The sequence below is a fragment of the Arthrobacter sp. ISL-85 genome, from assembly GCF_018613675.1.
Classification (GTDB): domain Bacteria; phylum Actinomycetota; class Actinomycetes; order Actinomycetales; family Micrococcaceae; genus Arthrobacter.
Genome location: NZ_JAGGPQ010000025.1, coordinates 1 through 57,671, shown reverse-complemented (window position 1 = coordinate 57,671; position 57,671 = coordinate 1). Strand labels below are relative to the sequence as shown.

Genomic DNA, 57,671 nt, shown 5'->3' with positions numbered 1-57,671 from the left:
AAGCGACGCCACGTGGTCCATCAGCGCGTGCCGGTGCTCGGTCAGGGTGTTGTGGAGGTTCCCGAGCTGCGGTTCCAAAGACTTTTCGTTGCGGACGATCGCCCGGACCAGTTGGCCCTTCAGCTGCTGGGCGGTGACGTTCCCGGTGAGCTGGAACAGGATGGACTCCAGCCCCAACGACTCCAGGTGTCCCGAAACCTCATTGAGGCTGGCACGGCGGTCGCCCACCACCAGCACTGTCTTGCCGGCATCCACCAGGGCGCCAATGGTGTTGATGGCGGTCTGGGTCTGGCCCGTGCCCGGGGGGCTGCTGACCACCAGGGAGTCCCCGGCCCGGGCAGCGTCCACCACGTACTGCTGGTCCGTGTCGGCATCCAGCAGCAGCAACTCGTCCTTGGGGTGCCTGTTGTCCAGGTGCGGGAAGCGGGACGGGTCCGGCTCCTGCACGTCCACCACTTCGCCTCCGGCGGCTGTGGCCAGCGCGGAGACGATGGGGTGGGAATCGTTGATCCAGGGGTCGTCGAGGTTGCCGGAAAGGTCCGCAAAGGTGGAGACCAGCAGGTTGTGCTGGGTTTCAGCGCCGTGGATGGGCCGGATCAGGGTGGCCAGCCGGTCCAGGACGGGCTGGGGGTCGTACCGGGCGGTGCTGTAGGCCAGGCGGGTCACGGCGTTGACGTCAAACACGATTCCGTGGATGTTTTTCAGGTGCCGCACCAGGGCGGGGTTGATGTGCGCCTGTTCGGTAAGCTGCAGCTCGAAGTCGTCCTCCCCCGGCCGCACCGTGAGGGAGATGGCGGTCAGCATGACCGGTGCTGATACGCGCTGGGGTTTGCCCCCGACGGCGGATGTCCACACCACGGTGCCTGCGGACAGGTATCCGGCGTCGATGCCGCGGTCGTTTGCGAGCTCGAAGATCTTTGACCGGATGTTGCGTGATGCCCTGGCGGCCACTACATACTGCTGCCGGTCACGGATCAGGGTGGACAGGCGTGTGCGGCGCCCGGCCATGAGCTGGGCAAGCCCGGAAGGGTGTGCCGAGGTGAGGTCGATGGAACCTTCCGGCGTCTTGGTGAAGCGCAGCATCGTGTCCGCGCCGGTGACGGGTTTGAGCCCGGACAGCCATTTGCGAAGCTCTTCCGAGCCTTCCGGGTGGCCTTGACCAACTGACACTTCTGCCTTCTTTTCTGCGTTTGCACGTGACGCCCTGGACCATACCGGCATAGATTCGAGAGTAGCCGCTTCGGCGCCGGACTTGAGCGACCGCAACACTGGGGCACGGGAAATTGCGGAGGAATTCGCTGGGAAAAAGCAGTGGCCGGCCCCCGCTGGCGGAGGCCGGCCACTTCAGGATGCTACTCCCACTCGATGGTTCCCGGCGGCTTGCTGGTGACGTCCAGCACCACCCGGTTGACGCCGTCCACCTCGTTGGTGATCCGGCTGGAAATCCGGGCCAGCAGGTCGTAGGGCAGGCGCGACCAGTCGGCCGTCATTGCGTCTTCCGAGGACACGGGGCGGAGCACGATGGGGTGGCCGTAGGTGCGGCCGTCGCCCATGACGCCGACGCTGCGGACATCCGCCAGCAGGACCACGGGCATCTGCCATACCTCGTTATCCAGTCCTGCCGCGGTCAGCTCGGCACGCGCAATGGCGTCCGCTTTGCGCAGCAGGTCCAGCCGCTCCTTGGTGATGTCGCCGACTATCCGGATGCCCAGGCCGGGGCCGGGGAACGGCTGGCGGCCAACGATTTCCTGCGGCAGGCCCAGTTGGGCGCCCACGGCACGGACCTCGTCCTTGAACAGGGCGCGCAGCGGCTCAACGAGCTCGAACTGCAGGTCCTCGGGCAGACCGCCCACATTGTGGTGGCTCTTGATGTTCGCTGCGCCTTCGCCGCCGCCGGATTCGACGACGTCCGGGTACAGGGTGCCCTGGACCAGGAACTTGATCTTCTCGCCGTGGGCTGCGGCCTCGGCGATGATGGCCAGTTCGGCTTCTTCGAAGGCGCGGATGAACTCCCGGCCGATGATCTTGCGCTTGGTTTCCGGGTCGCTGACACCGGCCAGGGCCGAAAGGAAACGTTCCTGTTCGTTGGCGACGTACAGCTTGACACCGGTGGCGGCAACGAAGTCGCGCTCAACCTGCTCCGCTTCGCCTTCGCGCAGCAGCCCGTGGTCCACGAACACGCAGGTAAGCTGGTCGCCCACCGCCCGCTGGACCAAGGCAGCGGCCACTGCGGAATCCACGCCGCCGGAGAGGCCGCAGATGACCCGGGCGTCCCCTACCTGCTGGCGGATGCGCTCCACCTGTTCTTCCAGGATGTTGCCGGTGGTCCAGTTGGGCTCCAGCTTGGCGCCCTTGAACAGGAAGTTTTCCAGTACCTGCTGGCCGTACGCGGAGTGCTTGACCTCGGGGTGCCACTGCACACCGAAGAGGCCCTTCTCCTCGTTGGCGAAGGCCGCAACCTCGGCACCCGCCGTCGTGGCGAGGACATCGAATCCTGCCGGGGCCTCGTGCACGGAGTCGCCGTGGCTCATCCAGGTCTTCTGGTGCTGGGGCATGCCCTCAAGCACCGAGCGGCCGTCACCGAGGATGGTGGTCTCCGTGGATCCGTACTCCCGCAGGCCGGTCTTGTCCACCTTGCCGCCCAGGGCGTTGGCCATGGCCTGGAACCCGTAGCAGATGCCAAAGACGGGGACGCCGGCTTCGAAAAGGTCGGCACCCACGCTGGGGGCGCCGTCGGCATATACGCTGGAGGGGCCACCGGACAGGATGATGGCGGCGGGGTTCTTGGCCAGGAGCTGCTCGGTGGAGTAAGTATGCGGAACCACTTCCGAATACACATTCGCTTCCCTGACGCGGCGGGCAATCAACTGCGCGTACTGGGCACCGTAATCAACAACCAGCACCGGCTTCTGGGAAGTCTGGGATGCAGTGGGAATAGTCACCGTAACAGCCTACTTTGCGCCCTTGCACCGGCGCACCTTGAGACGCCGCGCTGTGACGCAGCAGACGTTCGACGCCGGGTGGCGGCCCCCGCGCGCCAGGCCCGGCGCACGTGTCTGGACCGGGTTCAGTAGCGCTGCGGAGCCTGCGGGTTGGCGGCCAGTTCGGCCTCCACCTCGGCGTGGAACTTCTTCTCGACGATGAAGGACAGGAACGGCACCACGCCGCCAAGCGCAAGCAGGACCAGTTTGGGGAACGGCCAGCGCATGAGGGACCACAGCCGGAAGTTGGAGATCAGGTACACCACATACATCCAGCCGTGCACGATGAGTACCGTGACAGAGACGTTCACCCCGTTGAGCACACCCGGGGGCTCGGCGTCGGTGAAGCCGAAACCGAACGGCTGGCCGGTGACGGCGTTGGTGCCGCCGGCGAACAGGTACTGCCCGAAGCCGTACCGGGCCACCAGTTCGGCACACAGCAGGAGCAGCATGGTGCCGGTGAGGTAGGCCATAACCTTATAGAACTTCAAGGCAGACCTGATCTGCGCCTCGGTACCGCCGAAACGGCGCTTCTTCGCGGATGTCTTGCCGCCGGAGGCCTGCGGCGAGGGGGTGGCCGGTTTCGGATCAATCATGGCTGTACCTTCTGCTGGTGCTGGTCAGGCTGCTGGTGCTGGTCAGCCTGCTGTGGAAGCTGGTGCGTTTCGTGCTGCCCGGGCGCCGCCGGGTCTTCGGCCTCGTCGAGTGCCTCCTCGAGGTCGCGGTGGAAGTCGTCCTTGACCATCCGCCACCAGATAAAGAAGGCGAAGCCGGCGAAAACGACCCATTCGATGGAGTAGAAGAGGTTCAGCCAGTTGATGTGCTGTCCTGCCGGCTGCGGCCCGATGTTCAGGGGCAGGAGGTTGCCCGGCGCTGCAGCGGCGCTGACGTCCTGGCCACCCACCACCTCTGCGGTGGCCGACACGAAGCCGGGATAGCTGCTCACCTCCCAGTCATTGATGAGCTCCGCCACGGAGACGGCCGAGGCCTCCCCCGGTTTGGGTGCCTTCCCGGCCACCGGCGCTTCGGACGGCAGCAGCCGTCCGGTTAGTTCGACAAGGCCCGATGGCGGTGCTGCCGCGTCCCCGGGTTCCGCCACCCAGCCGCGTGCCACCGGGATCCATGTCTGCGGTGAGGTGCCTGCCCCGGTCAGGGCGGGAGCGCCGTTGACGGCAAAGGCTGAAACAACCCAGTAGCCGCTCCGTCCGTCATGGAGCCTGCCGGGCACCAGGACTTGCTTGTCTGGACTGTATGTCCCCTGGGCGGTGACCATCTGGTCCGCGACGCTGCCGTGAAAGAACTCACCCGGCTGGAGGGTGCTGGTGAGCGGCTGGACCTGTTCAGTGCCCGGGTTGACCGGCACCTCGGGCTGCGTGGAGCGGCCGAACTGCCACTGGCTCAGCAGCACGAAGACCCCGGAAAGAGCGATCGCGAAGATAAAGCCTGCGATCCATCGGGGCTTAAGGGCAGTTTTCCACACGTCTTAACCGTACTTCGTACTTCTGTAGAACAACTAAACGCCAAGGCCCCCGGACGCGGAGCCGGGGCCGGGAAATGTGCCTAGTGGTCAAAGAACACCAGGCTGGAATTGATGAGCTCGGCGATCACTTCAGCGTCATACGCACGCCGCAGGGACTCCCGGAAGGACTCCTTGGAGAGGGACCGTGCCAGGGTGGCCAGGACCTCCAGGTGGTCGGAGAAAGAACTGGCCGGGGTGGCAATGAGGAGGATCACCGTGGCGGGGCCGTCGGCGGCGCCAAAGTCCAGCGCGTGGCCGTACTTGGTGATACCGACGGCGATGGAGGTTTGGGAGACGAATTCGCTGCGGGCGTGCGGCAGTCCTATGCCTCCGGGGAGGCCCGTGGCCAGTTGGTGCTCCCGGGCATTGACGTTCTTAAGGAACCCGTCGAGATCCGAGATTCGCCCGGCGGCGTGGAGCCGCTCTGCCAGTTGGTTGGTGGCGTCGGTTTTGTCCTTCGCCTCCATTTCCAGGATTACCATGTCGGCGGTGGTCAGGTGGGCGTCATACGGGTCCAGTGGTTCCGCCAAGGCGTGTCCCTTCGGTCAGCAGTGGGGCGAACGGCTCCTCAACGCAAGGGCACGATATCTTCCGCGCCCAGGCGGGCGGCGTCTGCGGATTCGTCGTCCGGCTGTTGCTGGCTAAGGCGTTCGGCCTCCACCCGGGCCAGGTAGTGGCGGACTTCGTTTTCGCGCTGCGCCTCGCTCCAGCCAAGGACGTCTCCCATCAGTTTAGCGACAACCGGGGCAGCAGACACGCCGCGGTCCCACGCTTCAATGGAGATCCTTGTACGCCGGGTAAGCACGTCCTGCACATGCCGGGCACCTTCATGGCTGGCGGCGTAGACGGCTTCGGCCTGCAGGTAGTCGTCGGCGCCCGGCAGTGGCTCCGCCAGTTCCGGGTTCTGCGCAATGATGGCCAATACCTCCGGAGTCATGGACCCGTACCTGTTGAGCAGGTGCTCGATCCGCGCCACATGGACTCCGGATTCCTCCGCTGTGCGGTTCCGGCGGTTCCAGGCGGCACGGAAACCGCTGGCTCCCAGCAGCGGAATGGTCTCGGTGCAGCTGGGCGGGACCCGTTCGTCCATGGTGCGGGTAGCCTCGTCCACTGCGTCCTTGGCCATCACCCGGTAGGTGGTCCACTTTCCGCCTGCCACCACCACCAGGCCGGGAACAGGGTGCGCCACCACGTGCTCGCGGGAAAGCTTGGCGGTGGAGTCGTTTTCACCAGCCAGCAGCGGACGCAGGCCCGCATAAACCCCTTCCACGTCTTCCCGGGTAAGGGGACGCTTCAGCACCTTGTTGACGTGCTCCAGGACGTAGTCGATGTCCTTGCTGGAAGCGGCGGGATGGGCCTTGTCCAGGTGCCAGTCGGTGTCCGTAGTGCCGATGATCCAGTGCCGTCCCCAAGGAATGACGAACAGCACCGATTTCTCGGTGCGCAAAATCAGGCCCACCGTGGACTGGAAGCGGTCGCGTGGAACCACCAGGTGGATGCCCTTGGAAGCGCGGACCTTCAACTGGCCCCGGTCAGTCACCATGGCCTGGGTTTCGTCGGTCCAGACGCCGGTGGCGTTGATAACCTGCTTGGCGCGGATGTTGAACTGCGTCCCGTCCTCGCGGTTTTCCACCTTGGCTCCAACTACCCGCTCCCCCTCGCGCAGGAAGTCAACCACCTTCATCTGGTTCACGGCGTGGGCGCCGTAGTGGGCAGCAGTGCGGACCAGGTTCGCCACGTACTTCGCATCGTCCACCTGGCCGTCGTAATACCGGATGGACCCCACGAAGGCGTCATTCTTTAGGCTGGGGGCGGCACGCAGAGTGCCACGCCTGCTCAGGTGCTTGTGGAACGGGACGCCGCGGCTATGGCCGGCGGAGACTGACATCGCGTCGTACAGGGCGATGCCGGCGCCCACGTAGGGACGCTCGATAAACGGCTTGGTGAGCGGGTACAGGAACGGCACGGGCCTGGCCAGGTGCGGGGCAATCTCGGAAAGCAGCAGGCCGCGTTCCTGCAGGGCTTCCTTGACCAGGGCGAAGTCCAGCATTTCCAGGTAGCGCAGGCCACCGTGGATCAGCTTGGAAGACCGGGAGGACGTGCCCGCGGCCCAGTCGCTTGCCTCGACAATGCCGACACTCAACCCGCGCGTCACGGCGTCAAGCGCGGCTCCCGCGCCAACGATGCCACCGCCCACGATGAGGATGTCCAGCTCCTGGCCGGGTTCCGTGGTGGCACGCAACCGCTCGATGGATGATTCCCGGGCTTCCGGGCCAAGGACTCCGCCGTTTGCAGGAACACTCTTCATTGAACGCCTCCAGTGCCTCTAGTGCCGGTAGTAAACCCACACTACTTGCTAGTGGCGTGCTTTGGGCAGGGCGGGTGGCCACCCTGCCCTGCCACGCCTGCGGAGCGTCAGTTCCCTGCGTAAGGCGACACAACGACGTCGACCCGCTGGAATTCCTTCAGGTCCGAATATCCGGTGGTAGCCATGGAGCGGCGCAGCGCGCCGATGAGGTTGGACGTGCCGTTGGTGTGGTGGCCGGGCCCAAAGAGGACCTCCTCCAGCGGGCCCACGGTGCCCACGTTGGCGCGGTCGCCGCGCGGCAGTTCCAGGTGGTGTGCTTCCTGGCCCCAGTGCCACCCGTTGCCCGGTGCTTCCTCTGCCCGGGCCAGGGCGCTGCCCAGCATGACGGCGTCGGCACCCATGGCGATCGCCTTGACGATGTCACCCGAGGTGCCCATGCCGCCGTCGGCGATGACGTGCACATAGCGGCCGCCAGACTCGTCCATGTAGTCGCGGCGGGCGGCAGCGACGTCCGAGATGGCGGAGGCCATGGGCGAGTGGATGCCCAGCGCGCGGCGCGTGGTGGTGGTTGCACCGCCGCCGAAACCCACCAGCACGCCGGCGGCACCGGTGCGCATGAGGTGCAGCGCCGGGGTGTAGCCGGCTGCTCCACCCACGATGACGGGGACGTCGAGTTCGTAGATGAACTGCTTGAGGTTCAGCGGTTCGTGGTCCTTGGAAACGTGCTCGGCGGACACGGTGGTGCCGCGGATGACGAAGATGTCGACGCCGGCCGCCACCACCGTCTTGTAATGTTCCTGGGTGCGCTGCGGGGTCAGGGACCCGGCAACGGTGACGCCCGCCCCGCGGATCTCCGCCAGGCGGGAGGTGATGAGTTCGGGCTGGATGGGCGCCTTGTACAGCTCCTGCATCCGGCCGGTAACGGCGGGGCTGTTCGTCTGGTCCTGCAGCTCCGCGATCTCGTCGAGGATGGGCTGCGGATCCTCGTACCGGGTCCAGAGGCCTTCCAGGTCAAGCACGCCAAGGCCGCCCAGCTTGCCCAGCGCGATTGCCGTGGCCGGGGACATGGCCGAGTCCATCGGCGCAGCGATCACCGGCATGTCGAACTGGTAGGCGTCGATCTGCCAGGAGACGGAGACGTCCTTGGGGTCGCGGGTGCGACGGTTGGGGACGATTGCAATGTCATCCAGGGAGTAGGCACGACGCCCACGCTTGCCACGGCCGATCTCGATCTCGTAAGTCACTGCTCTAGGTTATCCCAGCGGCCATGTCATGCAGGGCCGGGACCGGAATGGGCGCTCCGCCCTCCGAACGTTGCCGTGGGGATGTGTCACCATCGCCGCCACCTGCGCAGTCACGTACTTTGGCAGGTGGACAGAAAAGGCGGCGGGCCGCCGTTGGAGCAGCGCGAAGGTGTCCTTATCGGGAGTTGCCCTGGGCGGGGTCCTGGCCATGTACCTGCCCTCGGCCACGGCAAAGGGCATCGGCGAGGCAACAACCTTGGTGGGAGCTTTCGTGCTTATCCTGTTCCTCCTGGTCACATGCATCGTGGTCCCATCCACGGTCATAGGCCGGGCAAGGGAATTCAGGCGGCGCGTCCGCACCGATCCCGCCCTTCGCAAAGCTCTTGAGGAGGACCCGGCCGCCTGGTGGGACCCCTACGGCAACGCCGCTTACGGGCCACTTTATGGCGCACGCTTCCCGCTACAGTGGCTTGATGGGCAGCCGCTGGACGTTTGACGGGCACATTGCCGGGATTGGCACCGCCTCCGGCCTGCGCGCCGTGGTTGGCATTTGGCAGGACACCCCCTTTGGGTCGTTCGCCGATGCCATGGTGCAGCTACCTTCCGGGCACCGCCTGCTGTTGGCGCCGACCCGCGAAGTCGCGGGTTTTATCTCAGCCACATACAGCTTTGACGAGGTAAAAATCGTGGACGTTTCCGCTGCGGTCACGGGACACACGTTGACGGTCGACGCCGGCCCGCTGGCCGTCCGGGCTGTCACCGGTGCCAGGACCTTGCTGGGAACAGCGCTGCGTGCAGTGCCCCGTCGCCTTGCAGTCCATCCCCGCTGGCTCGCCGCGGTCAACCCGGTGGCCGCCCTCGCGGCACCCGGTGCCCGCACCTATGGAACTGCCGGCAGTGGAAGGGCGGAGTTCTACGGGGTGACCGACCTGCACCACGTGACCTCCGCCGTCGTCAGCTGGGAAGGCGCCGACGCCGGAGTGCTGGCTCCCATCCATCCGGCCGTCACGTTCGGCTTCAGCAGCGTCCCGCCCCGGCCCAGCCTTGCGCGGGTCCGCACCACGGTGGTGCAGGCCTAAGTCCCCGTCGGTTCCTCCACCGTCAACTGGGACTCGAACATCCGGAAGTACCTGCCGCGAAGGGCCACCAACTCCTTGTGCGTACCCTGTTCGACGATTCTTCCCTCCTCCAGCATGTACACCACGTCGGCCTTTTCGATGGTGGCGAGCCGGTGGCTGATGGCGATGATGGTGCTGCTCCGGTCCGCGAAGAGTCGTGTAAAGATCCTGTGCTCGGCGAGGGCATCGATAGCCGACGTGGGCTCGTCCATCACCATGAAGGACGCGTCGCGGTAGAAATTCCTGGCCATGGCAAGACGCTGCCACTGGCCGCCGGAGAGGCCACTGCCTTTCCGGCCGCGGGGGTCCTCCATCCAGTTGCTGACGTGGTTGTCCAGGCCATTGGGGAGTTTGCTGATGAACTCCAGTGCTTCCGCATCGGCGGCTGAACGCGGGATCCGTTCGTCGTCGCGCGGACTGTCCACGTCGCCGAAATAGATGTTCTCGGCCGCCGTGGCGAACTCGTATTTGAGGAACTCCTGGCTGAGCACGGCCAGGTGCCGGTGCCAGGAGGTGACGTCGACGGCGGCGAGGTCCACGCCGTCGAGCAACACCTGCCCGGAGTCGGGACGGTAGAGGCCGGCGAGGATACGGATCAGCGTCGACTTGCCGGCGCCGTTCTCCCCCACGATGGCGATGTGCTGGCCGCGGCGGATGCTGAGGCTGATGCCCCGGATCACCTCGATGTCGCTTCCGGTGTACGTGAAGCGGATGTCCTTCAGTTCAACTTCCTGTGGAGCCTGCAATAAGGGCGGTGCATGTTCTGAGTGAACCGGCATGCCCATGAAGAGCTCGTAATCCGTCAGATTGGCGAGGTCTTCGTCAATGGAACTCAAGGAAGACACCAGGTTGTTGGCCGTCGACAAAGCGCGGCTGACGATCTGCTGGACATAGAGGAACTGGCCCACGGGCTGGGCCCGGGCGATGACCTGGCCCACCACCCAGATCAGCGAGACCACCTCGGCACCGTATTGCAGGGCGTCTGCGGCCAATTGCCTGGGGATGTAGCGCCGCTGGTAATCGAGTCGCCGCCGCTCGTCCGCGTCCCGGAGGCGGGAACGAAGGCCCATGAGGAAGCCGACAATCCCGTAGAGCCGCATCTCGGCGATGTGCTGTGGCCGCAGCAGGTTGGTCTCTATCATTCGGCGTTGGCGTCGCGAGTCCACCTGGGTGTTCCAATGCGCAATCTGTTCACGGGAGAGCTTGAACTGCAGGTACACACTCGGCACGATGGCCACCAGCACGATGACCGCGATCCACCAGCTGACCAGCAGCAGGGCGCCGATGGCCAGGATGACAGAAACCATCTGCGTGAAGATGGCCGCGATCCGGTCCAGGACGCGTGCATACGAATCCGAGAACCGCTTGGCGCGGTCGTAGAGGTCCACCGTTTCCTTGTCGTCGTAGCGCCAGAACTCGAGGGCCAGGAAGCGGTCGTACATCTGGTCGCCTACGATGGCGCCCACCCTGAAGCTCATCAGCTGCTGGATGTACCGGTCAACGCTGTTGAAGGCGCCCCAAAAGAGGCCCAGGGCGGCAGTGACGACGACGTAGACGATTGCACGGCGCCCCGCTCCGGCGTCGCCCGCATAGGCTGCGGCCAGCGCTGTGGTGGTGAGGGACGCAAAGTAGGTGGTGACCAGTGGAAGGACAGCCGAAATCAGTGAGCCGAGCACCTTCATGATCACGGCGCCCGGGGAGGCGCGGAAACTAACCCGCAGGACCTGGGCCACGGCACGGGCATAGGGCCGAAGAGTAAGGCGCCGCTGGGGTTCCCGCTTTGGGCTCAGTTCCGCCGGATGGCGCGGTTGGGACATGGAATCAGCCTAGTGCCGGACGGGCCTGAGGAGGCGGGCCAAGTACTGCGCTGGGTAGGCCGTCACGACTTGGAGTGGAGACAGCGCAATAGGGCATCTTCGGCTGGGGACTGTGCCATGTAATGGAAGTCCGGACGTCCGCCGGCCACCCGCAGCGCCCCGCCGCTGCCGTTCCTCTTTCTCGTCCGGTCCGGGTCAATCCAGCCCGGCCAGTGTGTTGGTTCCCGCCCGGGGTGTTCGGCTTTGTAGTGCCGGCCGGTGGGCGAGGTCCAGCCGGGCGGATCTTTCTCGGTTGCCGGGTCGGGTGTCCATCTACCGTTGTGTTTGAGCCGATGGTGCCTCGGACACAGCTGTCCGAGGTTGCTGGCCCCTGTGGTGCCGCCCTGTTCCCAGGCCGTGAGGTGGTCGGTTTCGTTGTCGGGTGTGCGGTTGGTGCAGCCGGGGAAGGTGCAGTTGGCGTCCCGCATCCTGATCCAGCGTTTGAGGGTTTCCGTAAGTCGGTAGTTTTTCCGGCCAATTTCCAACGGTGCCCCGTCCCTCGGGTCGACCAGTACCCGGTAGAACGAGTTGGCCCCGTCGGCGACGAGCTTACGTGCCATGGAAGCCGGGATCGGTCCCAAACCGTCCAGGACGGCGGGCTCATCGGTCAGGCCGAGGAGGGAGAACACCGGCACGGTGACCAGGACGTCCGCCCGCGGGGCGGGGACCTTCCCGATCTCGGTGACGCTTGCCGCAGTGGTGTCGCCGGTTTCCTTGAAGCTGCCTGCGCTGCCGGCGCCGAGGAGCAGGGATGCGGCGATGTCGGGGCGGAGTTGGGTGAGGGTGCGGGGTTCGTCGGGGCTTTGGAGGCCGCGGGCGGTGGCGGTGGTGCGGTTCCAGATGGCACAGGCGGTGTCCCCGGGCAGGTAGAGCGAGACCCAGGCCATCCCGTCGCGGTCCGGGGTGTATTCCATCCGCCGGTCCGCCACCCCCTTCGCATGCCTCTTTTCAATGGATTCGGGGTGGTGGCGTTCCCGCCACGCACGGACCTTGGAACGGAAGCGGGAGGGGACGAGTTCACCGGGGGCGGCGCCGCGGGCGGGGTTGGGGGCGTCCGGGTCGAAGAAGTGCGCCACCAACGACACCGCGCCCTCAGTCGTGAGGCCTTCGGTCTCATCTGCGATGATTTTGGCGTGCTGCCAGGACATGGCACCGGTGGACAAGGCCTCGAAGACCGGCGGCAGGGAGCAGACTCGCCGGGACTGTTCCACGAACGCCCCGCCGGCCGCGGAACTCACGGTGAGGATCCCGGCGATTTCCTCGACCGTGGACATCCCGGCGTAGGTGCGGTCCTGCACGGACGCGTCCGGCGGGGTCATGGCCTGCTGGAACCCGACGGCTTCGGCAGCGTCCCGTGCTTTCAGCGCGGAGAGCCGCGCTTCCAGCCGCGCCGTCAGTTCCAGCCGCTCCAGCCGGATCTCATACCGCCGCTGCAACACATCCACCCCGGAACCAATATCAACTCCGCCAGCAAGGAATGCGTCCTCACGGTTCAGGGCATCGAGCGCAGCAACAGAGGCAGAAACACTCTCCAAAACCGCCCCAACACTGTTGCTGATTCCCATGGACACATCATCCATGGAGGCACTGACAATCAAACTGACGTGGCCATCCGGGGTTAAAGCTAGAGGAGGCGGGAAAGAATCCCGCCTCCTCTATTTCGCACTGTCAGCGAAAACGAGCCGCCAGCAATCTAGCGCGAACCGTAGTTCGGTGCCTCGACGGTCATCTGGATGTCGTGCGGGTGCGATTCCTTCAAGCCGGCGGAGGTAATCCGGACGAACTTGCCGCGGACTTTCAACTCGGGAATGGTCGGTGCACCGGTGTAGAACATGGTCTGCCGCAGGCCGCCCACCAGCTGGTAGGCCACGGAGGACAGCGGACCCCGGTAGGCCACGCGGCCTTCGATGCCTTCGGGGATCAGCTTGTCATCACCGGACACGTCGGCCTGGAAGTAGCGGTCCTTGGAGTAGGACGTGTTCTTGCCACGGGACTGCATGGCGCCCAGGGAACCCATGCCGCGGTAGGACTTGAACTGCTTGCCGTTGACGAAGATCAAATCGCCCGGGGACTCGTCGCAGCCTGCCAGGAGCGAGCCCAGCATGACGGTGTCGGCTCCGGCGACCAGCGCCTTGCCGATGTCGCCGGAGTACTGCAGGCCGCCGTCGGCGATCAGCGGCACGCCCGCCGGAATGGCAGCCTTTGCGGATTCGTAGATGGCGGTAATCTGCGGAACCCCGACGCCGGCCACCACGCGGGTGGTGCAGATGGAGCCGGGTCCAACGCCCACCTTGATGCCGTCCGCGCCGGCGTCAATCAATGCCTGGGCGCCTTCGCGGGTGGCAGCCTGGCCGCCGATGATGTCCACGTGCGCAGCAACGGGGTCGGACTTCAGCCTGCGGATCATGTCCAGGACACCCTGGGAGTGGCCGTTGGCGGTGTCCACGAACAGGGCGTCCACGCCGGCGTCCACCAAGGTCATGGCGCGCTCCCAGCCGTCGCCGAAGAAGCCGATGGCGGCACCGACGCGGAGGCGGCCCTCGTCGTCCTTTGTGGCCAGGGGATACTGCTCGGCCTTGGTGAAGTCTTTGGTGGTGATCAGGCCCTTGAGCCGCCCCTGCTCGTCCACGAGCGGGAGCTTTTCAATCTTGTTGGTGGCCAGCTTGTGCGAGGCTTCCTCGCGGCTGATGCCCACGTGCCCGGTGACCAGGGGCATCTTGGTCATGACATCGCTGACCAGCCGCAGCGGGAAATCGGACTCCGGCACAAAGCGGGTGTCGCGGTTGGTGACGATGCCGAGCAGGCGGTTGTCCTCGTCCACCACGGGCAGGCCGGACACGCGGTAGTGCGCGCAGAGATCGTCCAGTTCCCGCAGCGTGGCCTCGGGGCGGATGGTCAGCGGGTTGGTGATCATCCCGGACTCGCTCCGCTTGACCCGGTCCACCTGGTCCGCCTGGTCGGCAATGGACAGGTTGCGGTGCACCACGCCAAGGCCACCCTGGCGGGCCATGGCGATGGCCATGCGGGACTCCGTGACGGTGTCCATCGCGGCCGACAGCAGCGGGGTCTGGACGGTGATCCGCTTGGAGATCCGGGAGGACGTGTCTGCCTCGGACGGGATGACGTCGGTATGGCCCGGCAGGAGCAGGACGTCGTCGTAGGTCAGGCCTATGAAGCCAAAGGGGTTGTGTTCGGGCTCGGTCATGAGTGCGCCTCTTACCTTGGTTGCTGGGTCACGGGTAGGGGTTGCAGCCGATGACCAGCCCGTTATTACGGAACTGGCCTGTGCAGACGATCCTGCAGGAGCACCGTGCAGCACGGCGTTCCGGGGGCAGAAAGTATTGAGTAAATATTAGAACCTCGGCGCCGATCCCCCTATTCCACGCCGCCAATGTGAGCAACCCCACGGCCAGACAGGCGGAATGGCTCAGCTCCAGCCGGTGGCAGCCAGCAGCCGCTGCTCGAACATGGGAATCATGGTTTCCACGTAGGTCCTGGTGAGGTGGTTGTCGTCCTTGTAGACGTACACGTTCCCCACCACGGCGGGGCAGACACCGCGCGCGCAGATGAAGTCGCTCATGTCCATCAGGTGCAGGCCCGGCAGCTTGGCGCGGTAATTCTCCAGCGGCGATGGCTCCACCAGGGACTCTGCCAGCGACGGGTTGCAGGCAGGCGCGCCGGCACCGTTCCGCTGGGCGCACTGCGGCATGTTGAAGGTGAACCGCGGGTTGTCCCGGATGCCCACAACCTCGATGCCCGCGTCAGTGAACGGTTTCACGCCGTCAAGGTAGCCCGGAACTTCGGTTTCGAACGGGGCGTCCTCGTGGGTCAGCGACGCCACAGTAAACACGGCATTCGGAAGGTGTTCCAGGACGTAGGCGGAACTTGCCCGGTTGTAGGCGTTGCATTCGGCATTCCGGGTTTCCGACTCGGCGCCAAACCTGCAAGCGGGCATCAGCAGCGTGACGATCTCCCAGCCACGCGCAGCCGCAACCGGCGCCAGTGCGGCAAGGTACTGCTGGGCGTGCGAGTCCCCCAGGACCACGATGCGCTTGGTGGACGGTTCCTCCGGAAGCTCCTGCCGGCAGCCCTCCAGGATGGGATCGCCGGTGGCGTTGGCGCCTGTGCAGGGCGAGTCGATGCCGGCCCAGTCATTATCCAGCGCGGTGGGGCCTGGAATGGTTCTTGCGCGGGGAGCCGGGGCGTTTTCGTTCTCCGCGGTGAGTGCCAACGCGCCGGGCGTAAGCTCCCTCGGCTGTGCCGCCGTCGCGCTTTCCTCTGCGGTCAACGACGTCTGCCAGACCGCGACGGGACCGGCCAGGACGGCGCCGCAGGCAACAATGACGACGGCGGTCCGCCAGGCCCGGAGCTGGGGCCAGCGCCAGTCGCGCACCGGTTTTTCCACGAAGCGCGTGGTCAGGACGGCGAGCACGACGGAGGCTCCAACGATCCCGAGACCCTGCGTGAGGTTGGGAGCTTCCACGCCGGTGGCCGCGAGCGCCAGCACCAGGACGGGCCAGTGCCACAGATACAGGGCGTAGGAGTTATCCCCCAGTGCGACGGCGGGCCGGCTGCCAAGGATGCGGTCCACGCCGAACCTGCTGCCGGTCTGCCCCGCCACGATGATCGCTGCCGCCGCCAGCGTGGGCCACAGCGCCACGTACCCCGGGAAGGATCGGTCAACGGTAAGGACCAGCCCGCAGGAAACCATTGCGGCCAGCCCGGTCCAGCCCAGGGCGATACGCAGCAGGCACCCGGGCCGCAGGTAAGGCAGCGCCAGTGCCAGCAGGGACCCCAGCGCAAACTCCCAAAGCCGGGCACGCGTGTCGAAGTAGGCGTAGGCCTGGTTGGAAGCGGTCTGGTCCATGGAGTAGGCCAGGGATACCGCGAACACCGCCCCGAAAACGATTGCCAGCAAGCCACGGTAGGTCAGCCGCTGCAGGCGGGGAACGCGGCGCAGCACGTTGAGTACCGCAGCCGTGCCGGCGAAGACCAGCGGCCACAGGATGAAGACCTGCCCCTGGATGGACAATGACCAGAAGTGCTGCAGCGGGCTGGCGCCGGCGTGGTCCTGCGCGTAGTAGTCCACTGCAGTATCTGCCAGGAGCCAGTTCTGGCGGTACAGCAGCGACGCCCAGGCCTGGTCAAGCAGCTGCGGCCAACGGCCCTGCGGCAGGATCAGCCAGGTGCCGGCCAGAACTCCGAGAATCACCACGACGGCGGCCGGCAGCAGTCGCTTGAACAGGTGCAGCCAGTGCGCCAGGAGCCGGAACGCGTGCCCTGACTCCGCCTTGCGGACGAAGGACAACGTGAGGAGGAAAGCCGAAATCAGCAGGAAGATGTCCACGCCGCCGGACACGCGGCCCAGCCAGACGTGGTACGCCACAACCATCAGGACAGCCAGGGCCCGCAGGCCCTGGACTTCCGGTCGGAAGGTGGGCGTCCGTTGGCGCGTGGCGGCACTGGTTCCGGGTTCAAGTGGCTTCGGGGTTTCCGTTATCGACACTAAAACCCCTCAAAACGCCCGCCAGCCAAAACATCAACCCTAGCCAGGGCCGACTGCATCGGCTAATCAACGCTCCTGTTCAGACTATGCTTGCCCCAATCGTGGAAGGGAGCGGGCATGGTAGTCCAGCTGCGGATCTGCGTGCCCGGGGAGCTGTCCGCCGTCACCGTGAAGACCTGCCGCGACCAGCGGGGCACCGCGGAAGTTGCGCTGCTTCCGGGCGCGGCCGTGGTGCCGCAGGGCGATGTGGTTGAGGTGCTGATCGCCCGGGAGTCAGTGGAGGAGCTGCTCGAGAAGCTGGAAGTCCTGAAAATCCGCGATGTGGGATCCATTGCCATGGCCACGCCGGAATTCGTCCTGTCCAAGAACGCGGACCGGGCTGAGCGTGCCGCGCCCGGGGACGGCGCAGACGCGGTGATCTGGGACGACGTGACCCGGCAAACCGGCGAAGACTCCCGGCTGACCTGGAATTTTCTTGCTTTCCTGGTGCTGGCGACCCAGCTCGCGGGAATAGGCATCGTGACGGATTCCCCCATCGCGATTGTGGGTGCCATGGCGGTAGGACCTGAGTTCGGCCCGTTGGCTGCCCTCGCCGTCTCGCTTGTCACCAGGAAGTGGAAGCTTGGGCGCCGCGCCGCAGTTGCGCTGGGCGTCGGCTTCCCCATTGCCATGCTGCTGGCGGCGTTGACGGCCTGGCTTTCGGTTCCCCTCGGACTTTTTCCGCGCGATGCCTTGGACAAGGGCTCCGCCGTCGAATTCATCTACCATCCCGGGCCGTATTCACTGATTGTTGCCGTGCTGGCCGGGATCGCCGGCATGTTGTCAATCATCGGGAGGCGTTCCGCAGCACTGATCGGCGTCTTCATCTCCGTAACCACGGTGCCTGCGGCAGGCTATGTGGCGGTGGCCCTGGTGCTGGGCGAATACCAGAAGGCGGCCGGTTCTGCGCTTCAACTGCTGCTCAACCTCGTGGGCATCGTGACCGCCGCCGTCGCAGTTTTGCTCTTCTATCGGATGGTCACCCGGCGCCTCCCGGCTGGTGTGGCACGGAGCCTGAAGCGCCAGCGGAGCGGGACCCGCAGCTAAGGCCGGTCCATACCTTGCGCTATTGACGCAGCAGGGCGCGCAGGGTCTGGATCGTATCCGCTTCAGGCGGGGTTTTATCGTCCCGGTAGCGCTTGACGCGCGCAAACCTCAGGGCGATCCCGCCCGGGTAGCGGGGCGACTGCTGGACGCCGTCTATAGCTATTTCGACGACCGTGACGGGCTCGACCCACACGGTGCCGGCCGTGCGACGCACCTCAAGCTCCTGGAACCTTTCGGTTTGCCAGCGCAGCAGCTCGTCGGTGAGGCCTTTGAACGTCTTGCCCACCATGACGTAGCCGCCGGGTTCGCCGAACTCTCCGTTGGGATCCAGTGCCCCAAGGTGCAGGTTGGAGAGCATCCCGGTGCGGCGCCCCGACCCCCATTCGCACGCGAGCACCACCAAGTCATAGGTGTGTACGGGTTTGACCTTGACCCAGTTGGAGCCGCGCCGGCCGGCCGCATAGGCGGATCCGATGGCTTTCACCACAACGCCCTCGTGGCCTGCGGCAAGCGCGTCCTGCGACACGCGCTCTGCAACGGCCGGATCGGCAGTGACCTCCCCCGGGATGCGGTGTGCGGGTGCCACGCGTTCCAGGACGTCGATGCGGGTGGACAGCGGTTCGTCCAGCAGGTCCCGTCCGTTGATGTGCAGGACGTCGAAAAACCAGGGATGCAGCAGGGTTTCCCTTACAGCGTCGGCACCAAAGCGGGACATGGTTTCCTGGAAGGGCCGCGGAGCCCCGTCCTCGTCCAGGGCGAGGGTTTCGCCGTCGAGGATCACGTCCTGCACCGGCAGCCCGCGGACCAGGTCCACCACCTCAGGCAGGCGGTGCGTCACCTCGGCGAGGTTGCGGGTGTAGATGCGCACGTCGGTGCCGGAGCGGTGCACCTGGATGCGGGCGCCGTCGAGCTTGTATTCCACAGAGGCCTCCCCCGTGGTTTCGAGGGCTGCGCGGGTACTGCCGGCGGTGGCGGCGAGCATGGGCTGCACCGGACGGCCCACCACGAGGCCGACGGCGTCAAGCTCGGCTTCAGTGCCCGTCAGGGCCAGGAGGGCGGTTCCGCCGAGGTCGCCGGAAAGCATTGCAGCACGCCTTACCGCGTCGACGGACCTGCCGGCCGCGCGGGCAACAGCGTCCGTCAGCACTCCCTCGAGGGCACCAGTGCGCAGTTCCCCGAGCAAGACGCCGGCGATGAATGACTGTTCGGGTGCGGTGGCCGCCGCCATCAGGGTCCGGAGGATGGCGGCCCGCTCCGCACCCGATCCGGTGCCGGCTGTGGCCAGGAGCCGATCCAGCGCCTCATCAATATCCGCCACCGTGAGGCCGGGGTCCCCGGCCGGCTCTTCCTTGGCCGCCGCCACGGCGCTCCAGCCCACGCCAACACGTCCCTGGCGGGGTTTGGCACTCAGCAAACCCACCGCCGTCGGGATCTCCCCAGGTTCAAGACGGCGCAGAAGGTGGGCCAGGGCTTCCACCTTCGCCAGCCGCGAGCGGGTGGATGCGACGGCTTTCGTGGTATCCACGAGCTCAAGGAGCAGCATGGCACCATCCTGCCACGGGCACTGGACAGCGTCCGGGCGCGGGTCCACAATGTGCGCGTGGGCATCATCGTCGCGAACCTGTTCATCACCCTCGACGGCGTCTACCAGGCGCCGGGCGGCCGTGAAGAAGATCCCGAAGGCGGATTCCCGTTCGGGGGCTGGCAGGCGCCGGTGTCCGACGAGGAATCCGGCGCGGCCATCGCGGCCGAAATCGCCTCGATGGATGCCCTCCTCCTGGGCCGCAGGACCTACGACATCTTCGCGGCCTACTGGCCCCACCAGTCCGGCGACATCGCCGACGCGCTTAACCGGGTTCCCAAATTCGTCGTATCAGGTTCTCTGCATGATCCCGCCTGGGCAGGCACCACTGTGCTGCCGGATGCCGTGGCTGCCGGCGGCCTCCGGACCGGGTACGGGCAGGTGCACATGTTTGGCAGCGGAGTCCTCATCCGTTCACTGCTGGCGGCAGGTGTACTGGACCGGCTCCACCTCTGGCTGTATCCGGTCGCCCTGGGGCAGGGCAAGCGCCTCCTCGACGCCGGGACGTTGCCGGCCACATTCAGCCTCGCCGAGCCGGCGCGCAGCTTCCCCAAGGGTGCCGTTTCCCTGGTGTATGAGCCATCCGGCGGCGTGCAGACGGAGGAGATGTCCCCACCGTCCCCCTAACCTCGCTGCGCTCGGCCAGGGAACCCTGACGCCGTGGGCCCACCCACCGTCAGAAATACAAAAAACCGGCCCAACGAATGTTGGACCGGTTCCTTGTTGGAGCCAGTGCGCCGCAGGATGTGAGTCCTAGTGGCTGTGGCCTGCGTGCTCGTCCTCGTCGGCCGGCTTCTCCACGACAAGGGTCTCGGTGGTGAGAACCAGGGCGGCGATGGATGCCGCGTTGCGGAGGGCTGCACGGGTGACCTTGACGGGGTCGATGACGCCCGCGCCGATCAGGTCCTCGTACTCGCCGGACTTGGCGTTGAACCCGTTGTTGGTCTCGAGCTCGGCAACCTTGGAGGTGACCACGTAGCCGTCGAAACCGGCGTTCTGGGCGATCCAGCGCAACGGCTGCACCAGTGCGCGGCGGACAATGCCCACGGCTGCTGCTGCGTCGCCTTCGAGGGCCTTCACGGCAGCGTCTTCATCCAGTGCCTTCAGGGCGTGGATGAGGGCGGAACCGCCGCCGGCCACGATGCCTTCTTCGAGGGCAGCGCGGGTGGAGGACACGGCGTCCTCGATGCGGTGCTTCTTTTCCTTCAGCTCAACCTCGGTGGCAGCGCCGACCTTGATGACGCCGATGCCGCCGGCAAGCTTGGCCAGGCGTTCCTGGAGCTTTTCACGGTCCCAGTCGGAGTCGGTGCGGGTCAGCTCGGCCCGCAGCTGGGCAACGCGTGCTGCTACGTCCTCGGCCGAACCGGCGCCGTCCACAATGGTGGTGTTGTCCTTGGTGACGGTGATGCGGCGGGCGGTACCCAGCACCTCCAGGCCCACGGTGTCCAGGCTCAGGCCCAGTTCCGGGGAGACAACCTGCGCACCGGTGAGGGTGGCGATGTCCTGCAGCATGGCCTTGCGGCGGTCGCCGAAGCCGGGAGCCTTGACGGCCACGACGTTCAGGGTGCCGCGGATGCGGTTGACGATCAGCGTGGACAGGGCCTCGCCCTCAACGTCCTCGGCGATGATGAACAGCGGCTTGGAGCTCTGCAGCGCCTTTTCGAGCAGCGGCAGGAATTCCTGGATCGAGGAGATCTTGCCCTGGTTGATCAGGATGAGTGCGTCCTCGAGGACTGCTTCCTGGCGCTCTGCGTCGGTGACGAAGTACGGGGACAGGTAGCCCTTGTCGAACTGCATGCCCTCGGTGAGGACCAGCTCGGTCTGGGTGGTGGAGGACTCTTCGATGGTGATGACGCCATCCTTGCCCACCTTGCCGAAGGCCTCGGCGAGCAGCTCGCCGATTTCGTCGCTCTGCGCCGAAATGGCGGCAACGTTGGCAACCTGGGTTCCCTCGACCGGGCGTGCGTTCTCCAGCAGGCGGGCAGCCACGGCCTCAACCGCAACCTCGATGCCGCGCTTGATCTGGCCGGGGGCAGCGCCGGCTGCAACGTTGCGCAGGCCTTCCTTGACCAGGGCCTGGGCCAGGACGGTGGCGGTGGTGGTGCCGTCACCGGCAACATCGTTGGTCTTGGTGGCTACTTCCTTGGCCAGCTGTGCGCCAAGGTTCTCGTAGGGGTCGTCCAGTTCCACTTCGCGGGCGATGGTGACGCCGTCGTTCGTGATGGTGGGGGCACCCCACTTCTTGTCCAGGACGACGTTGCGGCCGCGGGGGCCGAGCGTCACCTTGACAGTGTTGGCGAGCTTATCGATGCCGGCTTCAAGCGACCGGCGTGCAGCGTCATTAAACGCAAGCTGCTTTGCCATGGTTTTGTCCTTTCAAGACAGAACCCCGCGCAGCTGACCAGCGGGATGCATGGTCAGCGGCACGGGGATCCAAAAGTTACTTTACGACGATCGCCAGAACGTCGCGGGCGGACAGCACGAGGTACTCGGTGCCGCCGGTCTTGACTTCGGTTCCACCGTACTTGGAGTAGATAACAACGTCGCCAACGGCCACGTCGACCGGAACGCGGTTGCCGTCTTCGAAGCGGCCGGGGCCTACTGCAACAACTTCGCCTTCCTGCGGCTTCTCCTGTGCGGAGTCCGGGATGACCAGGCCGGAAGCCGTGGTCTGCTCGGCTTCGAGCGGGCGGACAACAATACGATCCTCAAGAGGCTTAATAGAGACCGACACTCGGACCTCTCCTTTTCGTCAGCAAATTCGTGGACTGGAAAGCTTTCCGCCGTAGCTGGCAAACCGTCGTCGCGGTGCCGGCAGCAGCCTGGCTGGCAGCTCTTCATGTGTTAGCACCCTCCTGGGGAGAGTGCTAATGAAGACTCTATGTAAGCGTTAGCACTCGGTCAAGGTGAGTGCCAAAGTTTCGTCATCGGCGTACGCCTTTCCGGGTCCGACGACGGCGGGCAAGCGGGCGAAAGACGCCCCGTCCTCAGCGGCCCAGGTCGTCGAAGTCCACGTCCTCGCCGCCGTCGGTGTCACTGCCGCCCACTTTCCGCCCACGAAAGAGCACCCAGCCGGACGCCGCTGCGGCGAGCAGCGCAGCCACGAGGAAAAAGATGCTCCCCGCCCGCGCGCCGTCGTACAGCCCACGGATGTCCCGGGCTTCCTGGGTGTTGTCCTGGATGTCGTTGCCGCCCACGGAATAGACGGTGGCGTTGAAGGTGTCCAGCAGGAAAATGATCACCAGCAAGGCAATGCAGACCACGGCCACCACGGCGGCGGCGATCAGGACGGGACGGGCAAACCTTGCCGGTCCGCGGTCCTTGGACTCGTGGTCGCCGGTCTCGCGGGGGGCTGCGCTCTCATCCATGGTTTCAACAGTATCCGCATCCCGGCCCCGCGCTCCTCCACTAGGCTGGAACCCATGGCTCACGCTCCCCAGGACCAGATTGCACCGCTGTTGACCCCCGAAGGCTGGGAGTTGCTGGCATCCATGGGCCCCTACCGTGAGCAGGACTCGTTCGAGCTCAACTCCGCACTCAGGAAGGGCGGACACTCCCCCGGACTTGTGTCCGCCGTCCTCACTCAGTCGCGGCTGCGCACCAGGGCAGAGGCGAAATTCGGTGAGTTTGCCCGCCAGATGCTGTTCACCCAGGCCGGCCTGGAGCAAGCCACGCGGCTGAATGTCGCCGCGCACCACGCGCAGCGGTTCGCCGCCGCCGGGATCAGCCGGGTGGCAGACCTGGGCTGCGGCCTTGGCGCCGATTCCCTGGCCCTGGCCTCCCTGGACATCAACGTCACCGCCGTCGAAATGGATGAAACCACCGCGGCGTGCGCCACGGTGAACCTCATCCCGTTCCCCAACGCCACGGTGGTCCACGCGGACGCCGCTTCGGTTCCATTGGACGGGGTGGACGGCGTCTGGCTGGATCCGGCGCGGCGAGTCACCTCAACCTCCGGCACCAAGCGGATCTGGGACCCCGAGGCGTTCTCCCCGCCGTTGTCCTTCGTGGAGTCCCTGGCCGCCGAAGGCAAGGCTGTGGGCGTGAAGATGGGCCCGGGCATGCCGCACGACTCTGTGCCAGCGGGCTGCGAGGCGCAGTGGGTATCGGTAGCCGGGGACGTCACCGAAGTGACCCTGTGGTTCAACGCCGTGCGCAGGCCCGGAGTCCGCCGTGCTGCTTTGGTCCTGGGTCCGCAGGGAACCGCCGAGCTGACCAGCGCCGACGACTTCGGCGCCGGACCATCCGCGCCGGTGGGACCCGTGGAAGGCTACCTGTACGAGCCCGACGGCGCCGTGATCCGCGCCGGGCTGGTGGCCGACGTCGCACTGCAGCTCCGCGGCCACCTGGTGGACGAACACATTGCCTACATTTGCGCTCCGGACCTGCTCGACACCCCGTTCGCCCGGGCCTACAAAGTCCTTGATGTCATGCCCTACAACGTCAAGGCGCTCAAGGCATGGGTCAAGCAGGAGGGCATCACCGTGCTGGATATCAAGAAGCGCGGCACGGCCGTCACCCCGGAAGAGCTGCGGAAGCAGTTGCTGCCCGGCGGCAAGAGTTCCGGCGGGAAGAAGGGGGCCGGCAAGACGGCCACCCTGGTCCTGACGCGCATCGGCGAGGAGCGGGTGGCCATCGTGGTGGAGCCTGCCTGACTGTCTCTACTGCGCGCGCATGAACTCCTCGGCCGCCCGCACCTGCTCCGCGGTGGGCCGGACCCCCGTGTACAGCACGAACTGCTCGAGCGCCTGGATGGTGGCAACCTCCGCCCCCGTGATGACGGGTTTGCCTGCCGCCCGGGCGGCGCGGATCAGCGGTGTCTCGGCGGGCAGCGCCACCACGTCGAAAACCAGGCGCGCCGCGTCGATGGCCTCGGCGGGGAAGGACAGGGCGTCCGCTTCCGCACCTCCGGCCATGCCGATGGGGGTGACGTTGATAATCAGGTCAGCCGTCCCGCCGTCGAGCGTTGCACGCCACTGAAAGCCATACTGGTCCGCGAGCGCCCGCCCGGCAGCCTCGTTCCTGGCGATGACCGTGACGTGGGAAAACCCGGCGTCCCGGAGGGCTGCGACCGTGGCCTTGGCCATGCCGCCGGCGCCCTGCACCAGGACGGAGTACTCAGTGGGGACCGAGTTGGTGGCGATGAGCTGTTCGATCGCGGTGTAGTCGGTGTTGTACGCCTTGAGGTGGCCGTCTGTGTTCACGATGGTGTTCACCGAGTCGATGGCCTTGGCGGAGGGGTCCATCTCGTCCACCAGCGCGATGACGTCCTCCTTGTACGGCATGGAGATGGCGCAGCCACGGATGCCCAGCCCGCGGACGCCGGCGATGGCCTGTTCAAGGTTGGTGGGCGCGAAGGCTTTGTAGATCCAGTTCAGGTCCAGCTGCCCGTAGAGGTGGTTGTGGAACCGGGTCCCGTTGTTGCTGGGACGGGCCGAGAGCGAGATGCAGAGGGTCATGTCTTTATTCAGAATGGGCACCTGACCATTAAACGCGTTCCTGCCCGCGCGGGGGTCCAAGGGATCAGGGGCAGCCGGTACCTGCAGGAAAAGGTCCGACGGCGGCCGGCAGCTTCCCCGGAGCCGGCGCCTTCCCTGCCAGCACCGCGGCGAGCGCGTCGAAGGCCGTGTTGGTGCGGCCGTAGAGCGCGAGCTTAACCGGCGCGGTTGAATCCTGGAGCGGCCAGGGGGCGTCGAGGGACACGGCAATGTCCCCGCCGGCCGGTTTTCCGCCGAACCCGATGAGGGTGACCAGCGGCCCCGATCCCACTGCTATCCCGGCGCGCGCGGCGGCGGCTTCGAAGCGCTCCCGGTCCCCCGGTCCGCCGCCGGCCACACGCACGGAACCGGGCACCAGCGGTCCGCTGCAGGGCCCGGAAACAACCGTAATGGCGGACGCCGAGGCCTGGGCTGACAGTGCTGCCCCGCTTCCGGCCGGGGCACCTGCGCCGGCGGTTCCGGCAGGCGGGGTGCTCCGCGCGTGCCAGATCATCATGGTGGCCACCCGTTGCGCCGCCTCATCCAGCCGTGCGGGGGGAAGGGTCCCGGCGGCCACGGCCTGGACGATGGCGGCGTGCGCCTGTTCCACGTCGGCGGGCATCAGCAGCAGGTCTGCGCCGGCGGCCAGTGCCTTCACCGCAGCGGCTCCTGAGGGGTACTGCTTGTCCACGGCACCCATGTTGAGGGCGTCGGTCACCGCCACACCCTTGAAGCCCAGGCCCCTCAGCGCCGTGTAGCTCGGGGCAGAGAGCGACGCCGGTACACCGGGTTCCAGCGCGGGCACGGCGATGTGCCCGGTCATGACAATTGGGAGCCCGGCGGCGATCGCGGCCTGGAAGGGTTTCCAGTCCCGCCCCTGGAGCGCGTCGATGCCGGCCGGCTGGACGGGGAGGCTCAGGTGGGAGTCCGCGGTCACCGAGCCGTGGCCTGGAAAGTGCTTGACGGTGGGGAGCACGCCGGCGTCCAGCATGCCTTGGGCGAATGCGGTCCCCTGGGCTGCCGCCGCGGCAGGATCGGCCGACATGGAACGCGCACCTATGGTGGGGTCCGTGGGCCCGACAGTCACGTCCGTGTCCGGCGCGAAGTCGAGGTCGAAGCCCAGTGGCACCAGCTCGCGGGCCAGCGCCTTGCCCGCCTGGCGGGTCAGTGCCTGGTTGCCGGCCGCGCCGTAGCTCATGGGCGTGGGCCATTCGGTGAGGGGCGGCCCCAGCCGCGCCACCGCGCCGCCCTCCTGGTCAACGCTCATGATTCCCGGCCAGCGCCGGCCGTCGGCGGCAACAGCCTGCTGCAGCCGCTGGGTCACCGCGCCCATGGCGGCGATGTCCACGTTCCCCTGGGGGTCGCGCGGCACGTTGTCGCCCATGATGATGGACCCGGCCAGGTGCAGGCGCTGGATGAGGGCGGCTTGGGCCTCCACCTGGTTGCCCTGGAAAAACGGAAGCAGGATCTGCCCTGCCTTCTGCTCCGGCGTCATGGCCGCCACGGCCGCCACAGCGGCGTCCTGGTCCCGCTGCTCCGGTCCCCACCCCAAGGGCCGGGAGCCGGCGTCAGGTGAGGCGGAAGCGGCCGGAGGCGCCGTCGTCGTGCTTGCCGACGCCGAAGGGGTCTCTCCGGCGGAGGACGACGGCGGTTCCGGGCTTGGGGAGGGCGAACAGGAGGCAAGGGCCATTGCGGACAGGGCCAGGAGGAGGGGGAAGGATTTGGCAGGACTGTGACGCAGGGGGAACGAAGCCATTATTACGATGCTACCCCTGCACTAGACTTGAAAGACCCGTTCGCCTGCCGGCAGCAGCCTGTGAGCGGCATCAGCCAGCGGCAAACCGGACAGTAAGGAAACGTGTGAAGATCGACTTCGCGTCATCGAGGCAATCAACCCTCGGTGTTGAGTGGGAGCTTGCCTTGGTGGACGGGAAGACGGGCGAGCTCGCTTCCGTGGCCAACCAGGTGCTCCGCGGCGTGGCGTCCCGCCACCCGGAACTCAACGAAGACGACGAACACCCGCACATTAAGCAGGAATTGCTGCTGAACACGGTGGAACTGGTCACCGGGATCTGCGAAACGGCAGCCGAGGCCAAAGAGGACCTCAGCCGGTCCGTCGCCGCCGTCCGCGAAATCACCGACCCCATGGGCGTGGAGCTGTTCTGCGCCGGCAGCCACCCGTTCAGCCCGCCCCAACTGCAGCCGGTGACGGACAAGGCGCGGTACGCCAAGCTCATTGACCGGACCCAGTGGTGGGGCCGGCAAATGGTCATTTACGGGGTCCATGTCCATGTGGGGCTGGACCGCCGGGACAAGGCGCTCCCCGTCCTGGACGGCCTGGTCAATTACTTCCCGCACTTCCAGGCGCTCTCCGCCTCCAGCCCGTTCTGGGGTGGCGAGGACACCGGCTACGCCTCCCAGCGGGCCCTGATGTTCCAGCAGCTTCCCACCGCGGGCCTGCCGTTCCAGTTCCAGTCCTGGGCGGAGTACGAATCCTACGTCCAGGACATGTCCACCACGGGTGTCATCGACACCATCTCGGAGATCCGATGGGACATCCGGCCCGTGCCCGCCCTGGGAACCATCGAAATGCGCATCTGCGACGGTCTGGCCACGCTCGAGGAAGTGGGGGCCATTGCGGCCCTCACCCAGTGCCTGGTGGACGAGTTCTCCACCACCCTGGACAACGGCGGCACCATCCCCACCATGCCGCCGTGGCACGTGCAGGAGAATAAGTGGCGCGCCGCCCGGTACGGCCTGGACGCCATCATTATCCTCGACGCCGCAGGCCGCGAGCAGCTGGTCACCGAGCACCTGCTGGAGACGCTGAACCGGCTGGAACCCGTCGCCGCCAAGCTGCGCTGTTCCGACGAGCTCGCCGACGTGGAGAAGATCATCCGCCGCGGCGCCGGCTACCAGCGCCAGCGGCGCGTGGCGGCGGACAACGGCGGAAACCTGCAGGCCGTGGTGCTGGACTTGGTCAAGCAGATGCGCAACGGCCCTACCGCCTGACTCCCCGTCCCCAAAACGGGGCACTTCGACACGGACACGCCGGCCGCCGTCGTGATGTACGACGGCGACGCCCCCAAAGTGCCCCGCGACGGCTCGCCGGGCCCACTGCCGTCAGGCCGGAGCACTGCCGTCAGGACGGGAGGGACACCGAGGTGACGGGCATCGACGAATCCGGGGCGAAGCCGATTCCGCTGGGCTCAGCACCGGCCATCACCAGCTGGGCGCCGAGCGCGGCCACCATGGCGCCATTGTCCGTGCACAGGTCCAGCGGCGGGACGTGCAGCCGGATCCCGGCGGAGGCGCAGCGCTGCCCGGTCAGTTCCCGCAGGCGTGAGTTGGCTGCCACTCCGCCGCCCAGCAGGACGTCCTTGATGCCGTGCTCGCGGCAGGCCAGGACCGCCTTGGACGAAATTACGTCCACCACCGCTTCCTGGAAAGCTGCCGCGATGTCCGCCACTGGGATCTCTTCCCCACGGGCCTCGAACTGCTCCACGCATCGGGCCACCGCCGTCTTGAGCCCGCTGAAGGACCAGTCGTACCGGTGCGGTCCGGGTTCGTCGGCGGTGCCCATGTACTTGGGCTGGGTGAGGCCGCGGGGGAAGCGGATCGCTTTGGGGTTGCCGGTGCGGGCCATCTTGTCGATGGCCGGTCCGCCGGGGTAGCCCAGCCCCAGGATGCGGGCCACCTTGTCGTAGGCCTCGCCCGCGGCGTCGTCGATGGTGGACCCCAGGAGCTGCACGTCGCTGGTGATGCTGTTGATCCGCAGGATTTCGGTGTGGCCGCCGGACACCAGCAGGGCACCCAGGTTCTCCGGCAGCTCCTGCTTGCGGCCGTCGGCACGGTCGTCCAGGAGTCCCACGCCCACATGCGCCACCAGGTGGTTGATCGCGTAGAGCGGCTTGCCGGTGGCGACGGCGAGCGCCTTGGCAGCGCAGACGCCCACCATCAGCGCACCGGCCAGCCCGGGACCGGAGGTGACGGCGATGGCGTCCACCTCAGCCAGGGTCACGCCGGCGTCCGCCAAGGCCTGCTCAAGGGTGGGGACGAAGGCGTCCAGATGGGCGCGCGAAGCGATCTCGGGGATGACGCCGCCGAAGCGGACGTGCTCGTCCATGGAGGAAGAGACGGTGTTGGTCAGGAGGCTGGTGCCGCGGACGATTCCCACGCCGGTTTCGTCGCAGGACGATTCGATGCCCAGTACCAGGGGCTGCGTACGGTTCATGCCTGGCCTGCCTCCGTTGCTTCGTGTCCTTCAGTTTCCGGTGCGGCCAGCTGGAGCCGCATGATGAGCGCGTCCACGCCGTCGCGGTAATAGCGGGCACGGACGTGGATCTGTTCAAAGCCAAACCGCACATAGAGCTGTTGCGCCCGGGGATTGTCAGCCCGGACTTCCAGGAGGACCTCCGTTGCCCAGCGGCGCCGGGCTTCTTCGATCAGCTGCGTGAGCAGGGTGCTGCCGATGCCCCGCCCCTCATATGCAGGGACGACGGCGATGGTCTGGACGTCCGCGATGGGCTCGATGCACATCAGGCCGGCGTAGCCCACGATGCCGTCGCTGGTTTCCGCCACCAGGTAGCGGCGCGTCTCCGGTTGGGAAAGCTCATCCAGGAACATCTGCACGGGCCACGCATCAATGGGGAAGAGCTGGTGTTCCAGCACGCCGACGGCCGGCACATCGTCGAGCGTCATGTCGCGGACGGTGACTTCGGCCAGCCGGGGGTCCGGGAAGGTTTTCACAAGGCCCGCTTCCGTGGTCCGGGAACCTGGGCGTCGGATTCGCGCAGGTACAGGGGGGTGGAGTCCAGCAGGGTATGTCCGGTCGCCAGCCGTGCCAGGGCGAACTGGCCAAGGTACAGGGCGTCAGGCTGCTCCCCCGTGAACTCCGGGTGGGCCTGGAGTATGTCAGCGTAGAGTCCCGCGCCGGCGCCGAAGGCAGGCAGGTCGGGGAGCTCTGACGCGAAAGTTACGTGCGGGCCGTCCTCCAGTACGGGCAGTTGGCCGTCGTCCAGGCTGTACCGGGCCCAGTAGACCTCCTTGCGGCGGGCATCCGTCACCACCAGGAACCCGGAAACGCCGGCGGTTGACTCGGCAACTTCCAGTGCCATCGCGTCCAGGCTCATCAACCCGTGCAGCGGCTTGCCCCAAACGAATGCCAGGGTGCGGGCGGTGGCGATGCCGGAGCGGAGCCCGGTGAACGGGCCGGGGCCAACGCCCACCACCACTGCGTCCACGTCCTTCCCGCTTACTCCCGCCGACGACAGCATGGCGTCGATTCCCGGGGCAAGCACCTCGGCGTGGCTGCGGGTGTCCTCGGTGGCGAAGCTGGCCAGCACACTTTCCGGGGCGTCGTCGGTGACCAGTGCTGCGCTTGCCACGGCAGAGGTGTCGATGGCGAGGATCAGCATGCCACTCCTCCGGCCGGGCCCGCCAGTTCGGGAACGGCTGCCCACCGGGGCCCGTACCCGCGCATGACGATGGTGCGCGGCTCGTCGGTGTCCCCGCCGTCGAAGTCCAGGGTCCCGGAGGTTCCGGCCACTCCCCCCGCACCAAGCCCGATGGCACGGTGCAGGTCGATCTCCAGCCGGCTGTCGCTCAGGTGCTCCACGCGCTCATGGCCCCACTCCACGACGGTCACCGATGAATCCATGGTGTTTTCAAGGTCGATATCGTCGATCTCCGCGGCCGAACCCAGCCGATAGGCGTCCACATGCACCAGGTCCGGGCCGCCCGGACGCGGGCCGCCCGGCAGGTTGGGATGGATCCGGACCAGGACGAACGTGGGCGAGATGACGCCCGGGCGCACGCCCAGGCCTTCGCCCAGACCCTGCGTGAAGGTGGTTTTCCCGGCACCCAGCTCACCGGACAGCACCAGCAGGTCCCCTGCCTGCAGCACCTCCGCCAGGCGTGCGCCAAGGGCGTGCGTCTGTTCCGCCGTCGTCGCCGTCAGCGTCTTTTCCCAGTTTGCGCTGGCCTGTTCCGGCGCGCTCACGCGGTCCCCGCCTTGCCGGGCACGCCCATCAAACCCTGGATGTTGTCCGCCGACTCATCTTCATGGATGAAGCGGCGGGGTACACGCGGGCTGATCCTGGTCACCACTTCATAGTTGATGGTCCCGGCCGCTCGTGCCCAGTCGTCCACGGTGGGCCCGCCGTCGGCGCCGTCCCCGAACAGTTCCGCTTCGGCGCCCTGCAGCCGGGCGCCCGAAGCCTCCGGCCCGAGGTCAATGACCATCTGGTCCATGGCGATCCGCCCCACCACGGGGTAGGTCTTCCCGGCCACCCGGACAGGGCCGCCGGTGGCCACGCGCGGGACGCCGTCGGCATAGCCCAGCGGTATCAGGGCCAGGGTGCTCGCTGCTTTGGTGCGGTAATGCAGCCCGTAGGAGACGCCCTGCCCCTTGGGTACCTCCTTGCATTGCGACACCAGGGTGCGCAACGTCATGGCCGGGCGAAGGCCGAGCTCTGCGGATGTCTGCCCGTCGAACGGCGAAAGACCGTAGATGCCCAGGCCCACGCGGACCATGTCAAAGTGGGTGTCCGGCCGGGAAAGGGTGGCGGGGGTGTTGGCAAGGTGCCGGACCTCTGGATCCACGCCCGCGTCCTCGGCGATGGCCAGGGCTTCCCGGAAAGCGGCCACCTGCTCATCCGTTTCAGGCCGTTCCGGCTCATCAGCCACGGCCAGGTGGGAGAAGATGCCCACCACCCGGAGCAGTCCCTGGTCCTGGTATTCCACCGCCTCCCCTACCAGCCGGTCCCACGCCTCAGGGGTTGCGCCGTTGCGGCCCAGCCCGGTGTCCACCTTGAGGTGTATCCGTGCGGGACGTTCCTGTTCGCGGGCCGCGGCCACGATGCGTTCCAGCTCCCAGCCGGAGCAGCCAATGTCGACGCCGGCGGCCACGGCGGCGCCAAAGTTGCTGTCCGTGGTGTGCAGCCAGGCCAGAAGGGGCGCGTCGATGCCGGCCGCACGCAGTCCGAGGGCCTCGGAAATGTGGGCGACGCCGAGCCAGGACGCGCCCGCCTGCAGGGCTGCGCGGGCCACGGGAACGGCGCCGTGCCCGTATGCATCGGCTTTGACGACGGCCATGACTTTCGCGGGAGACGCAGCGGCGGCAAGCCGGCGGACGTTGTGCCGGATGGCCTCCAGGTCGATCACGGCGGACCGCTCATGGCGGGGGTCCGGCCCGGAGGCAGCGCTGAATTCACCGGTTGTTGCGGGGTAGGTCACCTAACTGATTCTAGTGCGGGCACTTCGTGCCGAAGAATCAACGCGGCCCGTCCGGGTTCGGGGACGATGGCTCGCCGCTTCCATCGCTCCTCATTTCCCTCACTTCGGAGCGGAAGATCCGCATGGACTGGCCAAGGGATCGCGCCATGGCCGGCAATTTCGGCGCTGCGAACAGCAAGAGCGCCACAACGATGATGATGGCCATGGGCCACGGGCCATCAAAGAGTCGTCCCATATGAAGTCCTTTCCTTGGCGGCCGGCTTGGGGGCCGGGCGCGGGGTTTGCGTTAGCTGCCGCTTGTGGTGGCGGCAGTGCGTCCACCGTCTGCCGTCAGCGAGACGGTGACCGGCTGGCCGCCCGCCACGGTGATGTGGGTGACCGTGCTGGCGGTGGCCGGCAGGACGGCGGCGATGGGGACAGCGAATTTGCCGGGGTCGCGTCCAATGACCTGGGCCGGCTTTCCTGATGGCGTCGTGATGCCCTGGATCCGCACATCACGCGCTGTCCCCGCGCCCTCGTTGCCGACGGTCAGCTCCCAGGTGGTGGTGCCGGCGCCCGAGAAGGTCTTGACCAGGGATGCCGTGAGCCTGGCCGGGGTTGGCTGTACCCCCTCGTCGACTTCGAGGACCAGCGTGTCCCACCCGGGCCCCTTCCCCGCCGGTGCCGGGGAGCCATGGGCGAAGGCGATCTGGTTCTCGCCAGCCACAAGCAGGTCGCCGGGAAAGGACAGCACCGCGGTGCGGGGATAGCCGCTGCGGTCGGCCTGCCGGGCGATGGTGGAGTCATTGTTGCCGGGCAGATTGCCGCTAATCGCCGAGCTGTTGCCGTTGACGGCAACCGTGGGGGCGCCGCCCTGCTGCATGGCGGTGGCAACGGTAAGGAAGGCGGTTCCTTGGAATGCCCGATCGAGATGGAAGCGGACGGTCCATGTGCCTCTGTTGGTCTGCGCGTAGTACCAGTCGGTGGGTTCCCAGCTCTCACCAATCGTAAAGGTGAGGTCCGCCGGGATCATGGACGGCTTTTCGTAGCCCCGCGGCTTGGCGGTCACTGGCGATTGCGAGGCCAGCGCGTACTCCCCCGCGGTCCGGTCCGAGCGGCCGATCTGCCAGAGGAAGGTTCCGTGCGTGGTGGGGTTCCAGGTGATTTCGCCGAGGTCCTGCCGCCGCCCTTGAACGACTACCCCGGGCCGGCGGTAGAGGTCCGTGACCGACCCGTCAGCCGGCTGGATGTACAGGACGTAGGATCCGGGGGCCGTGCTGCCGGGACGCCAGGCCTGCGGGATCCCGGGGAGCTCGAAGCGGCCGTCGGCGTCGGTCTTCACAAAGTACGTCGGCTCCGCGATAGGGAAAACGCTGTCGCTGTCCTGCGTGGAAAGGATGACGTGGAAGTCCTTGGCCGGGCGCCCGTCCGTGAGCCGCACCTTGCCGGTGACGGTGGTGCGCTCGGCTGGGGACGGGTAGAGGGCGTCTGCCACCCATGGGGCGCCCTCCCGGTGTTCACTGATTTCGGCCTGGGCGGTACGCGCCGCCTGGGCGATCATCGAGTCAGGGTTCGTGGCATCGCCCACGGTGAAGAATGTCAGCCATGGCCCATACAGCCGCCGGTAGCCTGCCTGGATCGGATAGCTGGGCTCGCCGTAATGGTTCCGGGAGAAGTAGTTGAGGATCAGCGCGTCCTGATGAATCGCGAGGTCCTGATGCTGGGGCCCTGCGCCATAGAACCCGCACAGGGTGTCATCGGAGACGCCGCCGAGGGGCGTGAACCAGGCTCCGAATCCGTTTCCGAAGTGCCCGAACATCGGGTTCTCATGGTGGTAGAGGCTCCAGTCGTACTTGCTGTAGACGGAGCCGGCCGGCACGTTGCCGGAGTTGCTGCCCGGGCTGGGCAGGTTGGGGTTGTTGACCCCGTCCACCCGCCATGTCTCGTCCTGCAGGCTCTGCTGCGTGGCGAGGTAGGCGTAGGTGGGCTGCTGCCCGGCCCCGCGTTCCCAGTTGTAGGCATGGTCAAGCAGGCTCCGGTCCCAGCGGGTATTCATGCGCACCTCGCCGATTGCGGTGTCGGTCACGGCCGTCATGATGTTGTAGCCATAGATGCCGCGGCGCCCGGCACGCATCACCAGATGATGCTCGTGCCGCAGCGGGGTGCTCGTGGTGTCGATGAACGCGACCTCCACCAGCCCGGGTTCCGCCCGCAGAACATCGATCCGGGAGCAGACCAGGCGGGTCTTGCCCCCGGACGCGTCAACATAGAAGGAGTGCTGCCGGTCGGGGTCGCGCGGATCCACGCCGTTCAGGTTGTGCGCCAACTCCGTCCCGCCCACGACAATCGACGTGGCGGTGATGGAGACGTCCTGCCAGCCGGTGGGGACCCCGACGTCGTCCCTGCTGAACGTGGCGCGCACCAGCCCATTGTCCAGGACAAGTTCCGGCACCTGGGCCGGGAAATCGTAACTGCCGGCCGTTGCGGGCTTGCCGCCGATCAACACTTTGATTCCCTGTCCCGACGGCGAAGCGGCTTCGGCGGCGTTCCCGCCCACGCTGCCTGCCAGTGCGGCACCCAGCGCTGCGCCTCCGAAGGCCTGGACTGCCCTGCGTCGGGTAAGTCCGGCTGGCTGGCCCGGCTGCACATGGTCTGGCTGCATTCTCAAGCTCCTCATTAAGCTGGTATTTCCCGTTTCTCGGAAAGCGTTTTCCCAACAATTTGAAACGATATTTCCAGCAGCACGCAGAGAAGTCAAGGCCTGTCCGGCGCAGGGCAGGTCGAAGACGACACCACGCGGACGGCGGCGTCCCTCAGGCGTCGGAGAGGTGCGCGATGGTGGCTGCCGCCCGGCGCTGGGCCGCTTGGGGCACGTCCTCGATGATGTCCGCCAGGAACCGAAAGCGCCGCAGCCATTGGCTCATCTGCCGCTCCGGGCGGGCGTTGGCGCGCTTCCACCAGTCGGCGATGTCCCCCCAGCCTGGCGCTGCCAGGGATCCACCCACCTCCTGCACGGCCAGGGATGCGCACAGGTTGGCAAACCGCAGCCTGTCCCCCAGCGGCCAACCCGCCAGGGTCCCCACGATGAACGCCGCGTCGAAGCAGTCACCCGCGCCGGTGGGGTCGTGTGCCTTGACCGGAAGCGAGGGGACCCACTCCTCCTCCCCGGTTTCCGAGTCCACTGCCATGGCCCCCTGCGCCCCCAGGGTCACCACGGCCACCGGAACGCGGTCCGCCAGGGCGTAGAGCGCACTCCACGGATTGTCCTTGCCGGTGAACGCCATGGCCTCGCGCTGGTTGGGCAGGAAGGCGTAAAAGTACTGCAGGTTGTCGAGCCGCACCGGCGCCCACTCCCCGCTCGGATCCCACCCCACGTCCCCGAACAGGCGCACCCCTGCCCCGTGGGCGGCCCGCGCCCACGGTTCGATTTCCACGCCCACCTCGGCGATGCCGGCGAGCGCCTTGGGCGGTTCTCCAATCAGCTCGGAGTGGGTCACCGGCGCGGAGTGCCCGTGGGTGACCAGGGAGCGGTCCTGGTCCACGCAGAGGGACACCGTCACCGGGGAATGCCAGCCCGGGATGCGGCGGGAGAGGCTGAGGTCCACGTGCTCCTGGCCGGAAAGGATCTTCCAGTTGAAGTCCCCGTACCCGTCGTCTCCGAAAACCGCCGCCAGCCCGGTGCGCAGGCCCAGCCTGGCAGCAGCAATGGCCTGGTTGGCCACCCCGCCCGGGCAGCTGCCCATGCCGTCACTCCAAATTTCCGTGCCGGGCTCGGGCCCGTGGGGCAGGCCGGTGAAGATGATGTCCTGGAAAACGGTGCCGGCCAGCAGGAGATCGAAACCCGGTTCGACCGGGGAACGGACGGCAGCCAGCGGATCGAAGGGGCGGGCTGGCATCGCGTCCATAGTGGGCACAATACGCTGCGCCGCAGTGCTCCGGTAGGGGCCTTGGAATCGGCATGGACAGGCTGTCAGAGGCTGGTCCTAGACTGCAGTCATGCGGCTTCTGATTGCCGGCGGCGGAGGTTTCCGCGTACCGCTCATCTACCGGGCTTTGGTGTCCGGCCCCTATTCCGGGCTGGTCACCGAGCTGGTGCTGTACGACGTCGATCCCGCCCGCCTTGAGGCAGTCACCACGGTGCTGCGGAGTATGCCCGCAGGCAAGGGAGCGCGCCTTCCGGTCCACGCCAGCACCGGTCTTTCCGCTGCCCTGTCCGGCACTGCCATGGTGTTCGCCGCCATCCGGCCCGGCGGCACCGCGGGGCGGGTGGCGGACGAAAAGGTGGCGCAGGACCTCGGGCTGCTGGGGCAGGAAACCACGGGAGCCGGCGGGATCTCCTTTGCGTTGCGGACCATTCCGCACATGCTGGACCTTGCCCGCCTGATGCGCGAATGCTGCCCGGACGCGTGGCTGATCAACTTCACCAACCCCGCCGGCATGGTCACCGAGGCGTTGCTCCGAGTACTGGGGAACCGGGTCATCGGGATCTGCGATTCCGCGGGAGGGCTGGTGCAGCGGGCCGCGCATGCTGCGGGAGTGCCCTTGCCGGAGGGACGGCTCGACGGCGTGGGCTACTACGGCCTGAACCATCTGGGCTGGCTATACCGGCTGGAGTCCGGCGGCCGGGACAGGCTGCCTGCCCTGCTTGCGGACGCCGGGGCCCTGCAGCAGTTCGAGGAAGGCAGGCTCTTCCCGCAGCCGTTCCTTGCCCGGCTGGGCCTGCTTCCCAATGAGTACCTGTATTACTACTACCAGCGCGACGCAGCCCGGCAGGCAATGCAGGCCATGGCACGCCCCCGCGGGGAGAGCATCCACAGCCAGCAGCAGGAGCTGTATCCGCGGCTGGCCGCTGCAGGACAGGAGGCCTACCGGCTGTGGGAGGAGGTACGGCGCTCCCGCGAGGAGGGGTACCTGGCCGAGGCCCGGGGCGCCGGCGAGCGCCGGAATGAGGAAGATTTGGCCGGGGGCGGCTATGAACGGGTGGCGTTGGCGGCCATGCGGGCCCTGGCCGCCGGCGGCGATACCCAACTGGTCCTCAACACCCGGAACGCACTGACGGCTCCGCACCCGCCCCCGCCACGCGGCGCCAACCCGGCCCCTCTCCAACCCGCCATTCCCGGCCTGCCCGCGGACGCCGTCGTCGAACTTCCCTGCACCGTCACCCCCGCCGGTGCCGTCCCGCTGCCCCAGCTTGCGCCGTCGGAACCGCAGTTAGGGTTGCTGCGGCGGGTCAAGGAGGTGGAACGGCTCACTGTCCAGGCCGCCACAACCGGCAACCGTGCGGCCGCCCTGGCGGCTTTCACCCTGCACCCGCTCGTGGATTCAGCAGACCTGGCAGCGAAGCTGATGGCCGGTTACGAGCAGGCATTTCCGGCCTTGGGGAAGATGTGGAAGGGCGGTGAGCGTTAGGGGAAGGAGTAGTGTTTTATCGAATGCGCCTGAGCCGGCTCCCCTGACACGTACCGGCGGCCGGAAGGAGGTCCCGTGGCACTGATCCGCAGGGTCGCTTTGCTCTCCCTCCACACCTCTCCCATGGAACAGCCCGGCTCCGGTGATGCGGGCGGAATGAACGTCTACATCCGCGAGCTGGCCTCGGCGCTTGCCGAGGCAGGCGTGGAGGTGGAGATCTTCACGCGCGCCACCTCAGCCGACCAGCCCGCCGTCGAGCATCCCGACCCCGGCGTGTGCGTGCACAACGTCCTGGCCGGGCCGCCCAAAAAGATCCCCAAAGAGGAACTTCCCGGGCTGCTGCACGCCATGGTGGCCGAAATCGAGCAGATCCGCCGCCGCCAGCCGCATGGCCGGTACGACGTCATCCATTCGCACTACTGGGTGTCCGGGATCGCCGGGCTGGAGCTGTCACAGCTGTGGGGCGTGCCGCTGGTGCATACCATGCACACCATGGCCAAGGTCAAGAACCTGCTGCTGGAGTCCGGCGAACAGCCCGAGCCCCTGCGCCGCGAAGTGGGCGAGCACCGCATCGTTGAGGGCGCCTCAAGGCTCATCGCCAACACCAGCTCGGAGGCCGCCGAACTGGTGTCCCATTACGGTGCCACCTACGACCGGATCGACATCGCGCCGCCCGGCGTGGACCTCGCCACGTTCACCCCCGCGTTCCGGGCACGGTCCCGGGCCGCGCACGGCGTCAGCCCGGACACGTTCCACCTGGTGTTCGCCGGCCGGATCCAGCGGCTCAAAGGTCCCCAGGTCCTGGTCAAGGCCGCGGCGCTGCTGCGGAAACGCCGCCCGGACATCGACCTGCGCGTCACCATCCTGGGCGCATTGAGCGGCAACAAGGAGTTCAACCTGCGCTGCCTGGTGACGGAAGCAGGAATGGACGACGCCGTCACGCAGCTTCCGCCCGTGAAGGCACCTGAGCTTGCATCCTGGTTCCGCGCGGCCGACGTCGTGGTGATGCCTTCCTTCAGCGAATCCTTCGGGCTGGTGGCACTCGAAGCGCAGGCCTGCGGCACTCCCGTGGTGGCCACCCGGGTGGGCGGACTGTCCCGTGCCATCTTCCACGGCCGGACCGGGCTCCTGGTGGACGGCCACCACGCTGCCGACTGGGCCGATGCGCTGGAGGCCCTCTACGACGACCCCGCCACCCGCGAAGACTTGGGCCGCGCCGCCGCCATCCGCGCCCAAAACTCCGGCTGGCAGCGCACTGCCGCCATCACGCTGGAGAGCTACCATGCCGCCGTCGACACCTTTGCGGGCCGCCGCCTGGCCCCGGTGGTTCCGGCGTCCTGATGGTCCCGCTCCCTGGTGCTGCGTGCTCTTGGAGCTGGGTGCTGTTAGCTTAGGGGCAGGTCTCCGGCACCGGTTCTGGTGCAGGGAAAAAGACCGCGCAGGAAAGGACAAGGATGTCTGCTCTCCCCTCTGATCTCGAAATAGCCCGCGCCGCCCGCATCCGCCCCATCGGGGACATCGCGGCCGCAGCAGGGGTCAACGCTGACGCGCTGGAACAGTACGGGCGGTACAAGGCGAAGATCGATCCGGCCAGGCTTACGGCACCCGCTCCCCACGGCAAGGTGGTGCTGGTCTCGGCCATGTCGCCCACTCCTGCCGGTGAGGGCAAGTCCACCACCACGGTGGGCCTGGCAGATTCGCTGGCCCGCGCCGGCCACAAGGTGATGATCGCGCTGCGGGAACCGTCCCTGGGCCCGGTGCTGGGCATGAAGGGCGGTGCCACCGGCGGGGGTTATTCGCAGGTGCTGCCCATGGACGAGATCAACCTGCACTTCACCGGCGACTTCCACGCGATTACATCGGCCAACAACGCCCTGATGGCACTGGTGGACAACCACATCTACCAGGGCAACGCACTGAACATCGATCCGCGGCGGATGACGTTCAAGCGCGTCCTGGACATGAACGACCGCTCCCTGCGGGAAGTGGTGATCGGCTTGGGCGGCCCCTCACAGGGCGTCCCGCGTCAGGACGGGTTCGACATTACCGTGGCGTCGGAGATCATGGCTGTTTTCTGCCTGGCCACGGACCTGGCGGACCTCCGCTCGCGGCTGGGCCGGATCACGTTCGGCTACACCTACGACCGGGCACCCGTGAGTGTGGCGGACCTTGGGGTGGAGGGTGCGTTGACACTGCTGCTGAAAGAGGCGGTCAAGCCCAACCTGGTGCAAACGATCGCCGGCACCCCGGCTTTGGTGCACGGCGGTCCCTTCGCAAACATCGCCCACGGCTGCAATTCGCTCATTGCCACCCAGACCGCCCGGCGGCTGGCGGACATCGTGGTGACGGAAGCCGGTTTCGGGGCTGACCTGGGGGCCGAAAAGTTCATGGACATCAAAGCCCGGATCGGCGGCCTTGCACCCTCCGCCGTGGTGGTAGTGGCCACCGTGCGGGCCCTGAAGATCCAGGGCGGCGTGGCCAAGGCCCAGCTGACGCGGCCGGACCTGGCCGCTCTGGAAGCCGGCGTGGAGAATCTGCGCCGCCACGTCCGTAACGTGGAGAAGTTCGGCGTCACCCCGGTGGTGGCCATCAACAAGTTCTCGTCCGATACGCCGGAGGAACTCGACTGGCTGCTCACCTGGTGCGCGGCCGAAGGTGTGCTGGCCGCGGTGGCCGATGTGTGGGGCCGCGGCGGCGGCGGGGACGGCGGCGACGAACTCGCTGCGTTGGTTGCGGAGGCGGTGGCAGGGCCCAACAGCTTCCGGCACCTCTATTCACTGGGGCTCTCGGTCGAGGATAAGATCCGGACCATCGCCCAGGAAATTTACGGCGCAGACGGCGTGGACTTCTCCGTCCCGGCCCTGAAGCGGCTCGCCGACATCGAGCGGAACGGCTGGAGCGCATTGCCCGTGTGCATGGCCAAGACACAATACTCGTTCACCGACGATGCCTCGCGCCTGGGCGCACCCAAGGGCTTCACCATCCACGTCCGGGACCTGCTGCCCAAGACCGGTGCCGGCTTCATCGTGGCGCTGACCGGTGCTGTGATGACCATGCCGGGCCTCCCCGCCGTCCCGGCCGCGCTGCGCATGGACGTGGACGACGACGGCAACCCCGTGGGCCTCACCTGACACCCCCGCTCACGTCCTACCGCTTTTCCCCAAACCCCCGCTCACTTCCTACCGCTTTTCCCCAAACCCCCGCTCACATTTCGCTGATTTTCCGGTAACCCCCGCTCGCATTTCGCTGATTTTCCGGTAACCCCCGCTCACGTTTGACAGCATTGGTTTGCGCCTGTGGATAACTTCGACCGGCTGCCCACTGTTTGTATCAGAATGCAGTATGCGATCCCGCCAGCCCCTGCCTGCTCCTTTGGCCAGCAGACCTTTCACGCTCGAAAGTTCCAGGAGCGCGGGACTGCACAGCAGCCGCTTGCGGCGTACAGATGTTGCGCACATCAGCCGGGGACTTTACCGTCCGGCCGGGTGGGATTTCTGTCTGGAAGAGGCAGCCCGGGCCTTATCCGAGGCTACGCCCGGGGCATGGATTTCACATGTCACCGCCGCTCGAATCCAAAGTTTCCTCCTGCCGGCGTGGCTCTCCGACTCCAACGAGCTGCATCTGAGCAAACCGACTGCCCTTCCCGGAGCACGAAGAAGAGGAATCTGTGGCCACCGGGTCATTGTGAAGCCGGGCGAGATCGAATTAGTTGACGGGATCTGGGTCAGCACCAAGGCCCGAACATGGTTGGACATGGCAAGACAACTGCCTCTGACCGATTTGGTGGCTGTGGGAGACGGACTTATCCGCATACCCCGGCCCGAACTGGAGGGCAGAGAGGGCGCGTACTCGACAGTTGAGGAACTACGCGGTCTGGTTGCCCGTCATCCAAATCTGCAGGGTGTTGTGCGTGCCAGGCAGGCGCTGGACCTGATGCGGGTGGGGTCTGACTCTGCGCCAGAGACGTTTCTTCGACTAGCCATGCTTGACGCAGGCCTTCCCGAACCGGAGTTGCAGATAGCACTCCGCCCCGGAGACGCCCGACCGCCGTCTGCCGACCTCGGCTTTCGACGGCGAAGAGTTGCAATTCAGTACGACGGCGGCCATCACCTTTTGGAGCCACAGCGACTGAGCGACCGGCGCAGGGACAAGGCGTTCGAAGCGGCTGGATGGACCGTTGTCATCATTGACAAAGCCGACCAGGAGGACGATTACGCTCCTGCCATCAAGAAGATCAAGCGGGCTTTGAGGAGTTCAACCGTCGATCCCTCAATCAGCTCAGGGTTTACCAACATATGACTTGGCAAACTGCCTCAGGTGAGCGGGCGTTCAGGAACAACACGCAAGACGTGAGCGGGCGTTCAGGAACAACACGCAAGACGTGAGCGGGCGTTCAGGAAAAACATGCCAGACGTGAGCGGGCGTGTTAAGGAAAGACGCTCCCCCACCAGTGAACTGGCGAGGGAGCGTCCGGGAACGGGGTTAGCGCTCGAGGTCACCGCGGATGAAGGCTTCGACCTTTTCGCGGGCGAGGTCGTCGTTGAACTGCTCCGGCGGGGACTTCATGAAGTAGCTGGAGGCAGAAACCAGCGGGCCGCCGATGCCACGGTCCAGGCCGATCTTCGCGGCACGGATGGCATCGATGATCACGCCTGCGGAGTTCGGGGAATCCCAAACCTCCAGCTTGTACTCCAGGGATACCGGGGCGTCACCGAAGTTCCGGCCTTCCAGGCGCACGAAGGCCCACTTGCGGTCGTCAAGCCACTGGACGTAGTCGGACGGACCGATGTGCACGTCCTTGGCTGCCAGCTCGGCCTCCACGTTCGAGGTCACAGCCTGGGTCTTGGAGATCTTCTTGGACTCCAGCCGGTCACGCTCCAGCATGTTCTTGAAGTCCATGTTCCCGCCAACGTTGAGCTGGTAAGTCCGGTCCAGGGTCACACCCCGGTCCTCGAACAGCTTGGCCATCACGCGGTGGGTGATGGTGGCACCGATCTGGCTCTTGATGTCGTCACCAACGATCGGAACGCCCGCGGCGGTGAACTTGTCCGCCCACTCCTTGGTCCCGGCAATGAAGACCGGCAGGGCGTTGACGAACGCCACGCCGGCGTCGATGGCCGCCTGGGCGTAGAACTCGGCAGCCTGCTGGGAACCCACGGGCAGGTAGCAGACCATCACGTCAACGGCCGCGTCCTTCAGGGCCTGGACAACGTCCACGGGCTCTTCGGTGGACTGCTCGATGGTCTCGAGGTAGTACTTGCCGAGGCCGTCAAGGGTGTGGCCGCGCTGAACGGTCACACCGGTGGGCGGAACGTCGGCGATCTTGATGGTGTTGTTCTCGCTGGCGAGGATGGCGTCCGAAAGGTCCACTCCGACCTTTTTGCCGTCAACATCGAAGGCGGCGACGAACTCAACGTCACCCACGTGGTACTGGCCAAACTCAACGTGCATCAGGCCCGGGATGGTTTCTGCCGGGTCGGCGTCCTTGTAGTAGTGGACGCCCTGCACCAGCGAGGCGGCGCAGTTACCCACGCCAACGATTGCAACACGGATGGGATGTGAAGACACAGAACTCCTTTGGGGACAAACGTCAGCCGGCCTGGTTGGCCTCCGAAGAACGGACGACGGCGGCCGGCTGGCATGGCGCCGCGCGGCGCCTTTTCATACTACCCAACACAGCGAGACCGCCGGTTGTTCCGGCGGTCCCGCTGTGTAACGCAAACAGTCTCGTCAGGCGTTCTGCTTCCAGAGGTTGATGTCTGATTCCACGGCGAACTCGTCGATGGCGGTCAGCTCTTCATCCGAGAAGGTGAGGTTGTTGATTGCAGACAGCGTGTCCTCCAGCTGCCGGACGCTGGAGGCGCCCACCAGTGCCGACGTGACGGGCGAACCCTTGGGCTGGTCACGCAGGATCCAGGCGATGGCCATCTGGGCCAGGGACTGCCCGCGGCCCTCGGCGATCTTCCGCAGTCCGCGGACCCGGTCCAGTTTTTCCTCCGTGATGGAGTCCTCGGAGAGGAACCGTGCCTTGGCTGCCCGGGAGTCTTCCGGGATGCCATGGAGGTAGCGGTCGGTGAGCATCCCCTGCGCGAGGGGCGAGAAGGCGATGGACCCGGCGCCCACCTGGTCCAGCACCTCGTAGAGGTTGGGCGAGCCGTCCTCGGTCCAGCGGTTGAGCATGGAGTAGCTGGGCTGGTGGATCAGCAGTGGCGTACCGAGTTCCTTGAGGATGCGCGCTGCCTCAAGGGTCTGCTCCGGGGTGTAGGAGGAGATGCCGGCGTACAGTGCCTTGCCGGAGCGGACGGCGTAGTCCAGGGCTCCCATGGTTTCCTCCATGGGAGTTTCCGGGTCCGGGCGGTGGCTGTAGAAGATGTCCACGTAATCCAGGCCCATGCGCTGCAGGGACTGGTCCAGGCTGGAGATCAGGTACTTGCGGGAACCCCATTCACCGTACGGGCCGGGCCACATGTAGTAGCCGGCTTTGGTGGAGATGACCAGCTCGTCGCGGTAGGGCTTGAAGTCGTCCCGGAGGTGCCGGCCGAAGTTCGTTTCCGCGGAGCCGTCCGGCGGCCCGTAGTTGTTGGCGAGGTCGAAGTGGTTCACCCCGAGGTCGAAGGCGCGGCGGAGGATGTCCCGCTGTTCCTCGAAGCGCTTGTCGTCGCCGAAGTTGTGCCACAGGCCCAGGGATATGGCCGGGAGCTTGAGCCCGCTGCGGCCCACCCGGCGGTAGGGCATGGATTCGTAGCGGTTCTCCGCTGCTGCATAGGTCATGCGTTCTGTCCCTCCTGTTGGTTTGCGATGATCGCGGCGCTCCAGGGCGCCATGGCCAGGGCCGCGCCGTCCAGCCCGGTCCCCTCGTCGGTGGCCAGCAGGACACCGCCCGAGGCGCCGTCCAGCCGGACCTTCGAATCGGAGAAATTCACCAGCACCTCGACGGATCCGCGCCGGAAGCGCAGCCAGCCGGCGTCGTCGTCGAACGAAACCCCTGTCCCGTCAAAGCCAAGGCCCGCCAGGTCCGGATGCGAGCGGCGAAGCGCCGTCAGCGACCGGTACAGCTCCAGGAGCCGCGCGTGGTCACCCGTGGCGGCCTCCGCCCAGTCCAGCTTGGACCGGCGGAAGGTTTCCGGGTCCTGCGGATCGGGCACGACGGCGGGATCCCACCCCATGCGCTCGAATTCCTTGATGCGCCCTTCCGCGGTGGCCTTTCCGAGCTCCGGTTCCGGGTGGGAGGTGAAGAACTGCCACGGTGTGGAGGCGCCGTATTCCTCGCCCATGAACAGCATGGGCGTGAACGGGGAGGTCAGCGTGAGGACCGCGGCCACGGCCAGCTGCCCGTAGGACAGGGACTGTGAGAGCCTGTCCCCCGTGGCCCGGTTGCCGATCTGGTCATGGTTCTGGTTGCAGACCACCAGCGCCGCCGGGTGTACCAGCGAGGCGTTGATGGGGCGTCCGTGGTGCCGGCCGCGGAAGCTGGAGTAGCTGCCGTCGTGCAGGAACCCGTCCTTCAGAACCTTGGCCAGCACGGCCAGGGATTCGAAGTCCGAGTAGTAGCCCGTGGTTTCGCCGCTGACGCTGACGTGGACCGCGTGGTGGAAGTCATCGCTCCACTGCCCGGCCAGGCCGTACCCGTTCACGTTCCGCGTGTAAATCAGGCGCGGATTGTTGAGGTCCGATTCCGCGATGAGGGTCTTGGGCAGCCCGGTTTCCGCCGAAATGGCGTCGCCCAACGCTCCCAGGTCCTCCAGGATGTGTACCGCGCGCTCGTCCCGCAGCGCGTGCACGGCGTCGAGCCGGAGCCCGTCCACGTGGTAGTCGCGCAGCCACAGGGCGGCGTTGTCCAGGATGTATTCGCGCACCACATCCGAGCCGGGTCCGTCCAGGTTCACCGAGTCACCCCAGGTGTTGGCGTCACCCTGTTTCAGGTACGGGCCGAACTTGGGGAGGTAGTTGCCGCTCGGTCCCAGGTGGTTGTACACCACGTCCTGGATGACGCCCAGCCCTGCCGCGTGGGCGGCGTCGACGAACCGCTGGTATGCAGCCGGCCCTCCGTAGCCTTCGTGAACCGTGTACCACTGGACGCCGTCGTAACCCCAGTTGTGGGTTCCGTTGAAGCCATTGACGGGCAGGAGCTCCACGAAGTCGATACCCAAATCCACCAGGTAGCCCAGCTTCTCCACGGCCGCGTCCAGCGTCCCTTCAGGAGTGAAGGTGCCGACGTGGAGCTCGTAGATGACACCACCCTGCAGGTCTTTGCCGCGCCAGCCGGAATCCCGCCAGGCGTATGCGGCGGGATCGTACGTCCGGGACTGCTTGTGCACACCGGCGGGCAGCCTGCGGGACCGCGGGTCCGGGACGGGGGTGGCGTCCCCGTCCAGCAGGTAGCCGTAGTCCACATCCCCGTCCGCCGGAGCATCAGGTGCGGTCCACCATCCTTCGGATCCCGGCGCCGTGTCCTTCTTCTGCATGGGGTACTGCCGGCCGTCGGCCAACAGAACCACCGATGAAACGTCCGGCGCCCACACATCGAAGCGCTCGGGTCCAACGTTGACCAGGGTCATGCCTTTTCTCCATCCACGGGTACCAGCAGGGCCACGGGGTAGGTACCCAGGACCTCTGCCACCGAAACCCGGCCGGGCCCGTAGCTGGCGCCGGTGAGTTCGTCGCGCATGGCAGTGGAAAGGTCGACGGCGGTGTCCCGCCACCCGCCGGCGGCTTCGAGTCCGGCGGGGAGCCGGGTGGCCAGCGTGAGGGCGCCGGAGGCAGCGTCCGTTCCGCGGGTGAACGCGAGCAGGTGTCCGGCGGCCGCGCCGGTTGCTGCCACCGGGGTGTACCCCTGGAACAGTTCCGGCCGGTCCCGGCGCAGGCGCAGCGCCCGAGAGGTGACCAACAGCTTGTTGGCCTCCGTGCCCGCCTCCGGCAACGTTCCGGCGTCGAGCTTTGCCAGCTCGTCCTGCCGCGCGGCGAAGTCCACGGGCCGGCGGTTGTCCGGGTCCGTGAGGGACCGTTCCCAGAACTCGCTGCCCTGGTACACGTCCGGCACGCCCGGCATGGTCAGCTGGACCAGCTTGGCTGAAACCGAGTTGGCGGCGGAGTAGGCGTCGATTCGGGCCACGAAGTCCTCCACCACCTTGGCCATCTTGGCGTCGTCGAAGACGGCATCCACAGCGGCCTTGACCTTGGCCTCGAAGTCCTCGTTGGGTTCGGTCCACATGGTGGAGTTGCCGGCCTCCCGGGCCGCCTTTTCCGCGTAGCCCTGCAGCCGCTCCCGGCTTGCCGGCCAGGCGCCGACGATGGCCTGCCACAGCAGGTTCTCGTACGGGCCATCGGGAATCGGCGCCAGGCCGCGGAGCGTTTCCAGCGTTTCGGCCCACTCGTGCGGCAGTTCGGCGATGACCGAGATCCGGGCCCGGGCATCCTCGCTGCGTTTGGTGTCGTGGGTGGACAGGGTGGTCATGGACAGCGGCTGGTCCTGCTGCCGGCGCTGCATCCGGCGGTGGAATTCCTCCGGTGCCACGGCGAACTCGGTGGGCTCGGCGCCCACCTCGGTCAGGGTGCCCAGGCGGGTGTAGCGGTAGAACGCGGTGTCCTCCACGCCCTTGGCCATGACCATGCCGGAGGTCTGCTGGAACCGGACGGCGATGGGGTTGGCCGGGTCCAGCAGCAGCGGAAGAAGGGTTCCCACCGCCATTTCGAGTTCCGGGCGGTGCGCTGCGGCGGACTCGCAGGCTTCCTTGAGGACCTCTGCGCCCACCGGCAGGTAGGAACGGTACACAGGGAAGGATGCAATGATCTCCGCGATGGCATCGGCCGCCTGGTCCACGGTGAGCCCAAAGGACTCGGGAACCAGCCGCGCCAGGCGCAGCACCTCGGAGCGCAGGATGCCGTCGGCGATCATGCGCTTGGTGCCGCGGATCATGGCAGCGTAGTCGGCGGGCTCGGAGGCACCCCGCAGTGAAGCGTCCAGCGCGTCCAGCGCCTGCTGCCCTGCAGGGTCCACGAAGACCCGGTCAACGTCGGCAAGTGCGTCGTACCCAGTGGTCCCCTCGCAGGCGAACTCCTGCGGCAGCACTTCGCCCGGTTCAAGGATTTTCTCCACCAGGACGTACGCGCCGCCGCTGAGGTCCTTCAGCCAGCGGAGGTAGCCGGAAGGATCAGCCAGGCCGTCCGGGTGGTCCACACGGAGCCCGTCCACCAGGCCCTCGGTGAACCAGCGGCCCACCTCGGCGTGTGCCTTCGCGAAGACGGACGGCTCCTCCACCCGGATGCCGGCGAGGGTGGTGACCGCAAAGAATCGCCGGTAGTTCAGCTCGGCATCGGCACGGCGCCAATCCATCAACTGGTAGTGCTGGCGGCTGTGGACGTCCTGCGGGGAGTCGCCCTCGCTGTACGTGCCCTCCGCCAGCGGGAACCGGTGGTCGTAGTAGCGGAGTTCGCCGTCCTTGATCTCGAGCTTGTCCAGGTCGGCGTCCGAGCCGAGCATGGGCAGCCGGACCTTTCCGCCGCCCAGGTCCCAGTCGACGTCGAACGCTTCGGCGTACGGCGACTTCCGGCCTTCCTTGAGCAGGGACCACCACCACGGGTTTTGCGGCGGGGATGCCACGCCCACGTGGTTGGGCACGATGTCCACCAGGACGCCCATGCCGTGCTCGCGGGCTGCCTTTGAGAGGGCCAGCAGGCCTTCCGGGCCCCCGCGGTCAGGGTCCACGGCGGAAGGATCAGTCACGTCATAGCCGTGGTCCGAGCCCTTCTCCGCGGTGAGGATGGGCGACAGGTACACCCAGTCGACGCCGAGGTCCTTCAGGTACGGGACCTTCTCCGCGGCGTCGAACAGGGTGAAGCTGCTGCGGATCTGCAATCGGTAAGTGGAGACCGGTGTCCTCATGCCTTGGTTGCCTTTGCCTCGCTCGCTTCCGCGGCCTTGGTCTGGGCTTCCACCATCTCCTCCTGCGCTTCCTCATGTTCAGCCATGGAGGCCAGCGAAGCGGCTGCGGAGGTGTCCACCTCTGCCTCAGGGCCGGAGTAGGCGCGGAGCACCACCATCGACTTCGCGTCCAGCGCCAGGGTCGCTTTGGCCTTGAGGGGATCGTAGGCATCGGCCTGCTTGGCCGTATCGATCAGCACCTCCCAGTATTGCGAATACTCGTCGGAGGGAAGGCAGAAGTCCACTGCGTCGTCATGCGCGTTGAACGCCATGATGAAGCTGTCATCGGTGATCCGGCGGCCGCGGGAGTCCTGTTCCTGGATGCCGTCGCCGTTGTAGAACACACCGATGGTCCGGCCGAAGCCGCTTCCCCAGTCCTCCGGCAACATCTCTGTGCCGTCGGTCTTCAGCCACACGATGTCCGGCAGCTTCTCGCCTTCACCACGCCGGACCGGGCGGCCGTCAAAGAAGCGGCTGCGGCGGAACGTCGGGTGGTCGTGGCGGAGCTTGTTGACGAAGGCGGTGAATTCAACAAGGGGCTGGTCCATGGCTTCCCAGTGGATCCAGCTGAGCTCGGAGTCCTGGCAGTAAGTATTGTTGTTGCCCTGCTGGGTACGGCCCAGTTCGTCACCGTGCAGCAGCATGGGCACGCCCTGGGAGAGCAGCAGCGTGGCGATGAAGTTCCGCTGCTGGCGGGCGCGCAGGGTCAGGACCTTGTCGTCATCCGTATCGCCTTCAACACCACAGTTCCAGGACCGGTTGTGGGATTCGCCGTCATTGTTGCCTTCGCCGTTGGCCTCGTTGTGCTTCTCGTTGTAGGAGACCAGGTCCCGCATGGTGAAGCCGTCGTGCGCGGTGACGAAGTTGATGGAAGCCACCGGGCGGCGGGCGGAGCTTTCGTACAGGTCCGCGGAGCCGGTGAGCCGGGAGGCGAATTCGCCCAGGGTGGACGGCTCGCCACGCCAGAAGTCGCGGACGGTGTCGCGGTACTTGCCGTTCCATTCCGTCCACTGCGGCGGGAAGTTGCCCACCTGGTATCCGCCGGGGCCAACGTCCCATGGCTCCGCAATCAGCTTGACCTGGGAAACTACCGGGTCCTGCTGGATGAGTTCGAAGAAGGTGGAGAGCTTGTCCACATCGTAGAACTCGCGGGCCAGGGTGGAGGCGAGGTCGAAGCGGAAGCCGTCCACGTGCATCTCAGTGACCCAGTAGCGCAGGGAATCCATCAGCAGCTGCAGGGAGTGCGGGTGGCGGACGTTGAGGGAATTGCCGGTGCCGGTGTAGTCCATGTAGTGCTTGAGGTCGTTGTCCACCAGGCGGTAGTAGGCCTGGTTGTCGATGCCCTTGAAGGACAGCGTCGGGCCCAGGTGGTTGCCCTCTGCCGTGTGGTTGTAGACGACGTCGAGGATCACCTCAATACCGGCGCGGTGCAGGTCGCGGACCATGGCCTTGAATTCCTGGACCTGGTGCCCCACGTCGCCGGTGGCGCTGTAGGTGTTCTGCGGGGCGAAGAAGCCGATGGTGTTGTAGCCCCAGTAGTTGTTGAGCCCCTTCTCCACCAGGGTGCCGTCGTTGACAAACTGGTGGACGGGCATGAGCTCGATGGCGGTGACGCCGAGCTTCTTCATGTGCTCGATCACTGCGGGGTGCGCCACGCCGGCATAGGTGCCGCGCTGCTCTTCGGGGATCTCCGGGTGCAGCTCGGTGAGGCCCTTGACGTGGGCTTCGTAGATAACGGACTCGTGGTACGGAATCTTCAGCTGGCGGTCGCCGTCCCACTCGAAGAACGGGTTGATGACCACGCCGTGCATGGTGTGCGGTCCGGAGTCGGCGTCGTTGCGGGAATCGGGATCACCGAATTCGTAGGAGAAGAGCGAGGGGTCCCAGTCGATCTGGCCCTGGATGGCCTTGGCGTAAGGGTCCATCAGCAGCTTGTTCGGGTTGAAGCGGTTGCCGCTGGCGGGATCGTACGGCCCGTGCACGCGGTAGCCGTACTTCTGGCCGGGCTGGATGTGCGGCAGGTAGCAGTGCCACACGTAGCCGTCCACCTCGGTCAGTTCAATCCGGGTCTCGGTCAGGTCATCGGCCAGGAGGCAGAGTTCCACCCGCTCTGCCCGTTCGCTGAACAGGGCGAAATTGGTGCCGGTGCCGTCAAAGGTAGCTCCCAGCGGGTAGGCATTTCCAGGCCAGACTTCCATCGTGCTCCTCATTATTTTGTCAACAGCAGACGGCATCGGAACGCCCCTGCTGCTGGTGCGAACTAATGCCTACCGTAGTGGTTGGCTGTGACTATTACGCTTCCATGCTCCATAGTTACTAAGCATGCTGACTTTACCCCAGATTTCGGGTAGGGCTTCTGCAATTCCGCTGGCGGCGATCGGCCCGCCTGACACGGCCTCCGACGCGGCCCTCCCGGCCCGTCCGTGCAGGGCTGCACCGAGCGCGGCGATGGCCGCCCAGCGCCCGTCAGCATCGATGCCCGCCGCACTGAAGCGTCCGACGTCGTGCCCTGCCTGGGCGAGGAGCGCACCGATGACGCCGGCCAGGACGTCCCCGCTGCCGGCAGTGGCGAGCCATGGCGTGCCGTCCGCCTGGCTGAAGGTGGCGCCCAGGGGCGCGGCCACGAGCGTGGTGGCGCCCTTGAGCAGGACGGTGGCCCCGGTGCGTTCGGCCGCGTGGCGGACGGCGGCCAGTGTGCCGGCCTCCACCGCCTCCCGGTCTTCCCCGCCGCCCAGGCGCTGGAACAGCGACGCGAGCTCCCCGGCGTGCGGCGTCAGCACCACGTGCGGCGCGAGCCTGTCAGGCAGTGCGGGCAGCGCGCCGGCGTCGGCCACCACGGGAAGGCCCGAGGCAATCGCATCCCCGGCCCGGGCCAGCTGCTCGTGGTCCTGTGGTCCCATGCCTGAGCCCACCAGCCAGGCCTGCACCCGGTTGTCCGCAACGCTTCCCGCGCTGCAGACCACCTCGGGGCAGGACTGGCGGACCAGGTGGGCCACTGACGGCGGACCGAGGTACCTGACCATGCCCACTCCTGCGGCCAGCGCACCACGGCACGCGAGGACAGCCGCGCCGGGGTAGTCCTCGGAACCGGCCACCACCCCCAGCACGCCGCGGGAGTACTTTTGCGCCCGCCGGGCCGGGTGCGGCAGGAGGGACGCCAAATCGGCGTCCTCAAGCCTGCGCAGGGACGGCTCCGGCAGGTGCTCCTCAATCCCGATGGGCACTACCAGCACCCGGCCGGCGTAGTCGGCGCCGGGGTCGGCCAGCAGGCCGTTCTTCGCTCCCCCGAACGTCACGGTCACATCAGCGGCCAGGACCGGAGCGGCGGCCTCTCCGCTGTCCGCGTCGACACCGCTGGGAAGGTCGCAGGCCACCACGAAGCCGCGACGCTGCGCGTCAGTGACAGCGCGCACCAGATCAGCGGCACTCCCCCGCAACCCGCCCTTCGCACCGGTTCCCAGCACGGCGTCAATCACGACGTCGGCGGCGGCCGTTTCGGCCGCGAGTCCCGGCAGTGCCGCGTCGGTGAGCTGCTGCACCCGGCCGCCGGCGCGCTCAAATGCGGCCAGGCCGGCCGGATGGGCGGCATCCCCGGTGAGGACCGCCGTCGTACGCATTCCACGGGCCGCCAGCATGGCACCGGCGAACAGGCCGTCGCCGCCGTTGTTGCCTGTGCCGGCCAGCACCACCACGCGTGAACCGTTCAGGCGGGCGCCGCGGGACTTGAGTTCATTGACGACGGCGTTGGCCAGCCCGTGTGCGGCGCGCTGCATGAGCACGTCCCCCAGTCCGGCGGCCAGGAGGGGCTTCTCGGCGGCCCGGACCTGCGTTCCGGTGTAGGCGCTGATCATGCGGCGGTGGCCTGATCAGCCCTCGGCCAGGACCGTGGCAGTGGCAATGCCGCCGTCGTGGCTGATGGACAGGTGCCAGCGCTTGACGCCCTTGGCCTCGGCAACCGCAAGGACGGTTCCCTTCACCTGGACGGTGGGGCCGTTCTGGTCAAGGCCGATCCAGCAGTCCTGCCAGTTCATGCCGGCCGGTGCGCCCAGGACCTTGGCCACTGCCTCCTTCGCGGCGAACCGGGCAGCCAGGGAGCGGATGTGCAATTCCCGTTCCGCAGGCACGAACAGGCGGTCCCTCAGGCCCGGTGTCCGCTCCAGCTGCCGGCCGAACCGCTCGATGTCTACTACGTCTACCCCGATGCCAACGATCATGGGTGTCATTCTACGGTGGCGGTCCCGGCCGGAAGCGGGTGTGCGGCGCCAGGCAGGCCGGATGTTGCCCTTGTCCGCCATCAGCGCAACCGCCCGGTTTTAGCACGGGCTTGTTAAGGCGGAAGCCCCGAGCCGTGTAGGCCCGGGGCTTCCGCCGTCTCCAGCTAGCGGATTACTCGACCGTGACGCTCTTGGCGAGGTTTCGGGGCTGGTCCACGTCGTAGCCCTTGGCTGCGGCGAGTTCCGCGGCGAAGATCTGCAGCGGGACGGTGGTCAACAGGGGCATGAGCAGGGTGGGGGTCTCCGGGACGTAGAAGACGTACTCGGCGTAGGCCTTGACGGCTTCGTCGCCTTCCTCGGCGATGACCAGGGTGCGGGCCCCGCGGGCGCGGACTTCCTGGATGTTGGAGACCACCTTGGCATGCAGCGAGTCGCGCCCGCGCGGGGACGGGACCACCACGAATACGGGCTGGCCGTCATCGATCAGGGCGATGGGGCCGTGCTTGAGCTCACCGGCGGCGAACCCTTCGGCGTGGATGTACGCGATTTCCTTGAGCTTCAGCGCGCCCTCCAGGGCCACGGGGAAGCCCACGTGCCGGCCCAGGAACAGCACGGACTTCTCGTTGGCCATGGACCGGGCCAGTTCGCGCAGCGGCCCGGCGTTGTCCAGGATGGTCTGGATCTTGTCCGGGATCTTGCCAAGGTCGGCCAGGACGTCCTTGATCTGGCCCGAGAAGATGTTTCCGCGCAACTGCGCTAGGTACAGGCCCAGCAGGTACGCGGCGGTGATCTGGGCCAGGAACGCCTTAGTGGAGGCCACCGCGATCTCCGGGCCGGCGTGCGTGTAGAGCACGGCGTCGGATTCGCGCGGGATGGTGGAGCCGTTGGTGTTGCAGATCGAGATGGTCTTCGCACCCTGTTCGCGGGCGTAGCGGACGGCCATCAGGGTGTCCATGGTCTCGCCCGACTGGCTGATGGACACCACCAGGGTGTTGTCGTCCAGGATCGGGTCCCGGTAACGGAACTCGTGCGCGAGCTCCACCTCGGTGGGGATCCGGCACCAGTTCTCAATCGCGTACTTCGCCACCATCCCGGCATACGCGGCGGTGCCGCAGGCCAGCACGATGATCTTGTTGACCTGCTTCAACAGCTCCGGGTCAATCCGCAGCTCATCCAGGGTCAGTTTGCCGTCCAGGTCGGACCGGCCCAGCAGGGTCTGCGTCACGGCGTCGGGCTGGTCATTGATTTCCTTCTCCATGAACGAGGAGAAACCGCCCTTTTCCGCCGAGGCCGGGTCCCAGTCCACGTGGTATTCCTTGCCCTGCGCCGGGTTGCCGAAGAAATCGGTGATCGTGACCGTGTCGGCGGTGATGGTGACGATCTGGTCCTGGCCCAGCTCCACCGCGCGGCGGGTGTAGTCGATGAACCCGGACACGTCCGAGCCCAGGAAGTTCTCCCCCTCGCCCAGGCCCACCACGAGAGGTGAGTTGCGGCGGGCGGCGACGACGACGTCGGGCTGGTCCGCGTGCACTGCCAGCAGGGTGAAGGCGCCCTCCAGGCGCTGGCAGGCCAGTTCCATGGCCTTGGTGAGGCCGCCGTTGGCGGGGTCCCCGCCCAGCTGGTTGCGGAGGATGTCAGCCAGCAGCGCGGCAGCGACCTCGGTGTCAGTCTCGGACAGGAAGCTCACGCCCTTTTCCAGCAGCTCGAGCTTGAGTTCGGCGAAGTTTTCGATGATGCCGTTGTGGATCACGGCGAGTTTGCCGCCATCGGCCAGGTGCGGGTGCGCGTTGCGGTCCGTCGGGCCACCGTGCGTCGCCCAGCGCGTGTGGCCGATACCGGTCAGGGTCTCGGGCAGCGGGTGGGCCTCCAGCTCGCCGATCAGGTTGCTCAGCTTCCCTGACTTCTTCCGCGACTCGATAGCCCCCTGGGACACCACTGCCACACCGGCAGAGTCATAACCGCGGTACTCCAGGCGGCGCAGCCCCTCAAGGACAACGTCCAACGCACTGTGTCCATCAATTGCACCGTCAACGGATCGGCCTACGTAACCCACGATTCCACACATAGGAACAAGACTATCGGCAGCGTGCCGGTTGCTCTAAACCGGAGGGCCGCTTTGTGATGTATCCGCGAGGCCACCGCCGCGCTGAGCAGGGGCGTCATTTCGCGATGGGCCGGGCGCGGGGCAGAATCTTTAGCGTGACTTCGCAACGCAATGACGCGAACGGGGAGGGTGCCTCGCCGTTCGTGGAGCTGGACCGGCACACCTGGTCCCGGCTCGCAGCCCAGATGGAACAGCCCCTTAATGAAGAGGACGTGCTGCGCCTTCGCGGGCTCGGTGACCCCTTGGACATCAAGGAGGTCAGGGACGTCTACCTGCCGTTGTCGCGGCTGCTGCACCTGTACGTGGAGGCTGCCGGGCAGCTGCACGCGGCCACCACCACGTTCCTCGGTGAGCAGACCCAGCGCACCCCGTTCGTAATCGGCGTGGCCGGCTCGGTTGCCGTGGGCAAGTCCACCATTGCCCGCGTGCTGCGGGAAATGCTGCGCCGCTGGCCCGGCACCCCCAATGTGGAGCTCATCACCACCGACGGTTTCCTCTACCCCCTGGCCGAGCTTAAGCGGCGTCAGCTGCTGGACCGGAAGGGTTTCCCGGAGTCCTACGACAGGCGTGCGCTGCTGCGTTTCGTGAGTGAGATCAAGGGCGGCGCGGAGGAAGTACGCGCGCCCTGGTACTCCCACGTTACGTATGACATCGTGCCCGGCAAGGAAGTGGTGGTCCGCCGCCCGGACGTGCTCATCGTGGAGGGCCTCAACGTCCTGGCACCGGCGCGTCCCCGGCACGACGGCCGGCAGGGCCTGGCGCTGAGCGACTTCTTCGACTTCTCCATTTACGTCGACGCCAAGACCTCCTACATCGAAGAGTGGTACGTGGACCGGTTCCGGAAGCTGCGGAGCACCGCGTTCGCGCAGCCGGAATCCTACTTCCACCGTTACGCCACGCTGTCCGATGACGAGGCGGAAGAGACCGCCCGGGACATCTGGAAGCGGATCAACGAGCCCAACCTGGAGGAGAACGTGCTGCCCACGCGTGGCCGGGCCCAGCTGGTGCTGACCAAAGAGGCGGACCACTCCATCCGCCGCATGCTGCTCCGGAAGGTGTAGCACAGGTGTGCTACGAATGCGGTTCCTCCAGCCGGCGCAGCTTCACCCGTTTCCTTGCAGCCGGGGCCGGGCTGACTGTCCTGGCAGCCTGCACGCCGGAGGCACCCAAGGCGGTGGCGCCGTCGTCCGCTGCTCCTTCCGCGTCCCCCTCCCCGGCAGCAGTCACCGGTTCGGCGGCCCCGACGGCGGAGACCGCCACGGTGGGCCAGTCACCGGCGGCGCCGTCCCCCACGCCGTCGCCCTCCGCCACGCTCGCGCGGCAGTTTTCGCTTGATGATCCGGCCAGTCAATGGGTGATCGTCAACAAACACCGGCCGCTGAAACCAGCCGACTACGTGCCGGCTGACCTGGTGCGCCCCGCCGTCGCCATCTCCGCCACCGGCGAGGCAGCGCTGCTGAACAGCACGACGGCGGCGGCGGCCGAGGCGATGTTCGCGGCGGCCGGGCGGGACGGCGTGGCGATGGTCCTGGCAAGCGGCTACCGCTCGTACAGCACGCAGGTGACCACCTACAACGGGTACGTCGCGGCGCGGGGGCAGGCCGACGCCGACACGGCCAGCGCGCGGCCCGGCCATTCGGAGCACCAGACGGGGTGGGCGTTCGACATCGGCGATGGCGGGGGCGCCTGCAGCTTCCAGCCGTGCTTCGCCGACCAGCCCGCGGCTACCTGGGCGAAGGCGAACGGACACCGGTTCGGGTTCGTGGTGCGGTACCCGTGGATGCTGCACCCCATCACGGGGTACTACTACGAGCCGTGGCACCTGCGGTACGTCGGCGTGGAGGCTGCCACGGACATGCTGAACCGCGGCATCGGCACGCTGGAGGAATACTTCGGCCTGGAGGCGGCGCCCGCGTACCTGTAATCCCGGTGCACTAGGTTGGTTCCCATGCTTAGTGGATTCAAGAATTTCGTTATGAAGGGCAACGTGGTTGACCTTGCCGTCGCCGTTGTCATGGGGACTGCGTTCGGCGCGGTGGTCACGGCGCTGGTGAACAAGGTCCTGATGCCCTTCGTCTCCGGCCTGGTGGGCGCCCCCAACTTTGACAGCTTCGGGAGGGTGGAGCTGAACGGCAACGCCATCGAGTTCGGGGTGCTGCTGACCGCCGTGGTCAACTTCCTGCTGATTGCTGCGGCCATCTACTTTGTGGTGGTGATGCCCATGAACATCATGATCGAGCGCCGCAACCGGCGGCTGGGGATCAACAAGGACGTGAAGAAGGACGCTGCCGAGGACCCGCAGGTTGCGCTGCTGACCGAGATCCGGGATGCGCTGAAGGAACGCGCAGTCTGAGTTTTTTACCAACGCAAGCGGCCGGGACTGCCCCCGGTTTTGTTGACTCCTTGACCTAGCGAGCTTGTGCTCGTGGAAGGATGTTGACCATGCCCACCGCTTATGGGGCGGAGTTCCGCCAGGATGTTATTGATGTGGCCCGCAAGGGCGAGGCGCCGCTGGCGCAGATCGCGAAGGACTTCGGGCTCTCGGTCACCACGCTAAAGCGCTGGATTGCCATCGCCGAACGTAAGGAATCCGGGGCCGGCCCTGCGGTGACGGAGTCGGCCGAGATGCGTGAGCTGAAGAAACGGAACCGGTTGTTGGAGCAGGAGAATGAGATTCTGCGCCGGGCGGCTGCCTATCTGGCAAGGGACATCAACCCAAAATGACTTACCCGCTGGTCACGGATCTTGCCGCCGACGGTGTTCCCGTGGCGGTGACCTGCAGGGTGTTGGGATTCAGCAAGCAAGGCTATTACCGGTGGAGGGCCAGCCCGGTGACGGACCGGGACTGGATCGATGCGCACCTCGTCAACGCCGCCCTGGACATCCACACCGACGACCCGGCCTTCGGGTACCGGTTCATCGCCGACGAGCTCCCGGAGAAGGTCATCGTGCCGGACGAGAACAGGGTCCAGCGCCTGTGCATGGACCACGGCATCTGGTCGGTGTTCTCCAAGAAAAGGGGCCTGAACCATAGACCTAGGCAGCCGGTCCCCGACGAACTCGCTGATCGTGACTTCACAGCCGCAGCGGCGAACGACCTTTGGCTGACCGACACTACCGCGCACCACACT

Annotated in this window: 45 protein-coding genes and 2 pseudogenes (1 of these 47 running past the window's edge); 14 read left to right on the top strand and 33 right to left on the bottom strand. The window is 66.8% G+C overall.

Annotated elements, in window-relative coordinates:
- The 7 genes from J7I84_RS18425 to J7I84_RS18395 all read right to left on the bottom strand — a co-directional run.
- On the bottom strand, window positions 1-1,221 hold the 5' portion of the coding sequence (locus tag J7I84_RS18425) for a DUF4011 domain-containing protein (RefSeq protein ID WP_214945978.1). Its footprint begins 2,979 nt before the window's first position; the window shows 1,221 of its 4,200 coding nt (coding positions 1-1,221); the start codon lies at window positions 1,219-1,221; its stop codon lies off the left edge, out of view.
- A 131-nt stretch (window positions 1,222-1,352) separates the two neighbouring features.
- Window positions 1,353-2,942, bottom strand: a complete 1,590-nt coding sequence (gene guaA, locus J7I84_RS18420; RefSeq protein WP_214945977.1) for a glutamine-hydrolyzing GMP synthase — start codon at window positions 2,940-2,942, stop codon at window positions 1,353-1,355.
- A 125-nt stretch (window positions 2,943-3,067) separates the two neighbouring features.
- Window positions 3,068-3,577, bottom strand: a complete 510-nt coding sequence (locus tag J7I84_RS18415; RefSeq protein ID WP_214945976.1) for a DUF3817 domain-containing protein — start codon at window positions 3,575-3,577, stop codon at window positions 3,068-3,070.
- The gene (locus J7I84_RS18410) at window positions 3,574-4,461 is read right to left on the bottom strand and encodes an SURF1 family protein (RefSeq protein ID WP_214945975.1); all 888 of its coding nucleotides are present in this window, start codon (window positions 4,459-4,461) and stop codon (window positions 3,574-3,576) included. Before J7I84_RS18410 ends, J7I84_RS18415 begins: the two co-directional genes overlap by 4 nt.
- A gap of 80 nt (window positions 4,462-4,541) precedes the next feature.
- Entirely contained in the window at window positions 4,542-5,030 is a 489-nt protein-coding gene (locus J7I84_RS18405) for a PTS sugar transporter subunit IIA (protein WP_159631436.1), read from the bottom strand.
- Between the two features lie 38 nt (window positions 5,031-5,068).
- Window positions 5,069-6,808, bottom strand: coding sequence for a glycerol-3-phosphate dehydrogenase/oxidase (locus J7I84_RS18400; RefSeq protein ID WP_214945974.1), 1,740 nt, complete (start codon window positions 6,806-6,808; stop codon window positions 5,069-5,071).
- Window positions 6,809-6,915: 107 nt separating this feature from the next.
- On the bottom strand, window positions 6,916-8,052 hold the full coding sequence (locus J7I84_RS18395; protein WP_214945973.1) for a GuaB3 family IMP dehydrogenase-related protein: 1,137 nt from the start codon (window positions 8,050-8,052) through the stop codon (window positions 6,916-6,918).
- Window positions 8,053-8,221: 169 nt separating this feature from the next.
- Here J7I84_RS18395 and J7I84_RS18390 point away from each other — a divergent pair, with 169 nt between their 5' ends.
- A complete protein-coding gene (locus J7I84_RS18390; protein WP_214945972.1) occupies window positions 8,222-8,548 on the top strand; it encodes a hypothetical protein in 327 nt (108 codons plus the stop codon).
- Window positions 8,526-9,131, top strand: coding sequence for a hypothetical protein (locus J7I84_RS18385; RefSeq protein ID WP_214945971.1), 606 nt, complete (start codon window positions 8,526-8,528; stop codon window positions 9,129-9,131). Before J7I84_RS18390 ends, J7I84_RS18385 begins: the two co-directional genes overlap by 23 nt.
- Here J7I84_RS18385 and J7I84_RS18380 read toward each other — a convergent pair.
- From J7I84_RS18380 to J7I84_RS18365, 4 genes are all read right to left on the bottom strand, one after another.
- Entirely contained in the window at window positions 9,128-10,987 is a 1,860-nt protein-coding gene (locus tag J7I84_RS18380; protein WP_214945970.1) for an ABC transporter ATP-binding protein, read from the bottom strand. The genes J7I84_RS18385 and J7I84_RS18380 overlap by 4 nt on opposite strands.
- Before the next feature lie 62 nt (window positions 10,988-11,049).
- On the bottom strand, window positions 11,050-12,591 hold the full coding sequence (locus J7I84_RS18375) for an HNH endonuclease signature motif containing protein (RefSeq protein ID WP_214945969.1): 1,542 nt from the start codon (window positions 12,589-12,591) through the stop codon (window positions 11,050-11,052).
- Window positions 12,592-12,719: 128 nt separating this feature from the next.
- A complete protein-coding gene (guaB, locus tag J7I84_RS18370; protein ID WP_188570898.1) occupies window positions 12,720-14,231 on the bottom strand; it encodes an IMP dehydrogenase in 1,512 nt (503 codons plus the stop codon).
- A 222-nt stretch (window positions 14,232-14,453) separates the two neighbouring features.
- Complete coding sequence (locus J7I84_RS18365; protein ID WP_214946037.1) at window positions 14,454-16,526, bottom strand: acyltransferase family protein; 2,073 nt, start codon at window positions 16,524-16,526, stop codon at window positions 14,454-14,456.
- Window positions 16,527-16,649: 123 nt separating this feature from the next.
- Between J7I84_RS18365 and J7I84_RS18360 the strand changes: the two genes are divergently transcribed.
- Complete coding sequence (locus J7I84_RS18360; RefSeq protein ID WP_214945968.1) at window positions 16,650-17,618, top strand: DUF389 domain-containing protein; 969 nt, start codon at window positions 16,650-16,652, stop codon at window positions 17,616-17,618.
- Window positions 17,619-17,637: 19 nt separating this feature from the next.
- On the opposite strand, the gene J7I84_RS18355 is transcribed toward J7I84_RS18360, so the two are convergent.
- Window positions 17,638-19,161 carry an ATP-dependent DNA ligase gene (locus J7I84_RS18355; protein ID WP_214945967.1) on the bottom strand — a complete coding sequence of 508 codons (1,524 nt, stop codon included), beginning with the start codon at window positions 19,159-19,161 and terminating at the stop codon, window positions 17,638-17,640.
- 57 nt (window positions 19,162-19,218) lie between these two features.
- On the opposite strand from J7I84_RS18355, the gene J7I84_RS18350 reads away from it, so the two are divergent.
- Window positions 19,219-19,827: a dihydrofolate reductase family protein gene (locus J7I84_RS18350; RefSeq protein ID WP_214945966.1), complete on the top strand. Its 609-nt coding sequence runs from the start codon at window positions 19,219-19,221 to the stop codon at window positions 19,825-19,827.
- Between the two features lie 126 nt (window positions 19,828-19,953).
- Here the strand turns inward: J7I84_RS18350 and groL are convergent, their stop codons facing one another.
- The 3 genes from groL to J7I84_RS18335 all read right to left on the bottom strand — a co-directional run bounded on the left by groL (window position 19,954) and on the right by J7I84_RS18335 (window position 22,568).
- Window positions 19,954-21,564: a chaperonin GroEL gene (groL, locus tag J7I84_RS18345; RefSeq protein WP_214945965.1), complete on the bottom strand. Its 1,611-nt coding sequence runs from the start codon at window positions 21,562-21,564 to the stop codon at window positions 19,954-19,956.
- A 76-nt stretch (window positions 21,565-21,640) separates the two neighbouring features.
- A complete protein-coding gene (gene groES, locus J7I84_RS18340) occupies window positions 21,641-21,934 on the bottom strand; it encodes a co-chaperone GroES (RefSeq protein ID WP_003805290.1) in 294 nt (97 codons plus the stop codon).
- A gap of 253 nt (window positions 21,935-22,187) precedes the next feature.
- Window positions 22,188-22,568 carry a hypothetical protein gene (locus J7I84_RS18335; RefSeq protein WP_214945964.1) on the bottom strand — a complete coding sequence of 127 codons (381 nt, stop codon included), beginning with the start codon at window positions 22,566-22,568 and terminating at the stop codon, window positions 22,188-22,190.
- A gap of 54 nt (window positions 22,569-22,622) precedes the next feature.
- Between J7I84_RS18335 and J7I84_RS18330 the strand changes: the two genes are divergently transcribed.
- Complete coding sequence (locus tag J7I84_RS18330; RefSeq protein WP_214945963.1) at window positions 22,623-23,855, top strand: class I SAM-dependent methyltransferase; 1,233 nt, start codon at window positions 22,623-22,625, stop codon at window positions 23,853-23,855.
- A 6-nt stretch (window positions 23,856-23,861) separates the two neighbouring features.
- On the opposite strand, the gene J7I84_RS18325 is transcribed toward J7I84_RS18330, so the two are convergent.
- Window positions 23,862-24,680, bottom strand: a complete 819-nt coding sequence (locus J7I84_RS18325) for a shikimate 5-dehydrogenase (protein ID WP_311381165.1) — start codon at window positions 24,678-24,680, stop codon at window positions 23,862-23,864.
- Between the two features lie 43 nt (window positions 24,681-24,723).
- Complete coding sequence (locus J7I84_RS18320; protein WP_214946035.1) at window positions 24,724-26,172, bottom strand: glycoside hydrolase family 3 N-terminal domain-containing protein; 1,449 nt, start codon at window positions 26,170-26,172, stop codon at window positions 24,724-24,726.
- A gap of 365 nt (window positions 26,173-26,537) precedes the next feature.
- Between J7I84_RS18320 and J7I84_RS18315 the strand changes: the two genes are divergently transcribed.
- Window positions 26,538-27,689, top strand: coding sequence for a glutamate--cysteine ligase (locus J7I84_RS18315; RefSeq protein WP_214945962.1), 1,152 nt, complete (start codon window positions 26,538-26,540; stop codon window positions 27,687-27,689).
- Between the two features lie 130 nt (window positions 27,690-27,819).
- Here the strand turns inward: J7I84_RS18315 and tsaD are convergent, their stop codons facing one another.
- The 8 genes and pseudogenes from tsaD to J7I84_RS18275 all read right to left on the bottom strand — a co-directional run bounded on the left by tsaD (window position 27,820) and on the right by J7I84_RS18275 (window position 35,797).
- Window positions 27,820-28,911 carry a tRNA (adenosine(37)-N6)-threonylcarbamoyltransferase complex transferase subunit TsaD gene (tsaD, locus tag J7I84_RS18310; protein WP_214945961.1) on the bottom strand — a complete coding sequence of 364 codons (1,092 nt, stop codon included), beginning with the start codon at window positions 28,909-28,911 and terminating at the stop codon, window positions 27,820-27,822.
- The gene (gene rimI, locus J7I84_RS18305; RefSeq protein WP_214946034.1) at window positions 28,908-29,378 is read right to left on the bottom strand and encodes a ribosomal protein S18-alanine N-acetyltransferase; all 471 of its coding nucleotides are present in this window, start codon (window positions 29,376-29,378) and stop codon (window positions 28,908-28,910) included. Before rimI ends, tsaD begins: the two co-directional genes overlap by 4 nt.
- A gap of 44 nt (window positions 29,379-29,422) precedes the next feature.
- A complete protein-coding gene (gene tsaB / locus J7I84_RS18300) occupies window positions 29,423-30,094 on the bottom strand; it encodes a tRNA (adenosine(37)-N6)-threonylcarbamoyltransferase complex dimerization subunit type 1 TsaB (RefSeq protein ID WP_214945960.1) in 672 nt (223 codons plus the stop codon).
- Window positions 30,088-30,678 carry a tRNA (adenosine(37)-N6)-threonylcarbamoyltransferase complex ATPase subunit type 1 TsaE gene (tsaE, locus tag J7I84_RS18295; RefSeq protein ID WP_214945959.1) on the bottom strand — a complete coding sequence of 197 codons (591 nt, stop codon included), beginning with the start codon at window positions 30,676-30,678 and terminating at the stop codon, window positions 30,088-30,090. Before tsaE ends, tsaB begins: the two co-directional genes overlap by 7 nt.
- A complete protein-coding gene (alr, locus tag J7I84_RS18290; protein ID WP_214945958.1) occupies window positions 30,675-31,913 on the bottom strand; it encodes an alanine racemase in 1,239 nt (412 codons plus the stop codon). Before alr ends, tsaE begins: the two co-directional genes overlap by 4 nt.
- Before the next feature lie 64 nt (window positions 31,914-31,977).
- Window positions 31,978-32,148, bottom strand: a pseudogene (locus J7I84_RS18285) (Sec-independent protein translocase subunit TatA); the annotation flags it as partial.
- Between the two features lie 51 nt (window positions 32,149-32,199).
- On the bottom strand, window positions 32,200-34,554 hold the full coding sequence (locus J7I84_RS18280; protein ID WP_214945956.1) for a polysaccharide lyase family protein: 2,355 nt from the start codon (window positions 34,552-34,554) through the stop codon (window positions 32,200-32,202).
- Between the two features lie 151 nt (window positions 34,555-34,705).
- Window positions 34,706-35,797 (bottom strand): carbohydrate kinase family protein, encoded by a 1,092-nt coding sequence (locus tag J7I84_RS18275; RefSeq protein ID WP_214945955.1) that lies wholly within the window; start codon window positions 35,795-35,797, stop codon window positions 34,706-34,708.
- A gap of 91 nt (window positions 35,798-35,888) precedes the next feature.
- On the opposite strand from J7I84_RS18275, the gene J7I84_RS18270 reads away from it, so the two are divergent.
- The 4 genes from J7I84_RS18270 (at window position 35,889) to J7I84_RS21935 (ending at window position 41,600) form a co-directional block, all read left to right on the top strand.
- Window positions 35,889-37,301 carry a 6-phospho-beta-glucosidase gene (locus tag J7I84_RS18270; RefSeq protein WP_214945954.1) on the top strand — a complete coding sequence of 471 codons (1,413 nt, stop codon included), beginning with the start codon at window positions 35,889-35,891 and terminating at the stop codon, window positions 37,299-37,301.
- Between the two features lie 75 nt (window positions 37,302-37,376).
- Complete coding sequence (gene mshA / locus J7I84_RS18265) at window positions 37,377-38,642, top strand: D-inositol-3-phosphate glycosyltransferase (protein ID WP_214945953.1); 1,266 nt, start codon at window positions 37,377-37,379, stop codon at window positions 38,640-38,642.
- Between the two features lie 113 nt (window positions 38,643-38,755).
- Window positions 38,756-40,432, top strand: coding sequence for a formate--tetrahydrofolate ligase (locus J7I84_RS18260; RefSeq protein WP_214945952.1), 1,677 nt, complete (start codon window positions 38,756-38,758; stop codon window positions 40,430-40,432).
- 622 nt (window positions 40,433-41,054) lie between these two features.
- Window positions 41,055-41,600: a hypothetical protein gene (locus J7I84_RS21935; protein WP_311381164.1), complete on the top strand. Its 546-nt coding sequence runs from the start codon at window positions 41,055-41,057 to the stop codon at window positions 41,598-41,600.
- A 183-nt stretch (window positions 41,601-41,783) separates the two neighbouring features.
- On the opposite strand, the gene J7I84_RS18250 is transcribed toward J7I84_RS21935, so the two are convergent.
- From J7I84_RS18250 to glmS, 8 genes are all read right to left on the bottom strand, one after another.
- On the bottom strand, window positions 41,784-42,869 hold the full coding sequence (locus J7I84_RS18250; protein ID WP_214945950.1) for an inositol-3-phosphate synthase: 1,086 nt from the start codon (window positions 42,867-42,869) through the stop codon (window positions 41,784-41,786).
- A gap of 162 nt (window positions 42,870-43,031) precedes the next feature.
- Complete coding sequence (gene mgrA, locus J7I84_RS18245) at window positions 43,032-44,072, bottom strand: L-glyceraldehyde 3-phosphate reductase (protein ID WP_214945949.1); 1,041 nt, start codon at window positions 44,070-44,072, stop codon at window positions 43,032-43,034.
- Window positions 44,069-45,859 carry a malto-oligosyltrehalose trehalohydrolase gene (gene treZ, locus J7I84_RS18240; protein ID WP_214945948.1) on the bottom strand — a complete coding sequence of 597 codons (1,791 nt, stop codon included), beginning with the start codon at window positions 45,857-45,859 and terminating at the stop codon, window positions 44,069-44,071. The genes mgrA and treZ overlap by 4 nt, the downstream gene beginning before the upstream one ends.
- Window positions 45,856-48,183, bottom strand: a complete 2,328-nt coding sequence (gene treY, locus J7I84_RS18235; RefSeq protein WP_214945947.1) for a malto-oligosyltrehalose synthase — start codon at window positions 48,181-48,183, stop codon at window positions 45,856-45,858. Before treY ends, treZ begins: the two co-directional genes overlap by 4 nt.
- Window positions 48,180-50,420, bottom strand: a complete 2,241-nt coding sequence (gene glgX / locus J7I84_RS18230; RefSeq protein WP_214945946.1) for a glycogen debranching protein GlgX — start codon at window positions 50,418-50,420, stop codon at window positions 48,180-48,182. The genes treY and glgX overlap by 4 nt, the downstream gene beginning before the upstream one ends.
- Before the next feature lie 69 nt (window positions 50,421-50,489).
- On the bottom strand, window positions 50,490-52,073 hold the full coding sequence (locus J7I84_RS18225; RefSeq protein ID WP_214945945.1) for an NAD(P)H-hydrate epimerase: 1,584 nt from the start codon (window positions 52,071-52,073) through the stop codon (window positions 50,490-50,492).
- A gap of 15 nt (window positions 52,074-52,088) precedes the next feature.
- Entirely contained in the window at window positions 52,089-52,436 is a 348-nt protein-coding gene (locus J7I84_RS18220) for a holo-ACP synthase (RefSeq protein ID WP_214945944.1), read from the bottom strand.
- Window positions 52,437-52,608: 172 nt separating this feature from the next.
- Window positions 52,609-54,501 carry a glutamine--fructose-6-phosphate transaminase (isomerizing) gene (gene glmS, locus J7I84_RS18215; RefSeq protein WP_214945943.1) on the bottom strand — a complete coding sequence of 631 codons (1,893 nt, stop codon included), beginning with the start codon at window positions 54,499-54,501 and terminating at the stop codon, window positions 52,609-52,611.
- A gap of 104 nt (window positions 54,502-54,605) precedes the next feature.
- Between glmS and coaA the strand changes: the two genes are divergently transcribed.
- From coaA to J7I84_RS18195, 4 genes and pseudogenes are all read left to right on the top strand, one after another.
- Window positions 54,606-55,601 (top strand): type I pantothenate kinase, encoded by a 996-nt coding sequence (gene coaA / locus J7I84_RS18210; RefSeq protein WP_214946033.1) that lies wholly within the window; start codon window positions 54,606-54,608, stop codon window positions 55,599-55,601.
- Between the two features lie 5 nt (window positions 55,602-55,606).
- Window positions 55,607-56,464 (top strand): D-alanyl-D-alanine carboxypeptidase family protein, encoded by an 858-nt coding sequence (locus J7I84_RS18205; RefSeq protein WP_214945942.1) that lies wholly within the window; start codon window positions 55,607-55,609, stop codon window positions 56,462-56,464.
- A 24-nt stretch (window positions 56,465-56,488) separates the two neighbouring features.
- Window positions 56,489-56,893 carry a large conductance mechanosensitive channel protein MscL gene (gene mscL / locus J7I84_RS18200; protein ID WP_214945941.1) on the top strand — a complete coding sequence of 135 codons (405 nt, stop codon included), beginning with the start codon at window positions 56,489-56,491 and terminating at the stop codon, window positions 56,891-56,893.
- 89 nt (window positions 56,894-56,982) lie between these two features.
- Window positions 56,983-57,671, top strand: a pseudogene (locus tag J7I84_RS18195) (IS3 family transposase); the annotation flags it as partial.

Bases quoted from the DNA above. Each gene is read 5' to 3' on its own strand.
- J7I84_RS18415 (WP_214945976.1), bottom strand. From the start codon at position 3,577: ATGATTGATCCGAAACCGGCCACCCCCTCGCCGCAGGCCTCCGGCGGC.
- J7I84_RS18400 (WP_214945974.1), bottom strand. From the start codon at position 6,808: ATGAAGAGTGTTCCTGCAAACGGCGGAGTCCTTGGCCCGGAAGCCCGG.
- J7I84_RS18385 (WP_214945971.1), top strand. From the start codon at position 8,526: ATGGGCAGCCGCTGGACGTTTGACGGGCACATTGCCGGGATTGGCACC.
- J7I84_RS18380 (WP_214945970.1), bottom strand. From the start codon at position 10,987: ATGTCCCAACCGCGCCATCCGGCGGAACTGAGCCCAAAGCGGGAACCC.
- J7I84_RS18375 (WP_214945969.1), bottom strand. From the start codon at position 12,591: ATGGGAATCAGCAACAGTGTTGGGGCGGTTTTGGAGAGTGTTTCTGCC.
- guaB (WP_188570898.1), bottom strand. From the start codon at position 14,231: ATGACCGAGCCCGAACACAACCCCTTTGGCTTCATAGGCCTGACCTAC.
- J7I84_RS18360 (WP_214945968.1), top strand. From the start codon at position 16,650: ATGGTAGTCCAGCTGCGGATCTGCGTGCCCGGGGAGCTGTCCGCCGTC.
- J7I84_RS18355 (WP_214945967.1), bottom strand. From the start codon at position 19,161: ATGCTGCTCCTTGAGCTCGTGGATACCACGAAAGCCGTCGCATCCACC.
- groL (WP_214945965.1), bottom strand. From the start codon at position 21,564: ATGGCAAAGCAGCTTGCGTTTAATGACGCTGCACGCCGGTCGCTTGAA.
- J7I84_RS18335 (WP_214945964.1), bottom strand. From the start codon at position 22,568: ATGGATGAGAGCGCAGCCCCCCGCGAGACCGGCGACCACGAGTCCAAG.
- J7I84_RS18330 (WP_214945963.1), top strand. From the start codon at position 22,623: ATGGCTCACGCTCCCCAGGACCAGATTGCACCGCTGTTGACCCCCGAA.
- J7I84_RS18320 (WP_214946035.1), bottom strand. From the start codon at position 26,172: ATGACGCCGGAGCAGAAGGCAGGGCAGATCCTGCTTCCGTTTTTCCAG.
- tsaD (WP_214945961.1), bottom strand. From the start codon at position 28,911: ATGAACCGTACGCAGCCCCTGGTACTGGGCATCGAATCGTCCTGCGAC.
- rimI (WP_214946034.1), bottom strand. From the start codon at position 29,378: ATGACGCTCGACGATGTGCCGGCCGTCGGCGTGCTGGAACACCAGCTC.
- tsaB (WP_214945960.1), bottom strand. From the start codon at position 30,094: ATGCTGATCCTCGCCATCGACACCTCTGCCGTGGCAAGCGCAGCACTG.
- J7I84_RS18280 (WP_214945956.1), bottom strand. From the start codon at position 34,554: ATGCAGCCAGACCATGTGCAGCCGGGCCAGCCAGCCGGACTTACCCGA.
- J7I84_RS18275 (WP_214945955.1), bottom strand. From the start codon at position 35,797: ATGGACGCGATGCCAGCCCGCCCCTTCGATCCGCTGGCTGCCGTCCGT.
- J7I84_RS18270 (WP_214945954.1), top strand. From the start codon at position 35,889: ATGCGGCTTCTGATTGCCGGCGGCGGAGGTTTCCGCGTACCGCTCATC.
- J7I84_RS18260 (WP_214945952.1), top strand. From the start codon at position 38,756: ATGTCTGCTCTCCCCTCTGATCTCGAAATAGCCCGCGCCGCCCGCATC.
- J7I84_RS21935 (WP_311381164.1), top strand. From the start codon at position 41,055: ATGGCAAGACAACTGCCTCTGACCGATTTGGTGGCTGTGGGAGACGGA.
- mgrA (WP_214945949.1), bottom strand. From the start codon at position 44,072: ATGACCTATGCAGCAGCGGAGAACCGCTACGAATCCATGCCCTACCGC.
- treZ (WP_214945948.1), bottom strand. From the start codon at position 45,859: ATGACCCTGGTCAACGTTGGACCCGAGCGCTTCGATGTGTGGGCGCCG.
- treY (WP_214945947.1), bottom strand. From the start codon at position 48,183: ATGAGGACACCGGTCTCCACTTACCGATTGCAGATCCGCAGCAGCTTC.
- glgX (WP_214945946.1), bottom strand. From the start codon at position 50,420: ATGGAAGTCTGGCCTGGAAATGCCTACCCGCTGGGAGCTACCTTTGAC.
- J7I84_RS18225 (WP_214945945.1), bottom strand. From the start codon at position 52,073: ATGATCAGCGCCTACACCGGAACGCAGGTCCGGGCCGCCGAGAAGCCC.
- J7I84_RS18220 (WP_214945944.1), bottom strand. From the start codon at position 52,436: ATGATCGTTGGCATCGGGGTAGACGTAGTAGACATCGAGCGGTTCGGC.
- glmS (WP_214945943.1), bottom strand. From the start codon at position 54,501: ATGTGTGGAATCGTGGGTTACGTAGGCCGATCCGTTGACGGTGCAATT.
- coaA (WP_214946033.1), top strand. From the start codon at position 54,606: ATGGGCCGGGCGCGGGGCAGAATCTTTAGCGTGACTTCGCAACGCAAT.
- mscL (WP_214945941.1), top strand. From the start codon at position 56,489: ATGCTTAGTGGATTCAAGAATTTCGTTATGAAGGGCAACGTGGTTGAC.